The following is a 56840-nucleotide window of genomic DNA, read 5'->3' on the forward strand; positions in this document are numbered from 1 at the left end:
CGATCAAGAGCGTCCGGGATTGCATCAAGATCGGTATCGCAGCAATTGATTTCCACCGCTTCATGATGCTTGCGGAAACGAACCAGAAAGTCCGTAAAGAACTCACGTGTTGCAGCGCCGAGGAACATGATCGACAGCGAGCTCTGGCTTTTGCCCAGAGCCTCCCGGATGACGTGAAACGTCGCTTCATACTGGACAACTATTTTTTCGGCTTCTTCGGCCAGCAGCTGTCCGGTCGGTGTCAACTCAACCTGATGAGTGTTCCGATTGAGAAGCTTGGCATCGAATTGTTCTTCCAGATATTTCAGGTGCCGACTGAGCACTGGCTGCGTCATGCCCAACTGTTCCGCCGCTCGACTGAAATTGAGCAGCTTGGACAAAACCAAATATTCCCGAAACAAGCGAATTTCCATGTAGCCTCCCAAACATTTCGCTGATTCATATTGGCCGATTTTGATGAGCTTGCAGAACCGCCCACGTCATCGATCTTGTCGTGTCGCCCGTTATGGCCCCGAAAAACCATCCTGAACGACTTGTGTTTCTTGTTGGTGGCCTCCCATTTCTTTCTTTTTATAATTGTCCACGCCACCGGGACAAAGTGTGTGCCCGGGATGAGCCTGCGACGAACCATTGGAAACAGAGAAGCGAAGAATTATAGCGAACCTACCCGTACTGTTTAGTGCAAGTCTTGCATGAGCGCAAACACTGTTGCGAACTTTCTCCCTAAAGGCAGTCGCCCTTCCAGCCCGGGCTGCCGAGAGAAGGCCCGACATGACTGTTGCCAAATGTTTCTTCAAACGGAAAAAGCGAAGTCTGCCATCGGGTGGAAAAGGCGAATTGATTATGACGAAAATGCATTACCCGATACGCGTGCAGGCCTCCGGAATGGCGAAAATTGCTAAAAAGCTCATGTTTTTAATGCTCAAAGGTTATGCGGGCAACAAATAATTCAAATACCAAAAAAGAATTACCACTATTGAATGAAGCAATTTATGCTCATTAACAACGGCACCTGTAGTTGGTGGTAAATCTTGAATTTGCCTCGGGATAGTAGACACCCAAGCCTGTGGAAATACAGATCGGGGCAATATTTAAGATCAGGAGGATCACAAAGCCAAAAGGCCAGATCTATAAATATAACGTGCGCTAGTGAATAGATTTCATTGTGCGCGAACGGTATTTCTATGCCTTTCTCCTTCCTTCGATTTGCCGCCTGAATTGCGCTGCTCCGGATCGGTCAATTGCTGCGTTCAGTTTTTGACGTGATCATTTCGATTTGCCTTTAACAACAACGAGCTAGTCAAATGAGCCTAGAAAATAAAACCATCATTTCAGCAGCACTGACCGGGGCTTTGACTCCGAAGAGCGCCAACGAGAACATTCCGCTTACGCCGGAAGAGATCGCCAGGGATGCATATGCTTGCTGGAAAGCTGGCGCTGCGGTCGTTCATCTTCACATGCGCGACGATGAAGGCATGGGAACGATGGATCCGGCCAAATTTGCCGAAACCATCAAGCTGATCCGCGCCTATGACGACTGCGATGTGATCATCAACTGCACCACCTCGGGCGATCATCGTGCGACGGACGCCCAGCGGATGGAGCATATCAAGACGCTCAAGGACATCGAAATCGGTTCCTATGATGCCGGTTCCTTCAACTGGATGCCGGGTGGTGTTTTCATGAACTCTCCCAAGTTTCTTGGCGAGCTTGGCGAAGCGATGATCGAGAGCAACGTCAAGCCGGAAGTTGAAATTTTCGATACCGGCATGTTGGGTGTTGCCGACTATTTCGTCAAAGAAGGCAAACTGAAAACCCCGACCCATTTCCAGATCTGTCTCGGTGTTGTCGGCGCCATGCCTGCTACCGTTGACAGCCTGATGTATCTGCACTCCAAATTGCCAAAAGACTGCACCTGGTCAGCCTTCGGCATCGGCCGTGGTCACCTTCCAATCCTGTTTGCGACACTTGCTCTTGGTGGTCATGTCCGTGTCGGCCTTGAAGACAACATCTATTTCTCCAAAGGCGTCAAGGCAACCAACACACAGCTGGTGACCCGCGCTGCCGACGCGATCAGAGTGTTCGGCAATGAACCGGCTACGTCCGCTGAAGCCCGCGAAATCTCTGAAGCTTCCTCCGCTCTCAAAGGTGTGTGGGTGGCCATGTCCATCCATTGCTTCCCCCCTCTCAGGATGACATGGCCGCAGGGGGACCTTGAAGACCAGCAATCTGGAGAAAGAAAATGAAAGAAGCCGTCATTGTATCGGCAGTTCGGACACCGGTCGGTCGCTGTCGCGGCAAACTGGCCTCTGTTCCGGCGCACATCCTGGGCGCGGCTGCCGTGAAAGAAGCCGTAAAACGGTCCGGCATCGATCCTGCCCTTGTCGAAGATTGCATCTTCGGCAACTTGATGAACAACGAGATCCTCAATATGGGCCGCATGGTCGCTCTGGAAGCGGACCTGCCGATTTCCGTGCCCGGCATCACGCTTGATCGCCAATGTGCCGCTTCGCTGAATGCGCTTGCTTATGGTGCCATGCAGATCATGGCTGGCTTTGCTGATGTGATCGTCGCGGGTGGTGTCGAGAGCGACAGCCGCCGCACCTACACCATGCAGAAGCTGGAACAGCCATATTCGGTTGCCCCTCCGGTCATTGATGCACGCTGGACGGCCCCGGATCGTGTGGGCAACGTGCCAATGGGCATCACGGCGGAAAATATCGCCAAACGTTATGAATTCACCCGTACCGAACTCGACGAATTTGCCGTTCGCAGTCATCAGCTGGCCGCAGCTGCGGTGGACGCGGGGCGGTTTGATGAACAGATTGTTCCGATCCCGGTTCCGCAGCGCAAGGCTGATCCGATCATCGTTGACAAAGACGAATGCGTTCGCGCCGACAGCAATCTCGAAACCCTTGGCAAGCTGCGTCCGGCCTTCATCAAGGACGGCATGGTGACCGCAGGCAACTCCTCGCCGATGAGTGATGGTGCTGGTGCCATGGTGATCATGGAGCGTTCCATGGCCGAAGCGCAGGGTCTGGAAATTCTCGGTGTCTTCCGTGGCTACGCGGCAACCGGTGTGGATCCCAACTATATGGGTCTTGGCCCGATCGCGGCGACAGAAAAGCTGATGAAGCAGACGGGTCTCAAGGTCGAAGACATCGATCTGTGGGAACTGAACGAAGCTTTCGCGGCGCAGTCTCTGGCCTGCATCAAGGAAATCGGCATGCCGCTGGACCGCGTCAATCCGAATGGTGGAGCTTTGGCACTTGGCCATCCTCTGGCCGGTACCGGTGCGATCCTCACAGCCAAAACCGTGCATGAAATGAAACGCAATCCGGCCATCAACAATGCAGTGATTTCTTTCTGCGTTGGCGGTGGACAGGGCGTTTCCGTGCTTTTGACGAGGGATTAATCAATGCTTGGGAAATTCACAAGTCGCAATGACATCATCCCCCTGTTCAAGGATGGCATGACCATCATGAATGGCGGATTTGCAAACAAGGGGATGCCCGAACGGATCATCGATCTGGTGCTTGAAAGCGGCGCCCGCCATCTGAAACTGATCTCCAACGATACCGGTGACCCGAACGAAACGGTGGGCCGTCTCGTTCATGAGGGCCGCATCGACAAGGTGATCTGCTCCCATATCGGGATGAATGCCGAAACCGTCGCGCTTTATGGCGAAGGCAAGATCGAAATCGAGTTCTGCCCGCAAGGGTCGCTGATGGAACGCATTCGCGCCGGTGGCTCGGGTCTTGGCGGCGTGCTGACCAAAACCGGCCTTGGCACCATGATGCAGGAAGGCAAGCAGATCATCGAGGTTGATGGCGAGAACTATGTGCTGGAAACGGCGCTGCGCGCTGACATTTCCATGGTGCGTTGCCGTATGGCCGATCCGCTTGGCAACCTTGCCTATCGCGGCACCTCGCGCAACACCAACGCGCTGGTCGCCATGGCTGGCGACATCACCATCGTCGATGCGGATCTGCTGGTTGAAATGGATGAAATCGGTCTCGATCACATCCATACGCCGGGCGTGTTCATCGACAAGGTTCTGGCTGACTAAGAGGAGAGCGAAATGGATATCCGTAACAGAATCGCAAAACGCGTTGCCGCTTTCTTCCAGCCCGGCGACGTCGTCAATCTGGGTATCGGCATGCCGAGCCTTTGCCCCAACTATTCCGACCCGACCGTCCTGTTCCACACGGAAAATGGTCTGATCGGCACCGGCCCAACGGCAACCGGGCTGCATTCCATGACCAACTTCACCAATGCCAGCGGACAGGCCATCACCCCGCTGCCCGGTGCGGTTTCCTTCGACAGCGCGACATCCTTCGCGATCGTCCGCTCCGGACGTCTGGCAGCAACCGTGCTTGGTGCGTTGCAGGTGGCGGAGAATGGCGACCTCGCAAACTGGGCCCGCCCCGGTTACATGGTCGGCATGGGCGGTGCCATGGATCTGGTGTGCGGTGTGCGCAAGGTCATCATCGCGATGGAATTATGCACCAAGAAGGGCGACCCGAAAATCCTCAAGGAATGCTCTTTCCCACTGACCGGCAAGGGGGTGGTTGATCACATCGTGACCGAACAGTGCGTCATCGACGTGACCCCTGACGGTCTGGTTCTGACCGACATCATCGAAGGTGTCACGCCAGAAGACATCGCAAGCAAAATCGAGCCTGACCTGAAAGTCTCCGACAATCTGAAGATCATGGAAAGTTAAGCAAGGCCGTTTTCCTACAAGAAAAGCTCGGTGACGCATCAAGTCACCGGGCCCATTTTGACGCCCCTATCAAATCTAAAGTGGCCTCAAACCAAAAACCAAAAGAAAGCCATCCGGACCGTCAAGGTCTGCCCCGAAAATGGGGCCCCGGTTGGACAAAACAAGGATAGGCGGCGAGGATTTGATACGCCTGAACCTCGTGAAGCCACAACTCGTCAAAGGGCGTTAAATGGGAGACCTGGTTAATGACTGAGGAATCTGGCGTTCCATTATGGCTAGTCCAGTCTTTCCAACGGGGCTCCAGGAGGAAAGTTTATCATGACTGAAATTGTTGAAACCAGTGATGCCTTCAGTAAGGATACGTCGAGCAACTTCGGCAAACTTGGATGGGCAATCATTGTCACCCAGGCCGCACTATACTGGATTGGAGCTGGTATTTGCGCTCACGGCCTCAATCTTGTTCTGCCAACACTGGTAGACACATACAGCCTTGACAACTCTCAGCTTCTGCTTTGGGCCACCCCCGCTTCATGGGCGGGTATAGCGGCAGGTTTTCTTTGCGCGAAAATGGTACAAAAGTTCGGACCGAAAACGACAATCCTTACATGCTTGCTGGCCGCTGCAATATTTTGGGGATGCCTGGGCATGGCCTCGTCCATAACGTTGTTCGTCATCCTGTTTGCCGGCGTGTCCTTCTTTGGCACAGGCTTTGCCTATATCGGAGGCTCTGCTCTTGTCGCAAACTGGTTTCCGCGCAAGAAGGATCTTGCTTTGGGCTGGACATCATTTGGCCAAACACTTTCGTCAGCCTTTTTCGTTCCCCTTTTGGCCCTTTCCATTGCAATTCTTGGAGTCAAATTGGGTTTCCTTGTGATATCGGCTCTCATGCTAATCATGTTTTTGGTCGTCGCTTCTCTGCTGGCCGACAAGCCGGAACAGTTGGGTTGTTTCCCCGATAACAATCCAAACTGGAAAGACAGCTTTGGAGCCGAAGACGACCCCGATATGCAAGTTCAGAAATTGACCGTCGGTCGGCTACTGAAAATGAAGGACGTGTGGCTGATGGGTCTTGGCTCAGGATGTGTCTACATGGTTCTCGTCGGTGTGACGAGCCAATTGGTGCCTCGTCTGATGTCGTTGGGCTATGACAAGAACACATCCATTCTTTATATGAGCATTGCCGCACTCATCGGAACACTTGGAGCCTACCCCTGGGGCTGGCTGGGCCAGAAGATTTCAACTCGTTTGGCGATCATGGTATATATGGTATGGTGGTTTGTAGCGATCATGATAAACATTTTGGCTCACGGCAATGTTTATCTACTTTGGGTCTCGTTGGTCATGGTTGGCCTCAGCCTTGGGGGAGCCACCAATCTGACGACGTCCATCGTTGCTTCGAAATTTCCACGCGGACAATTTGCTCCGGCTTTCGGTATCATTCACCCCATTCAATCCTTAGTTCGCTGCTGCTGTTTTGTGGTGTTGGCATTCGGAATTGAACACCTGGGAGGCTTTGATGGTGCATACGGACTTTTAATGGGAATTTGCATAGTGACCATCCTCATGTATTGGGAGACGAACACCGATCCGATACAAAGCTGAAAGCCAACATGACCGGCAAACAGTAACCCCAGAGGGAAAATTTGCTGTGCAAGTAGCAAACCTCCTCTAGAAGACTTCGCAAAAACCAGATCTCAGCAATGCGGACCTTTCAGACATAACCTGCAAAGCACAGCACTGACCCCTTGTTTGGCTCAATAGCTGTAACGCCGGAATAAAGGTCTGTCACTTGTGGCGCAGGCATTCGACCGTCAAGTGGGCTCAAGCCCGTGTAGAGGTCGAATGCCAACATGGGCGAGTTTTATGGTTTCATCTGGCCCTTCAGACCTTGCTTTGATCAATATGGAAACACTTACCATTCATCTCGAGAATGTTGTTGGGATGAATTTATTGAGCATGCTGCGCCAATATGCGTCTCAATCCCACGATTGCTGTACCGATGATATCCGGACTATCACCAATTGCCCTCCGAATCCCGACGTATCAATGACATACCTGAAGACAAGGAACGCGAACAAATATTCTCGGAAATCAGGCAACTAATCGATAAGGTAGTGATATTTCCGAAAGGGGAAAGAGAGCCGGTAGAAATTGAAGTTCACGGACTCTGGCGGCACTTCTTGGAAACTCTACCCCGCATTCAAAAGAATGTAGGGGAAATTGGTTGCGGGGGCAGGATTTGAACCTGCGACCTTCAGGTTATGAGCCTGACGAGCTACCGGGCTGCTCCACCCCGCGCCAATAAACAGGGCCAACACGGCCCGCGCAATGACATACATGGTCCCAAACAAGGAACATTTCAAGGATAAAGAATGCTTGAAATTGGTTGCGGGGGTAGGATTTGAACCTACGACCTTCAGGTTATGAGCCTGACGAGCTACCGGGCTGCTCCACCCCGCGTCATTGAAGTGTCATCTTTATAGAGGCCTTGCCGATTTTTTAAACCCCCAAATAGGGTTTTCCCCTCCTTTCGGGAAAAATCCGCTTCGAAGAACTTGCATGGCTTTAAAAAAGAGAAGAGAATCTGCGCCTTGCCTAAATTATGAAAAGACAATACGGGTCAATGGCTATCCTTTCTCCCGCATCAGCCGCGCCTTATCACGCTGCCAATCGCGTTTCTTGGCGTCCTGACGCTTATCATAATTCTTCTTGCCGCGCGCTATGGCAATCGCCAGTTTGGCGCGTCCCTTGTCGTTAAAATAAAGCTTCAGCGGAACGATGGTCATGCCATCGCGATGCACGCCTTGACTTAATTTGGCAATCTCACGCTTATGCAACAGCAATTTGCGCGGACGGCGTGGTTCATGGTTGAACCGGTTGCCCTGATCATATTCTGGGATATGCGAATTGATGAGGATGATTTCGCCACCCTCATCGGACGCATAAGATTCAGCGATATTGGCCTTGCCCACGCGCAAAGACTTGACCTCGGTACCGGTCAGTTGCAAACCGGCCTCGATGACTTCACCAATCTCGTAATCATGCCGCGCTTTCCGATTCTCCGCGACAACACGGTTGTTCGGATCGCTTTTCTTTTTACTCTGTGCCATAGCAACACAGATAAGCGCTTTAGATCAGCCCTGCAAGCGTCATCGCGGACTCTATTTCAGCTTTTACAGTGTCCTTCGCGGCAACAAGCGGCAAACGGATCTCATTCTTGATCTTGCCTAGCAATGACAGGGCATATTTCGCACCAGCCGGGCTTGGTTGCAGGAACATGGCACGATGCAATGGTGAAAGCAGATCATGCAGCTCCAGGGCCTTGTCCCACGCACCATTGGTACAGGCAGTTTGAAACTGGCTGCATAGATTTGGCGCGACATTGGCCGTCACCGAAATGCATCCATGTCCACCCTGTGCGTTAAAGCCAAGGGCTGTGCCATCTTCGCCAGAAAGCTGGATGAAGTCCTTGCCGCAAGCAAGCCGCTGCTGAGTAACGCGTGAAAGATCTGCCGTTGCATCTTTCACCCCGACGATATTGGGACAATCCTCAAACAGCCGTGCCATGGTGTCCACACTCATGTCGATCACCGAGCGGGGCGGAATATTGTAAATGACCACCGGAATCGAAATCGCTTCGGCGACTGCCCTGAAATGGGCATAAAGACCATCCTGACAAGGCTTGTTGTAATAAGGGGTAACAACCAGCACACCATCGGCCCCTGCCCCTTGCGCGAACTGCGCCAGATCGATGGCTTCCAGCGTCGAGTTGGACCCCGCCCCAGCCAGAACGGGAACGCGCTTGTCAGCGACCTTTACACATGTCTCCACAACCTTCTTGTGTTCGTCATGGCTCAGGGTTGGAGATTCTCCTGTGGTCCCCACAGGAACAAGCACATTGGTACCTTCCTGGATTTGCCAGTCTACAAAAGACTCAAAGGCCTTGTAATCCACACCACCCTCGTTGAAAGGCGTAATAAGAGCCGTGCAAGATCCTTTGAACATGTCCGCGTTTCCTCATTTTATTCCAGCTTAAATGCTTGGCATTTTGTCAGATTTAATATTTTTACCGTCACATTGCCGAATTAACGTCAATTACCAGCAAAATGACGGATATTTTCTGCTATAACATCACGTTTCATACGCAATTGCAACATAGGATGCCCACTCGTCCCCATAACCGGCTTTCTTGGTCGGGATTTATGGCCCCAAAGCCCCTTGTCAGCATAACGATGACGCTCAGCATGAATCTCTAAGCAATTTGTTCACCATAATTTTGCAAGAATGATGTCTTCTTGATAGGAAAATTCACGCGTCCCAAACTTTTGGTCACTATGTTTAAACCCATTGATGTCATCCCCACCTGCGGCCTCCTGCTCTTGATGCAGCTTGGTTCAGCATCGGCACAAACACTGCCAGATCAGGTCCCGACACCAAAGCCCCGTCCCGCCGTATCTCAACCCGTTCCTGCGCCTGTCAGTCTGACACCGCCGCCAGCCTCGGCAGGCAGCCTCTCTGTTCCGGAGCAGCCTTCCCCTGCGGCGGAAGATGAAATAAGCCTCTCTCTGCCTCAAACGCTTTCGACCTTGCCAAGGGTGAGGCAGCAATCCGTTTCGGGAACGGCAGCAGCACCCGCACAATCGGCAAGCCCTGCGGCGCCTGCTTCGCAAGTTGTCAGGGCCGAACAACCTCAGACAGTTACACTGCCTTCGGTCAAGAAAGGCAGCAGCTCGGTTGACGCCATCAAGGGAACCCTGAAACAGGCTCTTGACGCACTGGACAAAAACAAGCCCGCGACAGCTCTGGCCATTCACAAGGGCATGCGTTCCTCTCTCGACCGGACACTTCTGAGCTACATCCTGATCATCGGCGGCTATCACGATCTTCCAGCAAGCGAGATCAAGGCCTTTTATGACCATCAACAGCAGTGGCCGAGCCGCAGTCTGATCGCAAGACGCATCGAGGAAGCGGTGGTACGAGAAACCGCTTCAGGACGGGAAATGGTCAATGCCTTCGGGAACATAACCCCAGAGTCCACAACTGCCGCAATTGAACTTGCTATCTCCCATATGAAGATTGGCAACAAGAAAATGGCCGCAAAGCTCATCAGCCCGATCTGGCAGTCCAATGCGCTTTCGAGTGAGCTGGAAACGCGAATTCTGGCCAATCTTGGCCCCGTGCTGACCAACCAGGATCATTTCAACAGGGCCAGCTATCTGCTTTACAGGGACAGAGCGACGGGAGCTGCGCGTCTGAAGCGGTATCTTTCGTCGGGGCAAAACAAAGTGGTGGAGGCGCGTACAGCTGTTATCCGGCGCACAAAGGATGCCAGCGCAAAACTCAAGGCCGTTCCCTCATCTCTCCAGAAAGACCCCGGATATATCTATTCCTATATTCAATATTTGCGCCGCGTGGGCAAGGAAACCCAGGCCGCAGATATGCTGCTCAGAGCACCGCTTGATGAGGATCACCTCATCAACCGAGATGCATGGTGGGATGAAAGACGTCTTCTGGCACGCATGATGCTGAATAATGGCGATGCGCGCAGAGCCTACAAAATCGCCGCCCGCCATTCGGCCAAACCGGGAAAAGACTTTTCAGAAGCCGAATTCCACGCAGGTTTCTTTGCCTTGCGTTTTCTCAACGATCACAAGACCGCGGCGATCCATTTTGAACGAAGCTGGAAAAACGCCACCCGCGACAGAGACAAGTCAAGAGGGCTTTACTGGCAAGGGCGGGCGTGGGAAGCCGCTGGAGACCGCTCGGTCGCCCTCAAATTCTACAAGGCTGGAGGAAACCCGACCAACTATTACGGCCAGCTGGCGCTGGAGGAAACCGGAGTGACCCACCTCAATCTGCGCACGCCAAGACCTGCAACCAGCGAAGAACAAACCCGCTTCAACAGTCGATCTCTGGTCAAAGCCATCAAACGACTGAAAGCGGTCGGTCATGAGGATCGCGCAGGATCGATCTTCCGTCATCTGGCGCGCATACTGGACAATCCATCCGAGATCGCCCTTGCCCACAAGTTGGCTCAAAGCTACGGGCTGCATCAAAACGCGACCCAGATTGGCATAATCGCGCTTGATCGCAACATGCCCGTCGACAAGCTTGCCTTTCCGCTGCATGCTTTGCCGAGTGGCGTCAAGACAAACGGAGTTGATATCGCACTTGTTTACGCCCTGACCAAACAGGAAAGTGTTTTCAACATCAGCGCCAGAAGCCACGCCGGTGCGCGCGGTCTGATGCAGATGTTGCCTGCCACCGCGAAAACAACCGCAAGAAAGCTTGGTGTCAAATATTCGACATCGAAACTGACGAGTGATGCCAGATATGCCGTTCTGCTCGGAAGCGCCTTTCTGAAGGAGAATCTGGAGAAATTCGGCGGCTCCTACATCCTGACATTTGCCGCCTACAACGCAGGCCCCGGACGCCCGCCACAGTGGATCGAGCGCTTCGGAGACCCCAGAACCCGGCAGGTCAGCGCCATTGATTGGGTCGAGCGTATTCCCTTCTCCGAAACTCGGGACTATGTGATGAAACTGATCGAGAATCTTCAGGTCTATGAGGCTCGCATTCACAATGAAACCCTCGACATCAGCAAGGACTTGAAACGCGGTCAACCATGATCACAACCGATATGGACTGAATGGCAACAGACCAGAAGAGCAATCATTTGGAATAGCGAGATCAGTTGGTCTACAATCAACCTTGAGTGGGTGAAACAATCACCCACCGGCCCATTGCCCACTATTTGGGGAATTTTTCATGCAAACGTCTGTCAAACGATTCGAAATAACCACAACTGATGGCATAGTCCTGCGCGGTGAAGCCTTCGGTGACAGAGTGGCAAAGGGAACACCGGTTATCTGTTTGCCGGGCCTTACAAGAACAAGCAGAGACTTTTATGCCCTTGCTGAACGGCTGGCCTTTGATGAAACCAATCCCAGATTCGTTATCGTTTTGAATTCGCGAGGCCGTGGCCCTTCCGATTTCGACAAGAATCCGGAGAACTACAACATCTTCACCGAAGCCGATGACGTACTGCAAGTATTGACGGCGGCGGGGCTTCCCAAGGCGATTTTCGTTGGCACGTCCAGAGGCGGTCTGCTGGCCATAGCCGCTGGCATCATGCGTCCTGGGATCATTGCCGGCGTCGTTCTCAATGACATCGGGGCAGTCATCGACACCATGGGCATCGCCCGCATCAAGACGTATCTGACAAAAACAAAACCCGTCATAACCTGGGAAGATGCGATCAATTTCGTCAAGATTGCCAATTCCGGTCATTTCTCCAATCTGTCCAAGGAAGACTGGGAACTGCTCACTCACATGACCTTCAAGGACGAAGACGGCTATCCCAAAGCAGACTTTGACATTCATATCGTCAAGTCCACAGAAGATCTCGATCTCAGCCAGATTCCGACAGATATCTGGCCGCAATTCCTGACGCTCTCCCACTGCCCTGTGCTGGTCATACGCGGCGAGAATTCCGATATTCTGCCTCAAGCCGCAGCAGAGGAAATGACCAGACGACACCCTGACTGCCAACTCTATGTTGCCAAGAATCAGGGACATGCCCCCCTTTTCATCTTTGATGAAATCTGCGATCAGGTCGTCAACTTCTCAGCAGAGGTTGACCAGAAACAGGCCCAGAAACAGCCTCGGACAACGCCCGAATGGCTAGCCGAAGACGAGATTGTCTATATCGAACCGGAGCAGGCCAAAACAGAGACTGCTGAAGGCCTCGAAGAAAAGAACCTGACACCGATTTGACAAGACAAATCGCAATGAAAAGTGATTTGCCCGATCAAATTGATTATGAGGATTGAATTCCTGAAAATTTGACACTAATATGACGACCGTCCCGGGGTGCCTTGTAAAGGCTGAGATGCAACTGAAGCGAACCCGTAGAACCTGATCCGGATCACACCGGCGTAGGAAGCGACGAAGCTTCGCACCCAGCAAGCCTTCTTCCCCCTTCTACCCCAAATCCGGTCAATAGCTTATGCGCAAACATCAAGCGATCCGTCGCTATTTGCTTGCGCGCCCATAAATACCAAATCGCTACAGTCCCTTATTTCGGGAACTGGCGAGCTCACAATGGAGCAATAACAATGAAGGCTTTGACCCTTTCTCTTCTGGCAACCTCATTGACCCTGAGCACCACCCTTGCAACCCTGTCAGGTGCTGTGGCAGAGGAAAAGCCGACGCTTACGGTCTACACCTACGACTCCTTCAACTCCGAATGGGGTCCCGGCCCGGCAATCAAAAGCGGATTTGAGAAAAACTGCGGCTGCACCCTCGAATTTGTAGCACCGGGCGACGCCACCGAAACCTTCAACCGGTTGCGCCTTGAAGGCAAGAATTCCAAGGCAGACATTCTGGTCGGCCTTGATTCAAATCTCGTTGCCGATGCAGACAAAAGCGGCCTCTTTACGGAAGCGGACATCAACACCGATGGCCTCGAGTTGCCAATTGATTGGCCGAGCAAGACCTATGTGCCCTTCGACTGGGGCTATTTCGCCTTTGTTTATGACAGCGACAAGCTCAAGAATGTTCCGCAGAGCTTTGATGAGCTGATCAACGCGCCAGACGATCTTAAAATCCTCATTCAGGACCCCCGTTCATCAACTCCTGGCCTTGGGCTGCTGCTCTGGATCAAGAATGTCTATGGGGATCAGGCAGAAGAAATCTGGAAAAAACTACAGCCGCGCATCGTGACAGTCACCAAAGGCTGGTCGGAAGCCTATGGCATGTTCCTCGAAGGTCAGGCAGACATGGTCCTGAGTTACACCACGTCCCCCGCCTATCATATCGCGGCTGAGAACAAGACCAATTACAAAGCAGCCGCCTTTGCCGAAGGCCACTATATGCAGCTGGAAATGGCTGCAATCACCAAAGCCAGCAAGCATAGGGAACTGGCGAATCAGTTCATGGCCTACCTGATTGGGCCAGAAGCACAAAAGGTCATTCCAACCACCAACTGGATGTATCCCGTTGCGCTTCCCGAAGCAGACTGGCCAGCTTCCTTTGCCGATCTCGTCAAACCGGCAAAAGCAAGGCTTTTTGATTCCGAAAAAGTCCCCGACCTGCGCAAGGAAGCACTGAACGAGTGGCTCGAAGCCCTCAGCAAATAGCAACCGAGCCAAACAGAAGGCAAAGAAGGCTGGATAAGAGACGTGACAGACAAAGCATCAAGAAATGCATTTGCCTTTGGCATTCCCGCAACCATTGCCTTCATCATCCCTCTCGGGCTGGTTGTGGTCAGCCTTTGGGCTCTCTGGTCGGTCACCACCAATGATCTGGCAACGGAACAAGCCGGTGGCCGCCCCCTTCTGTCACATCTGATTGATGACATCTACCTGCGCCGGGCACTGACCTTCACCCTGACGCAGGCCACATTGTCCGCCATTCTGTCAACGCTTCTGGCCATTCCGCTGGCCAGAGCACTTGCCACCCGCAGCTTTCCGGGGCGTTCGGCGATCCTCTCCTTTTTCGGTGCGCCCTTCATCCTGCCCGTGATTGTCGCCATACTGGGTCTCTTGTCCATCTGGGGCAACAAAGGCCCCGTGCAAGCGATAATGTCAGCCTTTGGCTTCGAAAACTTCTCGATCTATGGTCTCTGGGGCATCCTCATCGCGCATGTCTTCTTCAATCTGCCACTGGCAACGCGCATTTTGCTGCAAGGATGGCTCGCCCTACCCGCTGAGCAATGGCGTCTTGCATCACAATTGGGAATGAATAGCGCAAGCATCGCACGCTATATCGAATGGCCCATGCTCAAGGAACGCCTGCCGGGCATTCTGGCACTCGTGTTCCTGCTCTGCACGACCAGTTTCACGGTTATTCTCGCCCTGGGTGGCGGCCCCAGGGCAACAACAATCGAGCTGGCCATCTATCAGGCCATCCGGTTTGATTTCGACATGGAACGCGCAGCCCTGCTCGCCTTCCTTCAAATCATTCTCTGTGCGGGCCTTGCGCTCGTCTCCCGCGTCGCCAGTACGGACTTTGATACCGGCCAGAGCCTTGGCGGAGCCGTTCTGAGAACAGACAGAAACGGACGGCTCGCACAGTGGAGCGACGGGGCAATCATCATGGTTGCAGTTGCGTTTCTGGGCATGCCTCTTCTCTCCGCCTTCATTCGGGGGATTTGGGGACTGGGCCTGCATGGCATCGACTGGGGCCAGATCCTGCCGGCAGCTCTTCGGTCCACAGGCGTTTCCCTTGCCTCCTGCCTCGTGATGCTTCTCATCAGCCTGCCGCTTGCCCAACTCTCCATTCACATCGAAGGCAAGGCGAGACGATTTGTCGAACTGCCCGGTTATGCCATCATGGTCGCTCCGCCGATTGCCCTCGGTGCCGGACTGTTCATCCTGCTCCATCAGCATGTGTCTGTTGATGATCTCGCCCTTCCCCTCACGGCACTGCTCAATGGGCTGCAAGCGGTCCCCTTTGCGCTTATCCTGCTGACCCCGGCCATGGCTCAGATCAAGCGCAACTACGGCATGCAATTAAGGCATTTGGGCATCAAACGCCGGGACGCAATCCGCATCATTCACTGGCCCTTGATGCGCAAACCGCTTGGCCTCAGCCTTGGCATCGCTGCGGCTCTCTCTATCGGCGATCTTGGCGTGATAGCCCTGTTCGGCTCCCCCTCTGCTCCAACATTACCTCTCTATCTTTATCAGCAATTGGGGGCCTATCGCATGGACCAGGCTTACGGCACAGGCGTGCTGCTAACGAGCATCGCGTTTGCTTTTTTCGTTCTCTTTGACAAAGGACTTGGTGGTCGTGATCAGACTTGAAAATCTCACCATCGCACTTGATAACTGGCATATGACAGTAAACCTCACGGTAGAAACCGGAGGCTTCTGTGCGCTCATTGGTCCATCAGGTGCAGGCAAAAGCACAATCCTCAACACCATCGCCGGTTTCGTTCCGCACGTCCCGGGCCAGCTCTTCATTCAGGAAATGGATATGGCAGGGCTTGAGCCTGCCGAACGTCCTGTTGCCATGCTCTTCCAGGACCATAATCTCTTTGCCCACCTGACAATCGAGCAAAATGTCGCCTTGGGTATCAACGCTTCTCTGAAGCTCGACATGGAAGAAAAGAAGAGGGTCAAGGACGCCTTGACAGAAGTCGGGCTTGAGGGCATGCAGGACCGCCTGCCCCGTGCCCTGTCCGGCGGACAGCGCCAGCGTGCGAGCCTTGCGCGAGCAATCCTTCGCAAGAAACCTGTGCTACTGCTTGATGAGCCTTTCGCTGCGCTCGGCCCGGCCTTGCGCAAGGACATGCTCAGACTGGTCAGCAATCTGGCAGCGAGAAACGATCAGACCGTCATAATGGTCACCCACCATCCCGAAGATGCCAAGCTGACTGCAAGCCAGACAGCCCTCGTCCATGAAGGCAGGATCGCGCAAACAGGCCCCACCAAAGACGTCTTCGCGCACCCCTCTGAAGAATTGATCGACTATCTGGGTTAATCCCATTCAAGCGCCCTGATGGTCAAGTCATCGAGAGCCTCAAAGCATTCGAGCACTGGCGGACCGGCATATTCGACCTTCGGCCTTGGACCACCATGGGAAGAGCGAAATTGCGGTGACCGCGTCCAGGCGATGAAGGCATCCTTGTCCCGCCACATCGCATGGGACGCGAACAGCGTGAAACCGTCCTTTTCCTCCCCCTTCAGAAGGTCGAACCGCAAGAAACCTTCTGTTTCCAGCAACTTGCTTTCCCGATTGCGCCAGATTTCCTCAAATGCGGCTTCATCACCCACCTTCACGCGGAAACGATTCATTGCCAGATACATGTCTGCCTCCTTGTCAAAACCCCGTAAAGAGAGACCTTAAGTGCCGAGCACGACCGCCTCAAGTTAAAGACATGTCATCTTTGATCTTTGCAACCGAAACAAAAAAGCCCGCCACACGACTGTGACAGGCTTCAGATTTTTCTCAACGGCAAGACCAATCAGGCAGATGCCTTGTGTCGGCTCACACGGGCACGAATGCTTTCAATGCTTGTCTTGGGCGTCGCAGCAAGCAGCGTCTTGGTATAATCGTGCTGCGGATCATTGAAGATCTGATCGCGATCCCCGTGCTCGACAATCTCCCCGAAATACATGACCATGACCCGATCAGCAAGATATTTGACCACACTGAGGTCATGGGAAATGAACAGATAGGAAAGATTGAACTCGTCCTGCAAGTCTTTGAGCAAATTCAGAATTTGCGCCTGAATGGACAGGTCAAGCGCAGAGACCGGCTCATCCAGAACCAGAATTCTCGGGTTCAGCATCAAGGCACGACCAATTGCGATGCGCTGCCGCTGCCCCCCGGAGAACATGTGTGGATAGCGACCGAAATGCTCAGGCAGCAATCCCACCTTTTTCAGCATGTCCATCGCCTTTTTCCGCCGCTCTTCGGCAGGCATTTCGGGGAAATTGATCTTCAGTGGTTCCTCAAGCACAGCCCCAACCTTCTGGCGCGGGTTGAGTGAGCCATAGGGATTCTGAAACACGATCTGAATCCTGCTTCGCATTTCCCTGGAGATCTTGTTCTTGGCGATATTGATCGGCTTGTCCCGAATGATAAGCTCACCCGAGGTCTGCGCGTCAATGAGGGTCAGAATGCGAGCAAGTGTCGACTTGCCACAGCCAGATTCCCCGACAAGCGCCAGGGTTTCACCGCGATAGAGATCGAAATCGATTCCCTTGATAGCATGAACGGTTTCACTTTTGCCGAACAGACCACCGCTGGAGACATAATCCCTCGTGATGCCGCGCACACTGAGAATTTTATCCTTTTTATCGCTCATAGCGCCACCCCGCCTTCTTTGCTGTAAGCCTGTGCAAAGTCACCGACCGTAGGCAGACGATCCCCTTCAGCTCGTTCCGGCAGTGCCGAGAGAAGAGCCTTGGTATAGGGATGTTTTGGAGATTCAAACAGCTCAAGCACACCGGCTTCTTCCATTTGCTCCCCGTTATACTGCACCACCACGCGATCTGCCGTCTCGGCGACGACCCCCATGTCATGGGTAATCATGATCAAGCCCATCTCGCTTTTCGACTGGATATTGATCAGCAAATCCAGAATCTGTTTCTGGATGGTGACATCAAGCGCTGTTGTAGGCTCATCCGCAATCAGCAGCTTTGGCTGACAGGCAATAGCCATGGCGATCATCACGCGCTGACACTGCCCACCGGACATTTGATGAGGGAAGCTCGAAAGGCGTTTTTCAGGTTGAGGGATCCCAACCGCCTTTAGCAGCTCGATGGTGCGATTGCGCACATCCTTGCCCTGAAGACCAAGATGCGTTTTGAGCACTTCACCAATCTGGAAGCCGACCGTGAAACATGGATTGAGACTTGCAATCGGCTCCTGAAAGATCATCGAAATGTCTTTGCCGATAACATTGCGCCGCTCTTTGGAGCTGAGATTCTGAAGATCCCGTCCATCAAACGTCATAAGATCGGCCTTGACGGTCGCCGTATCAGGCAGAAGCCCCATGGTGGCAAGCATTGCCACCGACTTGCCAGATCCGGACTCGCCAACAATCGCCAGCACTTCACCCTTTTCAACCGTATAGTCTACGCCCTTGAGCGCTCTGAATGGACCGGTCGCGGTATCAAACTCGACGGTCAGGTTTCTGATTTCCAACAAACTCATGATGAAATCTCCCTAAGACCGTTTGAGTTTCGGATCAAGCGCATCGCGAAGACCGTCACCGATCAGATTGATGGCAAGAACCGTGATGAGGATGGAGACGCCGGGGAAGGTCACAACCCACCAGGCACGCAAGATGAATTCACGCGCTTCAGCCAGCATCGTGCCCCATTCCGGGGTTGGCGGTTGCGCCCCCATGCCCAGGAAGCCAAGCGCGGCTGCATCCAAAATCGCATTGGAGAAAGACAATGTCGCCTGCACGATAAGCGGAGCGGTACAGTTGGGCAGAATGGTCAGGAACATCAAGCGCAAAGGACCAGCGCCGGCAACACGCGCCGCAACAACATATTCGCGCTCCCGCTCGGCCATGACCGCCGCACGCGTCAACCGAACGAAATGGGGTTGTAGCACGATGGCAATCGAAATCATGGCATTGATCAGTCCCGGTCCGAGCAAGGCCACGAGAACCAGGGCCAGCAGCAGCGACGGAAACGCAAGAATGACATCCATGATACGCATGATCACGGTATCGATCTTGCCGCCATAATACCCGGCAATGACACCAAGAATAATGCCACCGGTAAGGGCAATCACCACAACGATGACACCAACAAACAGAGACAGTCGGGAGCCCATGATCAGACGCGAAAGAATATCACGCCCGACGGCATCGGTGCCGAGCAGATAGTCTACATGTCCACCCTCCATCCAGGACGGCGGCAGCAAAAAGACATCGCGATACTGCATGTTGGGATCATGCGGGGTCAGATAGGGCGCAAAAACAGCAACCAGAACCAAGGCAAGAAAGACAAACAGTCCAATCACGGCACCACGGTTGACGCTGAAATAGAACCAGAACTCTTTGAGCACGGCGCGTGTGGATTGGCGGGAGACAGTTTCAATTGTATCAGTCATTATTTTTCTCCCTCTCAATTATGCCGGATACGCGGGTTGATGAGACCGTAAAGCAGATCGACCACCAGATTGACAGTCATCACGAGCATGGCAATCATCAAAAGGCCACCTTGCACGACCTGATAGTCGCGACGAGAAATACTGTCGACCATCCACTTGCCAATCCCGGGCCAGGAGAAAATCGTCTCGGTCAGAATGGCACCTGCCATCAAGACGCCAACCTGCAACCCGATGGTGGTAACCACCGGAATGAGAGCGTTTCGAAGGGCGTGCAAACCAATGATCCTGAGCTTGGTCAGGCCTTTCGCCTTGGCAGTCCGAACATAATCCTCGCCCAGAACCTCAAGCATGGCTGATCGGGTCTGGCGTGCAATCACCGCCATCGGAATGGTGGCAAGCACGCAAGAGGGCAGAATAAGATGGGAAACCGTTGACGCAAACGCTCCGCTCTGGTCAGACAGAAGCGAGTCGATCAACATGAAACCGGTCACCGGGTCGAAAAAATACATCACGGAAATGCGCCCGGACACCGGGGTCCATTGCAACCATCCTGAAAAAACGATGATAGCAAGCAGAGCCCACCAGAAAATCGGCATTGAATATCCAACCAGCGCACCGGTCATGACAGTGTGGTCAAACATCGAGCCGCGTTTGACCGCAGCAATGACGCCCGCCGGAATACCAATGAAGACAGCGATGATGATCGCTACAAAGGAGAGCTCCAGGGTAGCGGGAAACAAGGTAAAAAACTCGTCCCAGACAGGCCGACGCGTCACCATTGACATGCCGAAATCGCCCTGAAACAACCCGACCACATAGTCCAGATATTGCATGATGACAGGTTTGTCGAACCCGAAGGAATGTTGCAATTCAGCATAGCGCTCAGCAGAAATACCGCGTTCACCAGCCAGCAACAGGATGGGGTCACCCGGCAGTAGCCGGATGAAAAAGAACGCAACGAGCGTTACGCCTATAAAGGTCGGGATCAACATCCCGATCCGGCGTAGAATAAAACCAAACATAGATACAGCCAGTCCGGTAAGAGCAAGAGTAAAAGACTCTTGGCTATAAGTTTAAGCAGCCTGCTTGCCGATTTTTGTTCTGATCGACACCCGACATAACCGGGTTTCATTGATTGGGCGGCAAGGGTTTCGGTTTCTTCTAGCGGATACGAGCAACAATTTCCACTATTCAGACACAAAAAGGGTGGAGACAGAAAAATCCGTCTCCACCTTTCACAAGATTATTTATCGATATCAACACCGTAGAAGACGTGTCCACCGAATGGGTCGATCTTGTAGCCTTTTACTTTGGTGCTGATTGGCATGAAGACCACTGAGTGAGCAATGGTTGCCCATGGAGCTTCACGTTTGAAGACAACCTGAGCTTCTTCATAAAGTTTGGTGCGTTCAGCCATGTCTGTGGTCTGTTTTGCTTTGACCAGCAGATCGTTGAACTCGGTGTTGCACCATTTTGCACGGTTGGCACCAGATTCAACAGCATCGCAACCAAGCAGAACATACATGAAGTTGTCCGGGTCACCATTGTCACCGGTCCAGCCCAGAAGCACGGCGTCATGTTCACCAGCAGAAGAGCGTTTCAGATATTCGCCCCACTCGTAGGAAACAATCTCTGCATCCACACCGATAGCTTTCCAGTCAGCCTGAATAAGCTCGGCCATACGGCGAGCATTCGGGTTGTATGGACGCTGTACAGGCATCGCCCAGATATTGGTTTTCATGCCGGAAACGCCAGCTTCTGCAAGAAGCTTTTTCGCAGCTTCCGGATCATATGGATCATCGACAACTTTGTCGTTGTAAGACCACATGGTTGGCGGAATCGGGTTTTTAGCAGCTTTACCGGCGCCCTGGAAAACAGCGTCGAGAATAGCCTGTTTGTTGATGGCCATGTTCAGAGCTTTACGAACGCGGACATCTTTGAATTTGTCTTTCTGGTTGTTGTAAGCCAGATAGCCAACGTTCAGGCCTTCCTGTTCCATCAGGTTGATATTCGGATCAGCCTTCATGGCTTCAATATCAGCCGGATTCGGATAAGGCATGACGTCGCATTCGCCAGCTTTCATTTTCTGGTAGCGAACGGATGCATCAGGCGTGATCGCAAAGACCAGATCGTCAATCGCAGCTTTGCCACCCCAATAATCAGGGAAGGCTTTGTAACGGATGATCGCGTCTTTCTGATAGGCAACCAGCTGGAATGGACCAGTCCCAACCGGATTCTGGTCGAACATTTCCAGATTGCCGGTTTTTTCGACCTGATCAGCATATTCTTTTGAATGGATGGAAGCAAAATCCATGGCCATGTTGGCGATGAAAGGTGCTTCAACCTGATTCAGAACGAATTTGACGGTGAGATCGTCCACTTTGACGATTTCCTTGACAAGGCTGTCCATGGACATGCCACCGAAATACTCGTAAGTACCGCCGGAAACCTTGTTGTAAGGATGGTTGGGATCTTTCTGACGCATGAACGAGAAAATCACGTCATCAGCATTGAAATTGCGAGTTGGGGTAAAGTCTTTGGTGGTATGAAATTTCACACCATCACGCAGATGGAACGTATATTCCAGACCATCTTCGGAAACATCCCAGCTTTCAGCAAGACCAGGGATAACATTGGTAGCACCGCGTTCGAACTCGACAAGTTTGTTGAAAACTGCGCGAGATGACGCATCAAAAGTAGTACCCGCAGTATAGAGAGCTGGGGTAAAGCCTTCAGGGCTACCCTCGGAGCAATATACCAGTGTTTTTGCCTGCACGGGTGCAGACAAAACGATGGCCAATGCGGTAGCGGCCAAAGCTTTGGAAAGCAGCTTCATTGTTTGAATCCCTCTGTGAACATTATCAGTCAATCATGCGTGCAAGATGGTGTGTCAGGAATATTGACCTAATCAGTTAGTGTTCCAAGTCTTATAATGCAGACTTGTCACACCCCCCCAAGTACCATCTGCAAACAGCACGGCAAAAGTCGAATACAAAGTGATGAGAATTGCAATCTCTTATTATATTTTATGCACTCTATTTGGAACAAAATGTTCAAATTGACTTCAAAAACAGAAAAAAATTCGCCTATTTTGAGCTCTGCACGAAACTGCAAGGTCAGTCCACAACCGAACCATAGATATTTTTAACAATAAGTTCGCGTACTATTCTTGTTTCAATCTGTTTCTTTCAGCTTGGCAAGCAAAGCCTGGGTGAGGATCAGGAGCCGAGGGCACCTTATATCTCCCGACTTGTGCCAACCCGCGAGTATATCAAGCGAAACCTCGACGACCTCAATGTCTTCGTCTTCATCCTGATGCCGCCCGGCAAGATCCTGAGAACCGGCTTTATAGCTGGCCAGAAACATATTGGCCTTCTCAACCATACGGGCAGGATTGATGAAGACCTGAGCCGCAAGCTGCAAATTCTCGATAACGACCCCCAGCTCCTCAGCCGCTTCCCGGCGGCAGGCCTCTTCGACTGACAAATCCGAAGCCTCGATCCCGCCAGCGCAGGCCTCAAGGATCATGTCCTGATCACGCCAGTAGACAGCCGGCCGCATCTGGCGAACAAGCAGCACCGTTTGTGCTTCGGCATCAAAGGGCAGGACAGCAATGGAATCCCGGTCGTTCCATACCGGTTCAGAGACAACATGCTCCCGGCCATCCTCATGCACAGTGCGAATGGTCAGATCTTCAATCGAGCCCTTATCGAGAGAACAAAGCGTTTTTTTTGAAAGCAATTCGTGAGTGGTCGTCATTTTTCCGCCAGACGTCAATTCGAAAGCACGCATTGGTCCTTGCTCGACAAAAACCAATTCTCGCAGACTGCACCTTTTTTCGGGGCTGGTATCATTTACAACCGATTGGCAATCGCGCCCATCCGTGTTACTCAACCAAAGCATAAGGCAATTGAGGATATTCTTAGCCTTATAGTCAACATACAAAAGCTCACAAATCAAATTGCATTTTCATTGCTCGATTTGAATAACACATACCGGACAATCCGCATGGCACGGCCTTTCGAAAAAATCGCCTTCATCTCCAGCGCGACGGAGGAGTCGGATTTGGCACGCCAGCGGCTCGAGAAACAATATGGCTCAATCCCTGCCGAACAGGCAGACGTGATTGTCGCGCTGGGCGGGGATGGTCTGATGCTTCAGACGTTGCATCGCTATATGAACAGTTCGATCCCCATCTATGGCATGAATTGCGGATCTATTGGTTTTCTGATGAATGAGTATTCCGAGGAGGGACTTTTATCCCGCCTGGACAAGGCCGAAATCTCAGAAATCCATCCATTGCACATGAGTGCACTGACCGCAGATGGCAAACTTCATGAAGCGCTCGCGATCAATGAGATCTCCGTTTTCAGGCAAAGCGCCCAGGCCGCCAAGCTGGAAATACAGATTGACGGCAAGATTCGCATGGATGAGCTGATTTGCGATGGTGCGATCGTGTCAACTCCTGTTGGCAGCACCGCTTATAATCTGTCTGCTCACGGACCGATTCTGCCTATCGATGCCCCTCTGCTCGCCCTCACACCAATAAGCCCCTTTCGCCCCCGCCATTGGCGCGGCGCCCTTTTGCCCAACACGGCAAGGGTCAAACTGGTCGTCCGGGAATCCAAAAAGCGCCCAATGAGCGCGGTTGCCGATCACAATGAGATCCGCTCCATCCTCGAAGTCGACATCACGGAAGCTCCGCAAAATTCCTGCAAGATCATGTTCGACCCAGAACATGGATGGACCGAACGCATCTTGACCGAGCAATTCCGCTACTAGAACAAACCGGCACGAGCGGTTCTACTTGCATAGAGCATCGGTTCAACGGTCACGAAGAAGGCGGTCCTCACGCCAATTCTATCTACAAAAGATCAAAAAAGAAGACGATAGCCCGAAATGCTTCCTTAACGGACTTCTGGTAACCTTTTTACCCGAATCCGCCGGTGGCAGCCAAGTCATGCCACGAAGAGATATCACACGAGACGTCTCGGGAAGAACGAAATGATCAATGTTGACCTCTCGCAACTGCGTTTTCTCATCGTGGAGGACAATACGCATATGAGACGCGTTATCCGGACCCTGATCAATGGTTTCGGCGCGCGAGAAGTGACTGAAGCAGAGGACGGGGCCGCAGGCCTTGAACTCTTTCAGACAACGTCACCGGACATTGTCATAACAGATTGGTATATGCCGATTTTCAGCGGCATCGAACTGACACGCATGATGCGCAGCCGCGAATCATCCAGCAATCCGACGGTCCCGATCATTATGCTCACCGGGCATTCGGAAAAAAGAAAGGTGATTGAGGCGCGAGACGCAGGCATAACGGAATTCCTTTGCAAACCAATCTCGGCAAAGGCCTTGTATGCGAGGGTCGCCAACTGCTTGATAAATCCGCGCAGTTTCGTCAGAGCCGGCGGTTTCTATGGACCGGACCGCAGGCGATTTTCGAATCCCCTTTACAAGGGTGCTGAGCGCCGCGCCGGTGCAATATCGGATGAGCAGAAATCCGACGAATTAAAAGAAGCAAGTTAATTTCAAGTTGTGATAAGATGGTATCGCCATCAGACAACTGGACAGACAAAGGACACGTTCAATGGCCGACTATGAGATCGTTAAGCCCAAAGTCGACTTGAGAAAGAAAATCAAGATCTTGCCGAACAGCAGTGGCATGGACCCCGTGGCCAAGGCCGAAGAGGCGATGGAAAGGCTGTCCATCAACTTTGGCAATTGGATGCGTGACGAAGTCGCCAAGCTGCAATATGCGTGGGACATGGTCGAAAAGAAAGACATGACCGAGGAAAGTCTGGACAAGCTGTTTCGCTCTGCTCACGACATCAAGGGTCAGGCTCACACCATGGGTTTCCCGCTGGCAGGCCATATTGCCGGTTCACTTTGCGAACTCATCGAGCGAATCCCGAACCGTGAAAATCTTCCCAAAGACCTTTTGTGCAAGCATGTGCAGGCAATCTCCGCAGTCGTGAAAGAAAATGCGAGAGAAGAAGACAATGTCATCGGCAAGGAACTCGTCGCTGAACTTGGCAATCTTTCAGAAGAGATCATCTCCAAGTTTGAGCCACAAGAGGACACAACCGAAAACACGGACAAGAAATAGGGCGCTCAAAGTCTGACGCCCCACTCAAAGGCCAGTGAAGCGACACAAAGAGTGAAGCGGCATAAAGAGTAAACCGGCCTCAAGAGAGCAAATTGGCGCCCCGCAAAATCCCCTGCACGGTAGAGAGCGAGTCAGCGCTCGCCCCTTGCAAAGCCATTTCTGGGCAAAAGGGGTTCAGGCTGCCGTTACCTGCTTAAGCATAGCGCTCATCTCGCGCGCTTCATCTCTGGCAATCTGGGTCGCAAACCGACGCAGCAACGCCAGCAGATCATCCATCTCATCTTCGGCAATTCCATTATAGTCACCAAGAATCTGGTCAACCATCAGCCGCGCAAAGCGCGAACGGGGCAAGGCCACCCCGTGATTGTCGGAAAGACGGTTATAGGCTTCGAGAGAAGACAGGATGGCAGGCGCAACACGCTCGGAAATGCCGGCCTTTTTGCACAACGCTGTCACAACACCTTCTGATGGGTCGGACACGCAGGCCCTTATCCGGGTTTCGCTCAAATTGGTAAGGCTGGTCATCGCCGCCACGAACAAGTCCACATTGCCCATGCACAAGCCGCGAACGAGAATATCTGCCGTCAATTGCCCCGACAACCGCAGATGCTCGACAAGCGCAATCATCTCATCGCCCTGATCGCAATCGAAGGCAAGATCTACCGTGGCCTTGTCACACGCATCCTTGAACAGCGAAGATCGGCGCTCTGAGCTGACAAAAGACTGCACAAGTTCAAGCTGCTGCAAGGCGGCTCCCAACTGCACGATCAGCATTTGCCGGATATCGATGGGAAGCCCCTCAACTGCCAACAAAGCGTTTCGAACCGAAGGAACAGCTCCAAAGCGCTCGGCAATTCGACGCAAACTGAATATGGCAATTTGTGCTCCGGGATTGTCGAGCATGACGCAACAGGCCTCACTCTCGGCGACTTCCGCCATGGCGGCACACAAGGCCGGACTGATCGAGGGCCTTGACGCAACGGCCATTTGAATAATCGTCCTGCGGTCAGCCACCATGTCCACCAGTTCGGAATCCAGAAGAACAGGTGAGGCTGCAACAACCGGTGCGGCAACATCGTCAATATCCTGTATGAGAGACAGAATGACCTGACGCGGTGCATAAGGCGAATTGGCAAGGGCATGGGCGAGCGCTTCGCGGACAATCGGTGCGGGATCATCGAGCAAAATCGTCAGCGCCGTTTCAGCTGCCTGCTTTTCATTCGGCTCGAGGGGGGAATAAAGATAGGCCCTGGCAAGAGCGCTGGTAGCCTCTGCTCGACGTGCAACTGGGGCGGTTTCAATCCAGGAGAGAAACTTCGCAACAATCATCCCGACAAATCCCCGGCTCAAAGAGCAACGACAGCGCAAAGACAGCAAGCCGCTCAAAGGCCAAAACGCAAACTAAACAACAGGGGAACGGTCCCCCAGACACTTGAGGGACATTCTGGACTACCAACCCTTAACGATCGGTTCACCATAATTCAAAAAGAGGGAGAGAGGCGATGTCAGCCTTTTTTGCTCGATGAAAACACATCTGCCTTCAGAAAAGCCGACAGATCCAAGGCCCCAAACCGCTTGGTGGCCTTGACCGCAGCCGTGACTTGTTCTCCGGTCAAATCAAGTGGGCTACTCGTGCTGCTGCTCGCCGAACCAGAATTCGCACCGCTGATGGTCTCTGGTTTGGCTTTTGGCAAGACGCCATTGAGTTCGTTGACATAGACCTCGGCCGTCACCGGTTTTCTACGCGGCAAGACAGACAGTGTGTTTTCAGAAGAAACAGCGCTTGTTTCACTGGCTTCGTAGGCGTCGCTGAAAATCCGGCTCCGGCTGCCTTCGGTCGCAACCTGCAAGGAAGTCTGCCCGTCATCTCCGGCGACAAGGCGAGAGACCCGATTGCCAACCGCAGTCGTATCAGTCGAGCTGTATGCAAGCCCGTATCGGCTTGGCAATGTTTGTTGCAGTGGCTCATTAAAGAACGCCTCAAGAGACTCCTTGCTTTCGCTTATAACGGAGGGTGCGTCACTCTGAGCGGAAGCCTCTGTCTGTGCTTGCTGGGTGACAGAATCAACCGAAGAGCTGTCCTGGGCCCGTGTGAGCTGGACAGACTTCATGGACTCTTTGGGACTGAACAGATTGCCAAGACCAAACACCTTGAACAGGGTCGTCTTCTCTTCCTTCGTTGTCGTGGAAGAAGAAGCGGTAGAAACAAGGTCGCTATAAACTTCGGCAACAGTCTTCGAATTGCCCTGCTTGTCATAGAAAATATTGCGGTTCGCCTGTGCCTGAGCAGGAAAGATCTCGGCTGCTTCCGTCTTGGGACTGTTCTCGGCAAGAGTAATCAGCTTGCTGCTTCCCTGCGCTCCGAGAAAATGAGCCGCATAAAGTTCCCCTTGCGACGGTGTGCGGTTGAGTTCTTCAGCCAGCTGTTCCTTGTTCCGCTGCGCATAGGCCCCAGCCATGACGGCGGACACCTTAGGATCGTTGCGCATATCCAGAATTTGCTCGCGGGCTTGCTGATCCTTCACATAATATTTGTCACCGACCTTGGTGATTTGCGAAGCCGCATTGCCATAGCCCAGTTCCGCCCCGGACTCCTTCATCGTTTCGAGCCAGGTTTGTTCGACAAACTGAAACAGACCCGTAGCCGAGGATGTGGAAGCCTTGGCTGAAGAGTTGAAATTGCTTTCTCTTTTGGCTGTGCTCAAAAGATATTCAAAATCCGTACCCGTCGTGCGGCTCGCTTCTTCAAAAGCGGCTTGAAATCGTTTGGGTAGATTAAGAGAAACAGCGTTGGCCAACTTCTTCTCCGGACGGTTGCGTCAGATCGCCCTTGCGGATCAAGCGAAATTGTTCGACAGAATCTGCAAATGAACCCATTTGCACGTGTTAACCATACTTTAACCGAATGGTTAACAAACTGTTAACGCCCCTTTGTTTCCGTTGGACATGATTGTAAACAGAAATGGACCCAAAGCCATATCGACCACAGCATACGAATTGGAAAATGCTCGCAATGCGCAGCTTGTTACAGGTCCCGCTCCTTGACGAAAATCGCATCGATGAGGCTCTGTCCTCAAAAGCCGATGCCATCTGTCTCGACTGGGCCAGTGTTGGCGAGCAACCTGACCAAAGCAAAGCGTTAGGGCTCGTCAAATATGCCCTGGCCAGACGGTCCGCGCAAGAGACGACAGCGCGCGTTTTCCTGCGCATCCATCCCATGCCGTCCCTGAAAGTGGATAGGGATCTTGATGCCCTTATCCCCTTTAGACCAGACGGTCTGTTCCTGCCAGAATGTGAGACAGAGCGTTCAATCAAAGCCCTCTCTGTTCGCCTTGAGGCGCAGGAAGCAATAGTCGGGCTTGCAAAGGCATCAATCAAGATCATCGCTTCGGTTGCTGACACGCCCGCATCGGTTTTTGGTTTGCAAGGATATGACGCGGAGAGCGACAGACTTGTCGCCATGACATGGAATGCCCAGAAGCTGGCGGACGATCTGAATCTGCGACAGTCTGAGACACACCGAAGCACCATGCTCTCTTCACCGATCCAATTGGCCAGATCCTTGTGTGTGTTGGCAGCAAGCTCTGCGGGCGTCCCTGCCCTGGACACCATCCTTGACAATCCTGCTGACGAGACAGGATTTGAGCGGGAAACAAGCACAGCATTGCGTGATGGCTTCAGTGGCAAAATGGCGACCCATCCAAAACAGGTACCGATAATCAACAAAATATTTGCCGATCGCCACAACGGGCAAAAATCGGAATTTTGAACACCATATCAATAGCCTGACAAGAAATCCGGAATCACCCCGTCAAGCACTTGAATCAATGCGCAAAGATGTCGGGAACGACCTCGAACTTGAATCAAATCATGAGCATGCATTGAATCTGGTTTTGAGCACGCCGCACCATCCCCTTGGTTTCTCATCCAAATTGCAAGAAAGCAAACCAAAGCCTCTGGCACCCTTCCCGTTCAACACCCCTTCGTCAGAGTTTTAGGTACACTGACAGGCAAAATTGGCTGAACTTTGGATCTGGCGTCCACAAAATGATCATGGTTTTTCGATTTGCTATGCCACATGCAAATGCTACACAGAACCTAAGACATCAATGAGTCTCGACCTGACAGCCCAAAGATCAGCGAAATGTGAAGGACAAAACAGTGTTACTCAAGGCCCTTTTTGCTCGCTCATGCAAACCGCTTGCTACCATTCTCTGTTCCATGGGGCTGATGATATCACTCCTCTTGATGCCACTCGCCGCACAAGCTCAGACGAGCCAGAAACCACTGAACCTTGGTGATGTCCTGAAGAAGGAGACCAAAAAGGCCGCTCCGCCACCGGTCTACCTGAAATTGCCAGAGACCATTCCCGTTCCCGCCAGCAATCCTCTGAAAGGAAAGCCGGAAGAGCAAGGGAACGTGAACGCCACTCCGGCCCTGCCGGGCCAAATAACGGCAAACGCTCCAGCAGCACAACGAAACACGCCACCACCACCTCCCGGAGCAGACCAGCCGCTGCCAGGCACAACCGCCGCGCCAGACGGACAGCCACCGCTCCTCCCTCAAGCACCCGCCCAGGCAGCCGAGCCCAAAGCACCCGCAGAGCCAGAAATCAAGCCCGGCGGAATTGCAAAACTGTATCTGATGGCCCTGTTGGACGAACAGGGACAAGAGCTGAGGCGCGGCGTCAACTGGCGTATTTTCAGCGACAAGAAAGATGAGAATGGCAATTTGCAATTGCTCAACAATCTTGACGGTGGCTCGTTCGAGGTGAAACTCGAACCTGGCAGTTATATCGTCTATGTCGGCTATGGCTTTGCCAATCTCACCAAAAGAGTCATCCTGCCCAAAGCGGGAAATTACAAGGAAGACTTCGTCCTCAATGCTGGTGCCTTGCGCCTCAATGCCGTAGCAAGCGGCGACGTGAAGCTCGATGAAAAGATCCTGAGATTTTCTGTATACACAAGCGACGAGGCCGATGAAGGTGCGCACACGCTTCTGGTCAAGAATGTCAAGCCCAACCATGTCGTCAAGCTGACCGAGGGCACCTACCACATCATATCCAGCTATGGCACAGCCAATGCGACGGTAAGGGGCGACGTTGAAGTCAAGGCAGGCAAATTGATCAACGTCACCATGATACACAGCGCAGCAAAAACCACCCTCCGATTGGTTTCGGAACCCGGCGGCGAAGCGCTTGCCAACACGATATGGACAGTCTTCACTCCCGGCGGTGACGTGGTCAAGCGCGCGATTGGCGCCTTCCCGACACTTGCTCTTGCAGCGGGCAACTACACAGCGATCGCCAAACAGGGCAACGAGGTCTATAACAGGGACTTCACGGTAACCTCTGGGGTCAATCGCGAAATCGAAGTGATCGCCACCGCCACCCAATAAACCGGACAAGTCCCACGATCACGACGAAGGGCATTAAATCGGTGCTCGCAGTCTGAGCATATTACCTCGTCGCCAAGCAGACCTATAAGGGCAAGGCAATCCTTGGGCGGCACGATCCTTGCGCGGCACGATGCACCCCGACCTTTTCCAGACCTTGAAGAATCCAAGCCATCAAAAAGCTTGAATCACTTTGTCAACGAACGAACCACGCCAAGAATCAAACTCTCAACAAAACGCAGCAACCCATTGAATAAAATAAAAAATTTAAAACACTTAAAGCATCTGAATTTCTTGAATCAAAATCTCAAAGACCTGAATCAATCTCTCAAGCCCCGATAGACATGCCAGGTCAGGCCCATAAAAAAGCGGCACTCGAAAACGAGCGCCGCCCTTAAAAAGATTCCATAAAATCGAAAATCGATCACTCCGCAGCAGCGGCCCGATCAGCCTCGCGCTCACGACGAATGTCTGGAGCGATTGCCTCATCGACCAGTGAAGCGATTGCCTCATCCAGCGACATGGACACCTGCTTGTTGGATCCGAGACGGCGAATGGATACGCCCTGTTCCTCGGCTTCCTTTTTGCCAACGACCAGCAAGGCAGGAACCTTGGCAAGCGAGTGTTCGCGAACCTTGTAGTTGATCTTCTCATTGCGAAGATCGGTCTCGACATTGAGACCCGCCTTGGTCAGTTTGGCCGCAACGGATTTGGCATACTCATCGGCTTCGGAGGTAATGGTCGCAACGACCACCTGTAAAGGAGCAATCCAGAGCGGGAAATGACCGGCATAATGCTCGATCAAAATACCGCAGAACCGTTCCAGAGACCCGAACAGGGCTCGGTGGATCATGACCGGATTGACCTTGTTGCCTTCGGTATCGATATAGAAAGCACCAAGACGCCCAGGCAGGTTAAGGTCGACCTGAACCGTGCCACATTGCCAATCGCGACCAATCGCATCACGCAGCACATATTCAAGTTTGGGTCCGTAGAATGCACCCTCGCCCGGATTGAAACTATAGTCCTGACCGGCTGCCTCAATCGCGGTTTTGAGCGCGGCTTCTGCGGCGTCCCAGACTTCGTCAGTACCCACGCGTTTTTCCGGACGATCAGAGAATTTCACCCGAATGTCGGTAAAGCCGAAATCATGATAGATGGACATCACCTGCTCATGCAGATCAACGCAGACCTGAGTGATCTGATCCTCAGCACAAAAAGCATGGGCATCATCCTGCGTGAAATGGCGAACACGCATCATGCCATGCAGAGCCCCGGAAGGTTCGTAGCGATGCACCTTGCCAAACTCGGCAAGCTTGAGAGGAAGGTCGCGATAAGACTTGAGACCATTCTTGAAAATCTGCACATGGCCGGGACAGTTCATCGGCTTGCAACAGAAGACACGCTCGTCCGGGGTCTGCGTGGTGTACATGTTTTCACCAAACTTTTCCCAGTGACCGGACAATTCCCAAAGAGACTTGTCCATGATGTCCGGACTGTTGACTTCCTTGTAGCCCCAGCTTTTCTGGCGACGGCGCATATAATTGATCAGTGACTGGAACAGCGTCCAGCCCTTTTCATGCCAGAAAATGGATCCCGGCGCTTCTTCCTGGAAATGGAACAGATCCATTTCGCGACCCAATTTGCGGTGGTCGCGCTTCTCTGCTTCTTCCAGACGGGTGAGATGGGCCTTGAGGTCTTTCTCTGTTGTCCAGGCCGTACCGTAAATACGGCTCAACATCGCATTGTTTGAATCACCACGCCAATAGGCACCGGCCACTTTCATCAATTTGAAGGCTGTCCCGATGTGCCCGGTTGACGTCATATGCGGACCACGACACAGATCAAGCCAATCTCCCTGACGGTAGATTTTCAAATCTTCACCTTCAGGAATCGCATCAACAAGCTCTACCTTGTAATGCTCGCCACGGTCAGAGAAGTATTTTTTGGCGACGTCCCGGCTCCAGACCTCTTTGGTGAAAGGCGCGTTGCGGGCGATGATCTCAGCCATCTTTTTCTCGATGGCCTCCAGATCTTCCAGTGTAAACGGCTCTTCACGTGCGAAATCATAATAGAATCCGTCATCGATAACCGGCCCGATGGTGACCTGGGTGCCAGGGAACAATTCCTGCACGGCCTCAGCCAGCACATGAGCACAATCATGCCGGATCAATTCAAGCGCCGCATCATCACTCCGGGTGACAATTTCAATTGCGGCATCTGCGGTAATGGGATCGGCCAGATCCGAAAGCGTGCCATCAAGTTTCATGGCGACGGCTTTTTTAGCCAGAGATTTGGAAATGCCCGCAGCAATATCAACGCCGGTCGTGCCAGCTTCAAATTCACGTACGGAACCATCGGGGAAAGTAAGATTGACCATAAGAGTCTCCTGCTCAACTCCTGCCAACAACGCAGGTAAGCTTAAGGGTGCGACACCCTTGAGTTCGTCATAAATGCTATTTGTCAGACGGCCCTGAATGCGGGAAGACAAGCTTATTGTCGGGGACCCAACCTGGTCTCCGGATCAATATGGTCACCTCCCCACAGGCCGTATTTCCACGGTTTATACCATCGCGCGTCCCGAGGCAACTGCCCGGGCACCGGATCAAAGCCGCTATGCCCATATGGATGGCAACGCATAATACGCGCCAGACCCATCCATCCTCCAGGCCAGAAGCCGTATCGACGAATGGCGTCCTCGGTGTAGCGCGAACAGGTCGGTTGATAACGACAGGATTGCCCAAGGAAGGGCGAGAGAAAAATCTGGTAGAGTTTGATAAGGCCAATGGCGAGATATTTCATGACCCGCTCTCGATTTTGTCGATTGCCTCAACAACGGCGTCGAATACAAGCAAGGTGGAGGCATGCCGCGCAGGATAGTCCCGAACCGGCTCGAGATATTTCAGATCGTCCCATTTCCCTGTTGGAGGGGCACCATTCTGTTCCAGCATTGCCCGCATTTGCTCGCGCAAGCTTCGCAATTCGGCAGCATCGGCCCCGATAATATGGCGGGCCACAACAGACGCAGCCGCCTGCCCCAAGGCACAGGCATTGATTCCCTGTCCGAATTCACTGACCTTGCCATCCTCCATCACCAGATCCACCTCGATTGTCGAGCCGCACAGTTTGCTATGCGCTTTCGATGACGCTTGCGGGGAAACCAGACGTTCCAGATGCGGAATATTTCCAGCGAATTCCAGAATTTTCTTATTATAGATGTCGTCCAGCATGAAGTCTCTCTCATTTCCCTTGAGTAGGATCCGATTCAGGTAATCCGGTTCTCGTAATTTTCCCTATAACGCCTATATGGGAAAAAGGACATGGAATTGCGAAGCTTCTGGCAGGAAATCTCTTCAAAAAGGTTATAATGTTACATTATTCAGGCTTGTTTGATTTCCCTGCTGACAAACCACGAAAAAAATGCATGATGTCGCCACCGGGCGAACCGGTTGGTGCAACGCTATTCAGGCAAGCAGGATGAACGCGTCTTTCTTGACCATGACAGTCGGCACCGACCATGCCAATAGCGAACACGGTAAAGAAGGGCAGGAAAACGCCTTGAAACGCGAAGATTTAAAAAATACCGCGCAAGCCGAGCGTCTTGATGAGGACTGGCCACTTGTAGAACGTCCAAGCCGCCAAGAGGCGGAAGAAGCGGTCCGCACGCTGATCCGCTGGATTGGGGACGATCCCGCACGCGAGGGCCTGCTTGATACGCCAAAACGCGTCGTAAAAGCCTATGAAGATCTGTATCGGGGTTACACGGAAGATCCTGTCGAACCCCTCTCCCGCACCTTTGAAGAAGTCAACGGCTATGCAGACATGGTGCTGCTGAGAGACATCGAGTTTTTTTCGGCCTGCGAGCATCACATGGTGCCCATTATCGGCAAGGCCCATATTGCCTATTATCCGGCCAATGGCGTTGTCGGGCTGTCCAAGCTCGCTCGGGTAATTGACGCCTATGCCCGCCGTCTGCAAACGCAGGAAAGCCTGACAGCACAGATCATCGACACCATCGAAGACACCCTGAAACCTCGGGGCATTGCGCTGCTCATCGAAGCGGAACATATGTGCATGACCATGCGCGGGGTCCGCAAACGTGGCGCGTCGACAGTCACAATGCGCTTCACCGGCATTTTCGAGAAGGATCTCGAAAAGCAGCATCGATTCATGAATATGATCGGCGAAAGAGACTAGCCCCTTCAAACACGTTTTCTTTCGCGCATCAGACGAACCGGATGGAAGGGGCCGCAAGGCCCCTTTTCTTTTGCCTCAATGAAGGCTATGCCCATATCACTTCTTTCAACCAACGGGATTTCCCATGAGCTTTCCTTTTTCCACGCGAGACGGACTGAGCAAAGACGAGATCGAACTCGGCATCAACTTCTGTCCAAAGTTTGACAAAGACGGACTGATTGCCTGCATCGTAACCGACGCAGACAGCGGCGATGTCGTCATGTTTGCTTATATGAATGCGGAGAGTCTGAGTCTGACACTGAAAACCAGCGAAGCGCATTACTGGAGTCGCTCAAGACAGGAACTCTGGCACAAGGGAGCAACCAGCGGCAATGTTCAGGATGTGATCGAAATGAGGATCGATTGCGATCAGGACGCGATCTGGATCAAGGTCCGGACAAGAGGGGCAACGGCCAATTGCCATCAGGGTTACAAGTCCTGCTTCTACCGCGCCACCAATTGCACGAATGGCAAGACCAAATTGGAATTCAGGGAAGAAGCCCCGCTCTTTGACCCCGATGACGTATACAAAAAATAGAAAAATGGCGTGCGACCGCCACCATATGCGCCGCACGGCCAGTTTTCAAAAAGGCCGATTGAACATAGAGACTAACCAGCCGCGATATAGGCCCGCATGTCTTCTGCTTCGCGCTCGGACTCGGCTATGCGTTGTTTCACGACATCGCCAATGGATACCAGCCCGACAATCTTGCCCTCTTCCAGAACCGGCATATGACGAAAGCGTCCAGTCGTCATTTTCGACATGATTGCAACAATCGTATCCGCTTCACTGCAAGTGATGACATCGCGCGTCATGAATTCGCTGACAGGCATCATCAGCGCCGCTCCACCTTTCGAGCTTAGCGCACGGACAATATCGCGTTCAGAAATGATGCCGCAAAGTTTCTCTTGCTGGGCGATCAGAACAGCACCGATCTGTTTTTCCCGAAGCACCTTTACGACGTCGGACATCAAAGCGTCAGGGGCCATGCTGAATATGTCCCGCCCCTTGCGATCGAGAATTGTAGCAATCGTCATAGTCTTGATCTTCCTTTCCGATCATTCTGCGGGAGAATGCGAGCAACAAGCCCGAAACAGCCTCCTCAATCCATTGGCCAAACAGGGAGGAATAGTCTGCGACAATTTGAAGCACAACACAAGAGCCGCGGCCCGAAACTTAAGAATGAGAAAACGCGACATTGCTACCCGGACGTAGCCGCGAAAAAGGCAGGAATTGAGAATCCCTGCCTTGATGTCTTTGCCTGACCAACCTGATGACCAGCTATTTGATGACCTTGAGATGATCCGGTCTCTTTTTCGGAGGATCATTTTTGGGCGGCTTGGGCTTGCGTGGTCGACGTGAATAGGGATCGAGATACGGAAAAACCAGAAGACCGGCAACGAACCCGCCCAAATGCGCTTCCCATGCAATCGATGCTCCGCCACCCACGGCGGAAAACAGCCCAAACACCAGATTGAGCACAAGCCAGATTCCCAAAAAGGCCATGGCCTGCCGATTGTTTCGCAGCTGTTGCAAACTGTCACATGGATACCTGTTCATGCCTTGCAAGCCTGAAAAGCCCCCCATACCACCCGAGAAGGCAAAGCGGGCAGTCGCCGCCATGGCGCCGGACAACACAGCCGACACACCAACCAAGGGTGAGGCGCTGCCAAAATGAATGATCAGATGGACCAGAGCGCCCGCAACAGCGGTAACGACGAAGAACAGGGCAAAATTCAATGGTCCGATACGGCGCACGATTACCGTTGCGAAAATCAGCATCCAGACCAGATTGAGGATCAGGTGCATCCAGCTTCCGTGAAGGAATGCATAGGTCACAAACGTCCAGACATCTGCGAAGACCCCACCGGGCAAAGCAAAGGTCTGCGAAACATAGCGCAAGGGAAGAAAGGAAAAACTGAGCAGGAATTCCTGTCTCTGAGACGCAGAAAGAACAAAGTCTTGCAGTGCCTGCACCACAATCATGATGCCAGCGATCACCAGAATCGGTGTCGGCAGATTAAACATCGGTTCTCTTGGCGGCTTTCTGCCAGGCGGCATTTGCCAGGAACCTCTTGGTTGCAGAGCCATCTACTGTCCTTCCAAAAAAATAAAGTCGGGTATTCCTCGCATGCGCTGATTAGCGCGTCATAAGCAACAAAATATATCCAACCTCTTTTACAAAGTCTTTCCAGATATTTAGGAGCCAGAGAGCAGCAATCAAGCTGTTGTCCGTCTCTCACACATGATAGTGTCCGGCAAAAACCTTTCTACCGACTAAATCTTTTCACAAACAACAAGGCAAAAAAAAGCCATCCCCGATCAAACATGATCACCTGGATGGCTGTGGCGCCCTGAACAGGGTTCAGAGCAGTTTTCAAAGAGCCTTGACACCGGAATAAAGGAGTCCGATCCGGTATCGCTGGTTCCGTTAAGACATCTTTTACACTTTTTTCCGCCCCACCACAACAAAAACACTCCGTTAACCTTAACGCCGATATCGATTGCTTCAAGCCAGTGAAGGGATTCTGGCACGTCCCCTGCTTCTCTCTATCCGAACAATGAAAAAACAAACAGAATCTGCCCCAGGATGACACAGTTCGGGTCAGAACTGCCCCAGATAGAGAAGTCACATGAAACACCAGGTAACGCGCGATCTATTCACCTATTGGGAAGGCCTCAGAGGAGGCAGAACGGCTCCGGAACGCAGTGACATCGACCCGGCCGAAATTCACCAGATCCTGGGTGACACCTTCATTCTGGAATATTTTTCCGAATCCGACCTCAAATTCCGATTGGCAGGAACGCGCCTTTGCGGATCATTTTGCAGAGAGCTCAAGGGTCGCAACTTCTATGACCTATGGCACAAGGATGATCTCGCCAGCCTGAAACTGTTGCTGACAGCGGTTGCCGAAGACGAAGCCGCAGCCGTGATCGGCTTCAAGGGCAAGACGGAACGCGATCAGGAACTCGACTTTGAAGCGATATTGTTGCCGTTGCGCCATTATGGTCAGCCAAAGAGCAGGATTCTGGGCGCAGCAAGCCCGGCTGACATGCCCTATTGGATCGGCATCTGGCCCGTGCGCGAACTGACAGTCAGCTCTATGCGCCTGATCTGGCCCGATGAACGCCCGGCCTTCCTGCGCAACCAGAAACTTGCACCCGGCCCGCAAAAGAAATTCAGTCTTGCCCCCACGACGGCTGTTGCATCGCGCGGCATCAACAACAGCGCCTTTTCAACAGAGCGCCGGATCGGACACCTGACCGTCATCGAAGGAGGACGTCAGGACTGAAACCGCCCTTCCCTTACAACCCTGCAACACACCACTTACAGAAAGTTGAGAGTGCATTGTAACATCGAGGCTTAGCAAAAGGCTTTGTTAACCATGGACGGCATAGGATGACATATCATTCGTCCATCCAGTCCGGTTATGACAGGAAAGCAGCGCTTCATGTCGGCAATAGCTAAAAAGACCGTTTTGCCTCGTCTTACCGAGCGCCGTCGTTTTCAGCGCGTGAAAGTCAATCTTCTTGGCCGCTTCATGCTCGAGAACAAGACGGAATATCCCTGTCAGGTGATCGACATGTCACCGGGTGGCATGGCCATGATCACCCCGATCCGTGGGGAAATTGGAGAACGGGTGATCGCCTACATCGACCATATTGGGCGCGTTGAAGGAAAAATCGTCAGGAAGATTGAAGGCGGCTTCGCCATCATCATCGATGCGACTCCACGCAAAAGAGACAAGCTCGCTTCACAACTGACCTGGCTTGCCAACAAGCATATCCTTGATCTACCCGAAGATCGTCGCCATGAGCGTCGCCAACCGAAGCAGCCGATCACCAAGCTGATCGCCTCTGATGGATCAGAACATATCTGTCGTGTCCTTGACCTTTCCTTGTCCGGGGCCGCAATCAAGACCAGCGTTCGTCCACCTCTTGGCAAGGAAGTCAGAATTGGCAAGATCCGCGCCCGCGTCGTGCGTCATCTCGAAGATGGCCTTGCAGTGGAATTTGCAGCCGTTCAGGACAGTTCCGAGATCGACAAGAACCTTCGCTGAAACAAGTCATGCTGATCGAGCGGTCATTGCTCGATCAGGTAAACTTTGTCGGCCCTGAAGCTTTCTAATACCTTCAGAATACGCCCGAGCTTCCTCTTTAGCAGGGGCACTTGTTTGAGTTACAAACAAGGCCGAGTTGATTTCTTTTCATTTTTTTGAATTTTTTTGGCGCATGCATTTGCCCCTTTTTTGCGCGATGCGGATCATGACCGCACCGAATAGTTTGCTCCCCCAAGCCGTCGAAAATCTCTTGAACGCCCCACTCCAGACCGCAAGCTCAAGCAATCCGGTTGCCCGAAGCGATCAAGCCGAGGCAAAATTCTCGTACAACCATCTGATTTAATACAGCTTTTCAGATATGAACAATTTTAGGAGATATTGACTCAGATTTCCGTCAAAATAAGCTCCAATTAAAATTTAAATATAGTCAAATGTAATTACAAATATATTCAAAACAAAATACAATACAAAATAAAATATAGGCAAATATAATTTAGTTTTTACTTAAATATCAGCCCAAATATTTGAAGTATTTCAAGGCGTTACTTCTAATAATCTTCCTACAACGACGGGAGATTATCATGAAGAAACGCATTTGGGGATTTGCTTTTCTCACCACAGCTTGCCTCGCATTGTCATTTGAGGCTTCAGCTGCCAGTTATTCGCCATTCATGGAATTGAAAGGTGCAACCTCGGCCCCGATAGGCCATGTCAATTTTTGCCGGAAGAATCCGTCAGAATGCAATGTGTCCTATCGCATTGATCGCGCCGTGAAGCTGTCAAAGGAGAGTTGGGCACAGCTGATAGAGATCAATGGATATGTAAACCAGTCCATCCGACCGGTAACAGACAAGGAACTCTATCGCACTGAAGAATTATGGACCTATCCCAAGTCAGCTGGCGATTGTGAAGATTTCGCCCTACTCAAAAGACGCATGCTGATCAAGGCTGGATGGCCGGCAACCGCATTGTTGATCACAGTGGTCAAAGAACGCAATGGCAATGGTCACGCCGTCCTCACAGTGAGAACCGACCGCGGCGACCTGATTCTGGACAACCAGGACCCGCGCATTCTTCCCTGGGATAAAACGCCATATCACTTTGTTAAGCGCCAAGCCGCGCTTCAACCCGCTCAATGGACTGCAATCATTGACACTCGATGACAAAAGAGAGCCAACACAGCCCTTTTTTGGATTAAAAACTACACTTTGTTGACCTGATCGCGTCCCCACATCCCGTCCATTGCGATCAGGATGGGCCAGCCGTCCCCGCGGCTGGCCTTTTTTTTTACCCAATCGCGCATTCGCCGATCAGACCGGCTTCAACTCTTCGGAAAAGCGTTTCCAGTTGGCGACATAATGTGCTGCCGAACGGCTGAGCCCTCTGATCGCTTCTTCATCAAGCTGGCGGACAACCTTGCCCGGCATCCCCATGACAAGAGAATTGTCGGGGATGACCTTGCCCTCCGGTATCAACGCCTTGGCCCCGATCAGGCAATTTCGTCCTATCCTGGCTCCATTCAGAATCACGGCCCCCATTCCGATCAGAGAATTGTCCGCAATGGTGCAGCCATGCAGAATGACATTGTGACCGATCGTGCAGTCCTTCCCAATCGTCAAGGGATATCCCATGTCGGTATGAAGCGTACAGCTTTCCTGTATGTTGCTGCGGTCTCCGATTGTAATCGGTTCATTGTCCCCCCGCAAAACAGAGCCAAACCAGACGCTTGCCTCATGGCCAACAATCACCTTGCCAATGAGGCAGGCGGTGGGAGCAATCCAGTATTGACCGTCACTGGGCAGTTGCGGTTCCGACTGTCCCAACTGGTAGAGAGGCATTGCTTGTTCCTTTCATCAACCTTGCAAAAAGCGCAAAGAATTCAACAAAATGAATTGAAAACCAAATCCCGGCCAACCCTTGGTTAGCTCATCGCGGACGCGGCCACTGTGATTAGGTTGAGCAGCAGCACACCCGAACAGGCGCTCCAGACACTGGCAATTGCTGACGAGCCGAACAACCACCCAATCGGTCGATTCTCTATGCGACGCCCACGCACAGCATTGCGCATGATGATGAAGGGGCCTGCGAATGTGCACACAATCACCGAAATGAAAACCGTTGCCCAGTTATTCAGACTGACACGGAATCTCGCCGGCTGCCGCGCTACGAGTTGATAGAGATTGGCCAGAATTCCAGCACAGACAAAGCCGACGCCTGTGACATAAACAATAGCAAACAATTCTGGTCCCATAGCCATATTTCCCTGTTCTTGTGTCTCAAATCAGTTCACACGAACATCAAGCGGTCCGATGAAGCGCCAAACGACTGCAAACGGATGGAACGGCGCCATCAGCAATGACCGAAAAGAAAACGGCCATGTCCCAATTCGAGACAAATAGATTACTTCAGGGAAGGAATTTGCAAGGAGCGTGCCGATTCACTGTGCATCCCCCGATGGCAGAACAAATCGTCACACAACAGGAATGCGAATGAACCTGTGTGACTAGAGCAAAACGGCAATTGCAGCAAAACCGCTGATTGCCTAAAGTCCAGCCACACGAACAACAGGCTGCACCCGAGAATCAAGGACCAGACGAACAATGCACAGCCCCCCCAAAGAGCAAGGCTCCACTCAGAGATGGATATTCTTCATCCTGATTGGCGGACTGATTGCGATTGGGATTCTCTTTGTCTTGAGCAGATTTGTTGATTATTTCGGACCTCAACTGATCAAAAGCCCCTACAGCACCGAAACAACGGAAAGGGAAGTTGAAATTGCCGGAATCCAGTTCCTTGTGCCTGAAAACATGATTCGGTTTGAGGAACAGCGCAATCAGTATCAGCTCAAGCAACTCGACCTCGTAATGCTCTGGCCAGACTTCATAGGCTTCAACCGTGAGCAACAGATCGAATTCAGCGACACCTCGGACCAGTCCAATCTTGTTTTTGTATCGATCAGTCAACCGGCCGAAGTCATTTCAAGCTCGGATCGACTCTTCACAGTCTATAGCCAGTATTTCGACGGAAAACCGACCAAGGGCCCTGCAACGCTGATTGGTTTTTCCATGTCGAAAGACTCAGGTTTTGACGGAGAAACGATCTATTTCAAACCGGATTCGACTGAGCCTTTCGTTGCCCGGTGCATTGAAGAGAGAGACGGCAATCCTGCCATTTGCATGCGAGACATCGCATGGGGAGATGAAATCCAGGTGAGCTACAGATTCCGCCCTCACCTTCTCAAGAACTGGCAAAGGCTGGACCATACTCTCTTGCTGAAACTGTCAGAGCTGCTTGTAAAATAAAAAACTGCAAGCCCGGAAAGCTTGCAGTTTTTGTCGGGGCGCCTCAGCGCCCGTAGCCTGTCATCAGGAAGGCATCAGGCCTCTTCCAGATCGTAATCCAGAATTGCCATGGAGAAATTGTAAGACAAATCGCCGTCTTCCTCATCGCGAAACAAGACACCGACAAACTCGTCCCCGATATAAACTTCTGCGGAATCATTCTTGCGCGGTCGCAGACGAACCTCCAGATTTGGAGACTGCAAGGTCTTGCGCATGAAAGCTTGAAGTTTTGCCAGTTCGGTCTTATCCAAAGTTGCCTCCTCAGAGTTGCGCTGATCAAATTTGGCCTATCGGCGTGCCGGGTCGGCATCCTCATGAAAACAAACCCGAACATTCTGAATGGCTCAGTGACATAGCAGGTGACCAGAGTAAAGCCGCTTTCCACATGATTTCAAGCCTTTCGGCGAAAGAAACCGTTTCTCAGTGCGAATTGCGGCATTGGTCACTGAACCGAACGAAATCTAATCGGTATCCTTGAGCATCTGGTCCATGCTTATTGCCGGTTCTGCACAACCGGCCTGACCAACGACATGGGCAGGAACGCCGGCCACGGTTGTATTGGGCGGAACCTCCTTGAGTACCACCGAACCTGCGGCAATGCGGGAGCAATGCCCGATTTCGATATTTCCCAATACCTTAGCGCCAGCACCAATCAGAACTCCGTGGCGGATTTTCGGATGACGATCCCCTTCTTCCTTGCCGGTACCGCCGAGCGTAACGCCTTGCAAAATCGAAACATCATCTTCCAGAATAGCCGTCTCCCCGACCACGATTCCGGTTGCATGGTCAAAGAAAATTCCTTTGCCAAACGGAACTCTTGGATGAATATCCACCTGATAGACCTGCGAGCTGACGCTCTGTAGATAAGCGGCAAAGTCCTGACGACCATTCTGCCAAAGCCAATGAGCAAGCCGATGAGTCTGAATCGCATGGAAGCCCTTGAAATAAAGCAGAGGATCTATGAATCGGTCACAAGCCGGATCACGATCAACCACAGCTCGCATGTCTGCACGCAAAGCCTCGGAAATGGATGGATCCGCATCATAAGCCTCTCGATAGGCCTGCCTGATAACCTCTGAATCAAGCGCCGGATTGTGCAACCGGTCTGCCAACCGATGAATGACGGCATTCTCCATGCGCCTGTGGCTCAGAATTGTTGAATAGATGAAACTGCTCAACACCGGTTCTGCCTTCACCACCGCGTGCGCTTCCGTGCGCACGCACTCCCAAACAGGATCCGACGTTACGGGAAAGTCTTGAACATTACGACTAAGGCCAGTTTCTACCATTTTAAATCCGTTCTTCGTCTATCCCATGGGGAATGGGATGAATGAAACATCTGAAAAACCCGCTGGAATCGAACAGAACCTGTCGGCAAAGGATTCCGGAGCCAAAGCAGATAAGCAGATATACGCCAATGGCATGCCTTTTGTTCGGCATACAATACCGCTAGACATAAGCTGACGACTGCTCAGACACAAGGCGCAAACCTCGAAAAAGCTTTGGTGCAGCCATAAAATAGCAAACAACATGATAGCGAAATGGCCAATATATTGAAATCAGACAAAATCTGCCTTGAACAAATCGGACCGATCGGCCGCATCACCATCAACAATGAATCCAAACGCAATGCCATGTCGCTGGACATGTGGCAGGCAATCCCTGAAGCCATTGCCGAGCTGGACGCAGACAGCACGGTGCATCTCATAACCATAACGGGAGCGGGTGACAAAGCGTTTGTCTCCGGGGCTGACATCTCCGAATTTGATGAGGTGCGCAAAGATACCCCCTCGGCCTCGAGATATGATGACATAAACGCCGAATGCTATCGCGCAGTCCGCAAGGCTGGCAAACCAACCATGGCCTTGATCAAAGGCTTCTGCATGGGGGGTGGCTTCGGGCTTGCTGCGGCCTGCGACCTGCGTCTCTCCAACAGAAGCGGGAAATTCGGAATTCCGGCGGCAAAACTCGGCATTGGCTACCCGACCCGCGCCATCGCGGATATCGTCAATCTGGTCGGCCCTGCCAATGCCAAGGAAATCTATATCACCGCCCAAATCTATGACGCAGCATCAGTAAGGCAAATGGGTTTTCTCAATGCAATATTTGACGATGACACATTTGATCGGAAAGCTGACGCCTATTGTCAATCCATCGCCACCCTTGCCCCCTTGAGCCATCAATACCACAAGGCTGCGATCAACAACGCCTTCGGACAGCAGGACTGCCTCACCCTTGATCATCTCAAGACAATGGCAAGCGCATGCCTTGACAGTGAAGATTACATAGAGGGGCGCAGAGCGTTTACTGAGAAGCGCAAACCCGAATTTACCGGCCAATGACATCACTGGCCGGTATCCGTGTCCGAAGGTCGAGACAATCAGTCTTCGGCAAAGAAATCCAGAACAGCCCGCTTGAAGACCTTGTCGCCAACAGCAACCATATGATCCCGGTTGGGTATGTCACAAACACGCGCGTCTGGCAAAATATCGGCGAGCTCTTTGGCCGAGCCGGAAATCAGGTCCCGTGTTCCAACCGCGACAAGAGCCGGCACACTCAGTTTCGACAGCTCTTCAACCGAAAGCTTTTGCCGCGAAGACCCCATGCAAGCTGCCAGTGCCAAACGATCACTGCCTGTCTGGTCGGCAAATTGTCGGAACCCCTTGCCGACAACATGCTTGATCGAGGCAGCGTCATCGGCCTTCAGAGCATCAATAATCGGTTGCGGATCGCCAGTCCCGTGGATCATGCCACCGCCAAGACCACCAAAAACAACCTTTTTGACGCGCTCTGGATATTTCAGCGACAGAAAAGCGGAAATTCTCGCTCCCATCGAATACCCCATAACAAACGCTTCATCGATGTCCAGATGATCCAGCAACGCGCGGGCGTCTTCTGCCATCAAGGGCGAAGAATAGAGAGCGGAATCATACAGCTTCTCACTCTCCCCATGACCGCGATTGTCCAGCGCAATGACGCGATAGCCAGCTCCGGTCAGGGTCTGAACCCATCCGGGATTGACCCAGTTGACGGTCTTGTTGGAAGCGAAGCCATGAATGAGAAGCACCGGCAAACCGGCTCCCTCATCAAGATAGGAGATGGAAACGTGATCAGACTGAAAGACGGGCATATCGAAAACAATATCACTTCAATGGGTTACACTAGGGCAAAAGCAATTCCTGCGCCTGACCGAACAACAGCTCAAAGGCTGAAACGGATAGCGAAGATCACCGGGCCATGGATATATACGTAGACTTTTGAAACACAGCAAGCCCGAACGACATCAATGACTGGAAATCAGGCAGACATATCGCTATTGTTCTGCGTAGTTCAACATATATCGGACCGGACATTTCACGGCCCCAGGAAAGCAAAAACAATGGCTGACCCAAAACCGCTTCTATTCAAGAATGACGAAGGTGTTTCCGAAATCTCAATCGGCCAGCGCAGCTTCGAATGCATGGGCGCGACACCCCCTCAGGATCACCCACACATCTTTCTCAACATGGGCCAGAAGGATCAGATCCGCTGCCCCTATTGCTCAACGCTCTATAGGTTTGACCCTGAACTAAAAGACACTCAGACACGCCCTGCCCGCTGCTGCCATCAAGAATAGTTTCGTCTGCCGGAAAGCAAATGCGCAATACATTCGAACCTATTCCTGTCCAATGAACAAAACAATTGGGGAAGAAGGAATATGACATCTGTATGAAGGTGAAAGTTTGCTTTTAATCAATTTCACCACCATGTTGCCCGACTAGTGTGCCGGACATAGTCTTCTGAAATAGTATGAATTTTCGTGCCGCTTGTGATCCCTTGTCCGTTCGAACAGAAAAGCTCGACAGAAAAAGCAATCAGCAACCGGCAAGCAGAACCATCTGGCAAGCAGAGGGAGAGGGGCTGTCATGACTGAACAATTGCCCATTATCATTGCCGGTGCTGGCCCCGGCGGCCTGTCCGCTGCTTTGGCTTTGTCCCAAAAAGGCCTTCCGGTGCTTCTCCTTGAGCGGAATGTCATTCCCACCGAAGTTGGCGCAGGGATACAGATTTCTCCAAATGCGACCAGCAGCCTCAAGCAATGGGGCGTCTGGCCACATCTTGAAAAACTCGTGGTTTCGCCTGACAAAATCAAAATTCATTCCGGAATTACCGGCAGTTTGCTGACCGAATTGCCAACCCAGGATTACACGACACGATACGGCTCACCCTATATGGTGGTCCACCGTGCGGACCTTCAGCAGGCTCTCTATCATCGAGCCAGCCAGTCCGGCCTCATCGAGATGCTGGATGAACGTGAAGTCAGGGAGATAACCGAAAACGAAACCAGCATTGAAGTGCGTTGCAAGCTCGCCAATGGCGAAAACCGTTTTTACAGAGGCGCAGCCCTGATTGCTGCGGATGGTGTCTGGTCGCGTATTCGCACCGATTTTCTCAACAACAGTCCTGCCGCCTATAGCGGCAAAACAGCATGGCGCACGACCTTGCCCAAGCAAATGGTGCCCGCCTCGTTTGACAGCGAAAATGTCGGGCTCTGGCTCGCACCAAAAGCTCATCTGGTTCACTATCCCATCGTTGGCGGACAGATGATGAATATCGTCGCCATCGTCGACGAAGACTGGTCTGAAGAGGGATGGAACACCAAGGGCGATGCAGCCTGGATCAACGCCCGCTTTGCCCGTTGGCCAAGAGAAATCCGTGAACTCTTGTCCGAAAGGGACGACTGGCTCAAGTGGGCTCTGTGCGGACATGATCCATCCCAAAACTGGGTGAGAGGCCGGGTGGCTCTTCTGGGAGATGCTGCCCACGCCATGCTCCCCTTCATGGCACAAGGGGCGGTTATGTCCATCGAAGATGCCGCCATTCTTGCACGCGCCCTTACCGAAATTGACGCATCAATGGAAACCCGGCTTCTGGCTTATGAAAAAGCCAGAAAGAAAAGGGTGAGCCGGGTCGTGGCAAGAGCACGACAGAACGGACGCATCTACCATATGGATGGTCCCCTGGCGGCAGCGCGAAACCTGACCATGCGCCTGCTGCCTCAAGGGCAATTGGTTGGCCAGTTTGACTGGATCTATGGCTGGAAGCCCGAAGACGTGCATTTCTAGAGCATTGAAAGCCTGGTTTCAGTTTTCTGCAAACAACGCCTTATGCGCATCAAGGCGCCCAAATCCGAATTGTGGGTCCCGGCCCTTCACGCCAAGATCAAGAGCAGCTTCTGCAAGCCGTTTCTTGATATCTGCAACATCGAGATCCGGTTCCTTGTTCTTGAGCAAGGCTATCGCGCCCGATACATGGGCCGTCGCCATCGATGTGCCCGATTGCAGCGCAAAGCCCTCAAGCCCCGCGGCCACCAGAATATCAACTCCGGGCGCTGCGAGTTCTATGCCCTCACCCTGATTGGCAAAAAGATAAAGCGCATCATTCTCATCTGTCGCGGTGACTGCGATAACACTTTCATAGGCGGCGGGAAAAGCAACTGGAGAATCACCCCCTTCATTGCCCGCCGCAGCAACAGCAATCGTCCCCTTGTCGGCTGCCGCATCAAGAACGGCCTCCAGCATCTGATCACGGCTGCCTGCAAAACTGAGATTGAGGATAGTGGCCCCCTGCTCGACTGACCAGTCAATGCATCTGGCAAGATCAAAACTGTCTGCAACAACCTCGCCATCCTCATTGAGCCGAAAAGCCCGAGCAGACAGAAGAGACACCTTCTGAGCCACACCGCGCATGCCTGCTCTTGCGGCAATGATAGAGGCCACCGACGTTCCGTGATCCATGATCACCGTCTCCGAGAGCTCCGAGGGAAAGGCCGAGAATTTTTTGGTCACCACCCCGGACAAGGCCGGGTGCGTTTCGCGTATCCCGCTATCGATCACGGCAAGGCGCACCCCTTCGCCATTGATCCCTTCGTCGAGTTCACCAAGGCCCAACGTCTCGAGTGCATATTGAAGCTCCGAAAATGGCTCTTGCGCAACGCTTTGCGCCGAAGCCATTGGATAATAGAAATAATTCGGTTGCGCCCGGGCGACGCGCCGATCCGTCGTCATCTCAAGAATGTCCCGCCCCGCGATGCCTTCTGGATAGGCCAGCTTCAAAGTGACTTGATCAAGCAGCTTGATGTGAGACATCTCGATTAGATCGAGATGATAGTCTTTGGCAAAAGCATGGGCGACAGACAGGGAGAGACCAGGCTTGAGGACCACGACAAAGCTTGTCTCACTCGCAAAGGGCTTGTCTCCAATCGCATAGATCCGCGGTTTTGCCCGTGCTGTTCGCAAGGTCTCGGGAAGTGATACATACGGATTGGGCCTCTGAGCAGGCCTCCTGACTTGCCTGACCGGCCTTTTCCCTTTGCTCGGCGCAGGCTGCGCCGGTCGATAGGCTGGCCTCTGATACCTCGGATTGGGTTGCTGATACCTTGGGTCGGGTTGCTGATATCGCGGCTGACGGCTCATTTGTTGAATGACAGTGATCCCCAGACCAATTGCGGGCCCGAGCATGTTGCCACTTGGTCTGTTTTCCCTGTAGGTCGGGCGGTCCGACGCAGGCACCTTGGGATATTGCGGAACAACTATGCGCTGGTTACCATATGTATCCCCGGCCTTTGCCGGAAGAGTGGTGACACTGCTCACAGTCGCCACCAGCAAGGAAAGAGCAATTGCAACCTTGCGTGAGAATGCTCGTTTCATCTTCAGTCCCCCCGAAACCACTCAACCCTATTGACTTAAGGATACAAACCGAACCAACTCTTTATTTGCCTTCAAGTCTGCCAGAACCGACTTGGCTCCCCCCTCCGGCAAATTGGCCTCGGCGATGGCAATTTCAAAAAAGCCCCCCGCCTTGGGTCCGGAAATCAGTCTTGCGGATTTGGACTCCAGCAGTGCAACGATCGCGTCCATCCTCGCGGTCTTGGAGAAGGCTATCAAGAAGACATTCTCATTTTGAGATGCATTTGCCTTCGGCCCCGATGCTGTAACAAAACGCGCGCCCGTTCCCGAAGGATCGGGATCAGATGTTAAAAGGCCACCGATAACAATCGCCTGCACGACAATTATCAGCGCGGCGGCAACACCAGCCAATCGAAGCGAAGGCGTTGAGATACTGGAGAAAAAGCGCCGCATTCCGGAAAGCAGACCGCTCGCACGCCCGCTGATGGGTGCCTTTCGGGCTTCAATCACATCAATATCAGCAAGAAGCCGGTCGAGACCGCCCGCTTGAGGTGCCCCCAGAGCCGCATGCTGCCGTTCAACAGCTTCGGCTTCTTCTGCAATGAGCACAAGCTGAGAGCGCATGTCAGGGTGCGCATCCAGATATGCGGAAACCCTGTCTCGCTCATCTGGATCAAGCAGGCCCTTTTCATACCAGGGCAGCAGCTTTTCGATTTCAGGATCATATGTCATTGTCTTATCCTCGACACTGATATTCAATGGTCTTCAGGGCCATCCCCGGTCAATACCGGATTTCATCAGAAGGTCTGACAGCTTCTTTCGAGCATGAAATACCCGCGTCTTGACCGTATTTTCCGGAACGGACAGGATAACGGCGATCTCTTTGATTGCCTTTTCCTGATAGTAAACCAAATCAATCACTTCCCTGTGTTCATCGCTGAGCCGATCAATGCATAGCCGCATGGCCAATGCCTTGTCCTGCTTCAGGGCTGAAACCTCTGGCGTATCACGATCATCCTGCAAACCCGAAGCGTAATCCTCGTCAAGTTCCGCATCGGATCGCTTGCGCAAAAGCGATATCGCCTTGTTTCGGCCTATGGACAAGATCCAGGACGAGACTTGAGATCGTCCCTCGAATGTGCCCGCAGACCGCCAAACGTCAATGAAGGTCTCATTTACAAGTTCCTCCGCCACCGCTTCATTCTTTGTAAAGCGCAGCAGATAACGGTAAAGCCGAAGATGATGCCTCTGATACAGAAGCGCTATGGCTTTGCGATCATTGCGCGCGACCTGCTCCAAAAGCTCCAGATCGCGGGCATTTTCAGATCTCGACATGCAATCCTCAATCTCACTGTCATACCTGAGACGCGTTTAACGGCAGTCCGGTTCAAATAAAAAATCAAAAACGGCTTCAGACAACATTGGAAATATTTTCGCACAGCAATTGTAAAAAGCCAATGTCACTCAAAAAAGACATGCCTGCCACATTCCTGAACACCCGAAACGGATAACAGAAAGAGCGAAAAACAAGACAAAATGCGCCTACCAGATTGGTTCGATAGGATAGGATTTCGGCTTTTACAAGAGCCAGATTGATTACAAATTTTTTAAAAAAAACATACAGTTACAGCCATTGAAACTGAATTCTCCCCTCCCCAGATATGCCGTGTGAGAACGATAAGCCGAACAAAACGAACTCACATAACCCGCCCGTTTCCAAGCTTTGAGGCTCGGAACGGAAACAAACAATAAGAAGTACAAACCCTAAGGAATAAGATAATGAAAAACCTTTTTGCTAAATCTGCCATCTTCGCAATTGTTGCCACCAGTGTTACCGCCCTTGCCCCAATGGCCATGGCAGACCAGGGTCAGCTGACCGCTCAGAACCAGATGGTTCGTTTTGGTGATAACGACAGCCTTTTCGTTGTTGACGCTGTCCTACAGAACCAGGCTGCCGGCAAAACCGCTCTGCTCTCCACGCAGAAACCTGTTCTTCAGAAAAGCGAAAATGGCTCTCTGGACGAAGATGAAGGCCCACACATTGTTGAAGCAGTGATCCAGAACTTGGAACAAGGCAAATCCGCACCGGTTTCTACGGCCAAAGCAGCGTCTGTAAGCATTTATTCCGGTTCTTCCAACAACAGTGGCCAGAACGCACTTGACGCCATCTTTGCAACGGCAAAAAGCTCATAAGGTTCGCTTTGCCTGATCGCAGTTTGACTGCCGGACTAATTTCAAATCATCTGGCATGAAAACAAAAGCTGCAATCAACTCAAGCAACCTGCACTGAAAGTGACCTTAGTGAAAGAAACCGCCAAACGGCGGTTTCTTTCGCTTTTTTTATGGGCAAACACGAATTTGATTTTTTTTGAACCCATTTTCTCGTCATCGCGACAGATAGGTATAGGCGGCGAGGAACCGCCATAGTCTTCAAACCAACACACACTGATCCTCGCAGAGGACAGCTTAATCAGACAAAGATGGAGAGAGACCATGTTCAAGAAATCAATCGCAGCCTTCGCCATGATCGCAACCCTTGCAACCACAGCCACCATTGCATTGCCGACCGATGAGGCACAAGCAGGCTCAGGCGGAGCCTTCGTGGCCGGAGCCATAACAGGCATAGCAGCCGGTGCCATCGCATCCCATGCCCACGCCCGCAACTATGGCTATGGTTATGCTCCTCGCTACCGTTATCCGCGCCCGGGAGTGTACCATTATGGACGCCCCGCACCATGGTCTCCAGCTTGGTACAGCTATTGCTCTTCGCGCTACAGATCCTTCAACCCGCGCACGGGATATTACATGAGCTATTCAGGCAGCTATCGTTTTTGCCGCTAAAACCCAGCCAATCCGCATGATTTCAAAAAAAGGTCGCTCTTGCGGCCTTTTTTTCTCCTTCACCCAGTGAGAGAGCAGCCTTTAAGAGCGTCACGGCTTTGTGAACAAAGATTGTTTTCTGTTTCGACATATTTCCGCCAATATGGCATGGCTTTTATCATCCCTATTGCGACTGTAGACAGACCCTTGATGAAACTCTGGGAGCAGACAATGAATTTTAGACGAACAAGCATTAATCTGCTAATCGCCGCAATTCTTCCCGCGATGGCAATTTCCTTGCCCACCATGCAAGCTCAGGCGAAAGACGGTCGCAATGCAGCCTTTGCTGTTGGCCTTATTGCTGGTGCCGTTGGTGGTGCAGCAATCGTGAATGCCAACTCTGGATATCGAACGGCTCCGCCACGCCGCTATTATCGGCCACCGGTGCATGACTATTATCGTCCTCCAGAGCGCAGATATTATCGGCCAGCACCTCCACCGCCACCGCGTTACTACCGTGCTGCGCCTCCACCACCGCGTTATTACCGCCCGGCGCCATGGACCCGCGAATGGTATTCCTATTGTCATTCCAAATATCGGTCCTTCAATCCGCGCACTGGATATTTCACGACCTATAGCGGCTATCAGAAATTCTGTCGCTAACACCTGATCAGGGTGCAACGCCTGTACCAGGCCTCGGAAACAAGGCGGGCGTTGCTCCACGAATCTCTGCTACGTGCAGTTGATTTTCTTGCATTCAAATTGCGTGACTGTCGGTCTTGCCGCGCCTCCGCATGTGCCCCCACACAAGTAAAACGCCCAGAATTCCGTAAAAACATCCACGTAACATATTGATTTATATAAACAATATACAGACCTATCCTTTAGTATTGCATTTTTCGCATATCGGATATTTCGGCGATTGCATCGAAGATTCTTTTCGCTCACCTGTGTTAAGGTCCTCCCCAACTTCATAGTCAAGGTCACTCTGACGACCTGATTTTATTGCTGGCGATTGGACCTGACATGTCTTGGGAAATGATTTTCACATTTTTCGTTCTCGGCGCTGCCGTTGTTCTGTTTGTAACCGATAAACTGCGGCTGGACCTTGTGGCAATCGGCGTCATGTTGGCTCTGGGGCTTTCAGGCATCCTGACCGCCAAAGAGATGGTGGCAGGATTTGGAGCGACAGTTGTCATCTTGATTGCCGGACTGTTTGTCGTTGGGGAAGCCCTTGCCCAAACCGGCATTTCCTATGCGGTTGGTGACAAAATCGTACAAGTCGCGGGCAAAGAGGAATGGAAACTGATCATCCTGCTCATGCTCGCCGTTGCCAGTCTTGCATCTGTCATGAGTGTTACCGGATCCGGTGCGATTTTTATTCCCGTCGCCATCCGCCTCGCAAACCGTGCAGGCATTTCCCCTTCAAGGTTGCTCATGCCCCTCGCCTATGGCGCCCTGATCGGCGGCATGCTCACCTTGATCGGGACACCACCCAACCTTGTCGCCAACGCCGAGCTTGAAAAGGCAGGAATGGAGCCGTTCAATTTCTTCGTCTTCACTCCTATCGGTCTCATCATCCTGGCCATCGCCATTGTCTGGATGATCGTCTATGGCCGCCACATGCTGCGTAAGGATCGCGCCGGGCAGAGTTCGACAAGTCAGGGGCGCCGTTCTCTGAGCGAAATGATCAAGGCCTATGACATCGAAAACAATATCGTCCGGCTACAGGTGGGAGAAGGCTCTCAACTCATCGGGGAAACAGTCGTTACCGCAAGGTTGCGCAGAAAAATAGGCCTCACTCTTTTCGGCATCGAGCGCAACACCGGCAGCCGAAGAAAATCATCCGTGATCTCAGCGAAAACCGAAATTCCGTTCGTTGAGGGAGATATCCTGTTTGGCGTGATGGACGAGCCCATTTCCGAGGACAGTTTCAGAGAAAACGGACTCGACATTCTGCCCATGGACGAGGCTGGACATCACATCTCCGCAAGGGAACTGGGCATGGCAGACCTGATGATCACCCCTGAATCCAACCTGCTTGGCAAGGGGATCAGCGGCGCAGGCTTCCGCACCCGGCATGATCTCAGCGTTGTTGGCCTGATGCGCAAGGGTGAACCGGTGCGTGGCAATTTTGGCCATACCAAGCTTGAGCTTGGCGATCAGTTGCTCGTTGTTGGTGAATGGGAAAATATCAGAAAGCTCCGGTCAAACCGCGAGAATTTCCTGCTTCTGTCATTCCCCGAAGAAATAAACAGCTATCTGCCGCGGCGCAATCTCGCCCCTGTGGCGCTCGGAATTCTTGCAATCATGCTTGCTTTGATCGTATTCCGGATCGTCCCCAGCGTCACAGCCGTGATGCTGGCCGCAACTGCGATGGTCTGCACGAACTGCGTGTCGCCAAGACGCGCCTATGAGTCGATCAACTGGTACAGCCTGATCCTCATTGCCGGGATGATACCCATGGCAACAGCCCTTGAAAAAACCGGAGGGCTCGCCTTGATCGTCAACCAGCTCATTGCCTGGATCGGCACGGAATCTCCTTCCATGATGCTGATTGCCTTCTTCGTGCTAACGTCTGTTTTCAGCCAGTTCACATCGAATACAGCGACAGCCGTACTGATTGCACCAGTTGCCTTCGAGGTCGCAAATATCATGGGAATCCACCCTGAACCTTTGCTCATGAGCGTGGCCATCGCGGCGTCTACAGCCTTTTCAACGCCAGTTGCTTCCCCGATCAATACCCTTGTCATGGGGCCAGGGAACTACCGTTTCCGCGACTATGTCGTGATCGGCGTTCCCTTGCAGGTCATCGCTCTCATCGTATCTGTAATCACGATCCCGTGGTTCCTGCCTTACTGAAGCAAATGAACCAGTTTTTAAAAGCGGGCTGATGACGATACCGACCTTCAGCCCACCTTTTCATTGTTGCGTGTCTTGGTGACACATCTCGCAAGAAATGAGCAGCAAGCCGAAATGCGCACTTTCCTTCTGCCCTCGTTCAGGCCATGATTGCGCATCCACATGTCAACCAACAGCAAGGCAGGAAATCGGGACACAAATGGACGTCGATACACTCATCAAGATCTTTGTTACAGCCATGTTCAGCCCGCCGGGCATCGCCAATTTCGTCATCTCGACCTTGCTCAAGAAACGGATTCATGCAACAGCGGCGGCCTTTGTTGCTGCGGCTGCAATGATTTTCATGAATAACAAGGTCCTGTCCCAGATCGGCCTCGGCCAATATGCGGTTATCGTGATCCTGACCGTTATCGCCATGATGATTGCCGCCCATCTCGGCTTCACGATCGGGACAAAAGTGATCCGCGCCAAAAAATAGATACAGCGTCAGGCATCGGAAACGTAAGGCCCGATCAAACCAAAACCAAGCAGCAACCAAAAGAAAAAGGCCCCAAACAAGGGGCCTTCGTCATTTAAAAGCAAACACTTGATCTTTGTGCGCTTTGTCCTCGCCTCTATTTGAAAAGATTGGGCAAGGTTGTTGAAATGGCTGGCACCATTGTGATCACCAGCAAGGCACAGATCAGTGAAAGCAAATAGGGCATTGTCGATCGCATCACCTTTTCCAGCGGCACTTTGGTGATCGCGCTGGCGACAAACAGATCGAGCCCGACCGGCGGCGTGATGCAGCCGATTGCAAGGTTGACAACCATGATCACGCCAAAATGGATCGGATCAATCCCCATTGACGTTGCAACAGGCAGGAAAATCGGCGTCAAAATGACAACAGCCGCAGAAGCATTGACCAATGTCCCAAGCACTAGCAGCAACACGTTCATGATCAACAGGAAAACAATCCCCGAACTCGTCACATGGGTTACAGCCTCACCGATCATGTGAGGGATTTGCAGATTGGTCATCAGCCAGCCGAACACCTTCGCTGCCCCGACAAGGAACATGATCAATGTCGTCCCGATCACGGCCTTAAAGACGATTTCGGGAAAATCCTTGATCTTGAGTTCGCGATAGATGAAAAGCCCGACAACGATGCCATAGACGGCCGCGACCGCAGCAGCTTCCGTTGGCGTGAACATCCCGCTATAGATGCCACCGATAATGATGACCGGTGTCAAGAGCGCCCAGAAAGCATCCTTGATGGTGATGGCAAGACGTTTGCAGGAAAAGGAACCATCAGGAGGAATCTGACCTTTCTTGGCCAGATACCAGCCCATGCCGCACATCACACCCCCCATGAGGAGCCCCGGAAGCACACCGGCCATGAACAGATCACCGATGGACACATTGGCAATCACGCCATAGACGACAAAGGTGATGGATGGCGGGATAACAATTCCGACCGTACCGGCTGCTGCCACGATGCCCGTGGCCATTTCACGTTTATATCCCTTCTGCTCCATCTCGTTGACCATGGTCGAGCCAATGGCTGCTGTGGTTGCTGCCGAAGAGCCGGAAATGGCGGCAAAGAACATCCCTGCCACGGCAACAGCCTGGGCAAGCCCACCGGTAAAGGAGCCGACCATCGCCTGTGCCACATTGACCAGACGCGATGTCACGCCTCCGGCCGACATGAAGGCACCTGCGAGCATGAAGAAAGGCACGGCCATGAAGGAAAAGGAGTCGATGCCCGAGAACAGATTGTTGACGATAAGAACCTGAGGCAGGTCCATGAATTCAAACAGGACGAAGGACACGGACAGAGCAAGAGCATAAGCGACCGGCACACCGATCAATGCCATCGCAACGAACGATAGAATGAGAATGGTTTCCATGATGAAGCTCCCTGTTAGTCCGTGGATCCCATTGGCTGATGATCGCCAACTTTGGGGTCAGTGCGTCCTTGAACGAACAGACGGAAAATATTGATCGTATCCTTGATGTGATACATCAGCATGAGAAGGCCCGAGAGCGGCATG

At 52.3% G+C, this 56840-nt stretch carries 57 protein-coding genes, 2 tRNA genes, 1 pseudogene and 1 riboswitch (1 of these 61 running past the window's edge); of the genes and pseudogenes, 31 read left to right on the forward strand and 29 right to left on the reverse strand.

All coding sequences use genetic code 11. The annotated features are described in order from the left end of the window. Positions 1 to 413, reverse strand: a 413-nt coding sequence (locus ACHZB8_RS08645) for a LysR family transcriptional regulator (protein WP_316859863.1), incomplete at its 3' end; no start/stop codon positions are given. Between the two features lie 358 nt (positions 414 to 771). Here ACHZB8_RS08645 and ACHZB8_RS08650 point away from each other — a divergent pair. From ACHZB8_RS08650 to ACHZB8_RS08675, 6 genes are all read left to right on the forward strand, one after another. Further along, complete coding sequence (locus ACHZB8_RS08650) at positions 772 to 948, forward strand: hypothetical protein (RefSeq protein ID WP_316859288.1); 177 nt, start codon at positions 772 to 774, stop codon at positions 946 to 948. Positions 949 to 1304: 356 nt separating this feature from the next. Continuing rightward, positions 1305 to 2246: a 3-keto-5-aminohexanoate cleavage protein gene (locus tag ACHZB8_RS08655; protein WP_316859864.1), complete on the forward strand. Its 942-nt coding sequence runs from the start codon at positions 1305 to 1307 to the stop codon at positions 2244 to 2246. Beyond that, positions 2243 to 3415, forward strand: coding sequence for a thiolase family protein (locus tag ACHZB8_RS08660; RefSeq protein WP_316859286.1), 1173 nt, complete (start codon positions 2243 to 2245; stop codon positions 3413 to 3415). Before ACHZB8_RS08655 ends, ACHZB8_RS08660 begins: the two co-directional genes overlap by 4 nt. 3 nt (positions 3416 to 3418) lie before the next feature. Beyond that, positions 3419 to 4069, forward strand: coding sequence for a CoA transferase subunit A (locus ACHZB8_RS08665; protein ID WP_316859865.1), 651 nt, complete (start codon positions 3419 to 3421; stop codon positions 4067 to 4069). 12 nt (positions 4070 to 4081) lie between these two features. Then, positions 4082 to 4726, forward strand: coding sequence for a 3-oxoacid CoA-transferase subunit B (locus ACHZB8_RS08670; protein WP_316859284.1), 645 nt, complete (start codon positions 4082 to 4084; stop codon positions 4724 to 4726). Between the two features lie 318 nt (positions 4727 to 5044). Beyond that, positions 5045 to 6328, forward strand: coding sequence for an MFS transporter (locus ACHZB8_RS08675; protein WP_316859866.1), 1284 nt, complete (start codon positions 5045 to 5047; stop codon positions 6326 to 6328). A 619-nt stretch (positions 6329 to 6947) separates the two neighbouring features. Here ACHZB8_RS08675 and ACHZB8_RS08680 read toward each other — a convergent pair. From ACHZB8_RS08680 to dapA, 4 genes are all read right to left on the reverse strand, one after another. Beyond that, positions 6948 to 7024 (reverse strand) — tRNA-Met (locus tag ACHZB8_RS08680). An 85-nt stretch (positions 7025 to 7109) separates the two neighbouring features. Continuing rightward, positions 7110 to 7186 (reverse strand) — tRNA-Met (locus ACHZB8_RS08685). A gap of 167 nt (positions 7187 to 7353) precedes the next feature. Next, positions 7354 to 7836: an SsrA-binding protein SmpB gene (smpB, locus tag ACHZB8_RS08690; RefSeq protein WP_316859867.1), complete on the reverse strand. Its 483-nt coding sequence runs from the start codon at positions 7834 to 7836 to the stop codon at positions 7354 to 7356. Between the two features lie 19 nt (positions 7837 to 7855). After that, positions 7856 to 8731 (reverse strand): 4-hydroxy-tetrahydrodipicolinate synthase, encoded by an 876-nt coding sequence (dapA, locus tag ACHZB8_RS08695; RefSeq protein ID WP_316859868.1) that lies wholly within the window; start codon positions 8729 to 8731, stop codon positions 7856 to 7858. A gap of 377 nt (positions 8732 to 9108) precedes the next feature. On the opposite strand from dapA, the gene ACHZB8_RS08700 reads away from it, so the two are divergent. From ACHZB8_RS08700 to thiQ, 5 genes are all read left to right on the forward strand, one after another. Next, complete coding sequence (locus ACHZB8_RS08700) at positions 9109 to 11355, forward strand: transglycosylase SLT domain-containing protein (protein ID WP_316859869.1); 2247 nt, start codon at positions 9109 to 9111, stop codon at positions 11353 to 11355. A gap of 139 nt (positions 11356 to 11494) precedes the next feature. After that, entirely contained in the window at positions 11495 to 12502 is a 1008-nt protein-coding gene (locus tag ACHZB8_RS08705) for an alpha/beta hydrolase (protein ID WP_316859870.1), read from the forward strand. An 82-nt stretch (positions 12503 to 12584) separates the two neighbouring features. Next, positions 12585 to 12688: riboswitch (TPP riboswitch) on the forward strand. Between the two features lie 155 nt (positions 12689 to 12843). Next, on the forward strand, positions 12844 to 13866 hold the full coding sequence (gene thiB, locus ACHZB8_RS08710; protein WP_316859871.1) for a thiamine ABC transporter substrate binding subunit: 1023 nt from the start codon (positions 12844 to 12846) through the stop codon (positions 13864 to 13866). A 42-nt stretch (positions 13867 to 13908) separates the two neighbouring features. Continuing rightward, positions 13909 to 15534 carry a thiamine/thiamine pyrophosphate ABC transporter permease ThiP gene (locus ACHZB8_RS08715; protein ID WP_316859872.1) on the forward strand — a complete coding sequence of 542 codons (1626 nt, stop codon included), beginning with the start codon at positions 13909 to 13911 and terminating at the stop codon, positions 15532 to 15534. Further along, the gene (gene thiQ, locus ACHZB8_RS08720) at positions 15521 to 16213 is read left to right on the forward strand and encodes a thiamine ABC transporter ATP-binding protein (protein ID WP_316859873.1); all 693 of its coding nucleotides are present in this window, start codon (positions 15521 to 15523) and stop codon (positions 16211 to 16213) included. Before ACHZB8_RS08715 ends, thiQ begins: the two co-directional genes overlap by 14 nt. Here the strand turns inward: thiQ and ACHZB8_RS08725 are convergent. The 7 genes from ACHZB8_RS08725 to ACHZB8_RS08755 form a co-directional block, all read right to left on the reverse strand. Further along, positions 16210 to 16539, reverse strand: coding sequence for an antibiotic biosynthesis monooxygenase (locus tag ACHZB8_RS08725; RefSeq protein ID WP_316859874.1), 330 nt, complete (start codon positions 16537 to 16539; stop codon positions 16210 to 16212). The genes thiQ and ACHZB8_RS08725 overlap by 4 nt on opposite strands. Before the next feature lie 158 nt (positions 16540 to 16697). Continuing rightward, positions 16698 to 17543, reverse strand: a complete 846-nt coding sequence (locus ACHZB8_RS08730; protein WP_316859875.1) for an ATP-binding cassette domain-containing protein — start codon at positions 17541 to 17543, stop codon at positions 16698 to 16700. Then, a complete protein-coding gene (locus ACHZB8_RS08735) occupies positions 17540 to 18394 on the reverse strand; it encodes an ABC transporter ATP-binding protein (RefSeq protein ID WP_316859876.1) in 855 nt (284 codons plus the stop codon). The genes ACHZB8_RS08730 and ACHZB8_RS08735 overlap by 4 nt, the downstream gene beginning before the upstream one ends. 12 nt (positions 18395 to 18406) lie before the next feature. Further along, positions 18407 to 19306, reverse strand: a complete 900-nt coding sequence (locus ACHZB8_RS08740; protein ID WP_316859877.1) for an ABC transporter permease subunit — start codon at positions 19304 to 19306, stop codon at positions 18407 to 18409. Between the two features lie 14 nt (positions 19307 to 19320). Then, positions 19321 to 20328 (reverse strand): ABC transporter permease subunit, encoded by a 1008-nt coding sequence (locus ACHZB8_RS08745; protein WP_316859878.1) that lies wholly within the window; start codon positions 20326 to 20328, stop codon positions 19321 to 19323. 221 nt (positions 20329 to 20549) lie between these two features. Beyond that, entirely contained in the window at positions 20550 to 22142 is a 1593-nt protein-coding gene (locus ACHZB8_RS08750; protein WP_316859879.1) for an ABC transporter substrate-binding protein, read from the reverse strand. Positions 22143 to 22480: 338 nt separating this feature from the next. Beyond that, positions 22481 to 23098: an NUDIX hydrolase gene (locus tag ACHZB8_RS08755; RefSeq protein WP_316859880.1), complete on the reverse strand. Its 618-nt coding sequence runs from the start codon at positions 23096 to 23098 to the stop codon at positions 22481 to 22483. A gap of 216 nt (positions 23099 to 23314) precedes the next feature. Between ACHZB8_RS08755 and ACHZB8_RS08760 the strand changes: the two genes are divergently transcribed. From ACHZB8_RS08760 to ACHZB8_RS08770, 3 genes are all read left to right on the forward strand, one after another. Further along, a complete protein-coding gene (locus tag ACHZB8_RS08760) occupies positions 23315 to 24088 on the forward strand; it encodes an NAD kinase (protein WP_316859881.1) in 774 nt (257 codons plus the stop codon). Positions 24089 to 24310: 222 nt separating this feature from the next. Continuing rightward, positions 24311 to 24844, forward strand: coding sequence for a response regulator (locus ACHZB8_RS08765; protein WP_316859882.1), 534 nt, complete (start codon positions 24311 to 24313; stop codon positions 24842 to 24844). Between the two features lie 61 nt (positions 24845 to 24905). Next, positions 24906 to 25424 carry an Hpt domain-containing protein gene (locus ACHZB8_RS08770; RefSeq protein WP_316859883.1) on the forward strand — a complete coding sequence of 173 codons (519 nt, stop codon included), beginning with the start codon at positions 24906 to 24908 and terminating at the stop codon, positions 25422 to 25424. 174 nt (positions 25425 to 25598) lie between these two features. Here the strand turns inward: ACHZB8_RS08770 and ACHZB8_RS08775 are convergent, their stop codons facing one another. After that, positions 25599 to 26753 carry a DUF2336 domain-containing protein gene (locus ACHZB8_RS08775; protein WP_316859884.1) on the reverse strand — a complete coding sequence of 385 codons (1155 nt, stop codon included), beginning with the start codon at positions 26751 to 26753 and terminating at the stop codon, positions 25599 to 25601. 176 nt (positions 26754 to 26929) lie between these two features. Next, positions 26930 to 28222, reverse strand: a complete 1293-nt coding sequence (locus tag ACHZB8_RS08780) for a transglycosylase SLT domain-containing protein (protein WP_316859885.1) — start codon at positions 28220 to 28222, stop codon at positions 26930 to 26932. A gap of 215 nt (positions 28223 to 28437) precedes the next feature. On the opposite strand from ACHZB8_RS08780, the gene ACHZB8_RS08785 reads away from it, so the two are divergent. Together ACHZB8_RS08785 and ACHZB8_RS08790 are read left to right on the forward strand one after the other, a co-directional pair. Beyond that, the gene (locus tag ACHZB8_RS08785; RefSeq protein ID WP_316859886.1) at positions 28438 to 29193 is read left to right on the forward strand and encodes an aldolase/citrate lyase family protein; all 756 of its coding nucleotides are present in this window, start codon (positions 28438 to 28440) and stop codon (positions 29191 to 29193) included. A 392-nt stretch (positions 29194 to 29585) separates the two neighbouring features. Beyond that, complete coding sequence (locus ACHZB8_RS08790; RefSeq protein ID WP_316859887.1) at positions 29586 to 30821, forward strand: hypothetical protein; 1236 nt, start codon at positions 29586 to 29588, stop codon at positions 30819 to 30821. A 421-nt stretch (positions 30822 to 31242) separates the two neighbouring features. Here ACHZB8_RS08790 and thrS read toward each other — a convergent pair whose 3' ends face one another. Next, positions 31243 to 33198 (reverse strand): threonine--tRNA ligase, encoded by a 1956-nt coding sequence (thrS, locus tag ACHZB8_RS08795; RefSeq protein WP_316859888.1) that lies wholly within the window; start codon positions 33196 to 33198, stop codon positions 31243 to 31245. Between the two features lie 97 nt (positions 33199 to 33295). Between thrS and ACHZB8_RS08800 the strand changes: the two genes are divergently transcribed. After that, the gene (locus ACHZB8_RS08800) at positions 33296 to 33460 is read left to right on the forward strand and encodes a hypothetical protein (RefSeq protein ID WP_316860781.1); all 165 of its coding nucleotides are present in this window, start codon (positions 33296 to 33298) and stop codon (positions 33458 to 33460) included. Between the two features lie 16 nt (positions 33461 to 33476). On the opposite strand, the pseudogene yidD reads toward ACHZB8_RS08800, so the two are convergent. After that, positions 33477 to 33620 (reverse strand): annotated as a pseudogene (yidD, locus tag ACHZB8_RS08805) (membrane protein insertion efficiency factor YidD); the annotation flags it as partial. Beyond that, the gene (locus tag ACHZB8_RS08810) at positions 33617 to 34048 is read right to left on the reverse strand and encodes an iron-sulfur cluster assembly scaffold protein (protein WP_316859889.1); all 432 of its coding nucleotides are present in this window, start codon (positions 34046 to 34048) and stop codon (positions 33617 to 33619) included. The pseudogene yidD and the gene ACHZB8_RS08810, both read right to left, overlap by 4 nt. 247 nt (positions 34049 to 34295) lie before the next feature. Here ACHZB8_RS08810 and folE point away from each other — a divergent pair, with 247 nt between their 5' ends. Together folE and hisI are read left to right on the forward strand one after the other, a co-directional pair. Next, positions 34296 to 35015, forward strand: coding sequence for a GTP cyclohydrolase I FolE (gene folE / locus ACHZB8_RS08815; protein WP_316859890.1), 720 nt, complete (start codon positions 34296 to 34298; stop codon positions 35013 to 35015). 124 nt (positions 35016 to 35139) lie between these two features. Next, the gene (gene hisI, locus ACHZB8_RS08820; RefSeq protein ID WP_316859891.1) at positions 35140 to 35592 is read left to right on the forward strand and encodes a phosphoribosyl-AMP cyclohydrolase; all 453 of its coding nucleotides are present in this window, start codon (positions 35140 to 35142) and stop codon (positions 35590 to 35592) included. Between the two features lie 71 nt (positions 35593 to 35663). Here the strand turns inward: hisI and ACHZB8_RS08825 are convergent, their stop codons facing one another. Both ACHZB8_RS08825 and ACHZB8_RS08830 read right to left on the reverse strand, forming a co-directional pair. Further along, on the reverse strand, positions 35664 to 36092 hold the full coding sequence (locus ACHZB8_RS08825) for a CBS domain-containing protein (protein ID WP_316859892.1): 429 nt from the start codon (positions 36090 to 36092) through the stop codon (positions 35664 to 35666). 244 nt (positions 36093 to 36336) lie between these two features. Further along, positions 36337 to 37083 carry a rhomboid family intramembrane serine protease gene (locus tag ACHZB8_RS08830; RefSeq protein ID WP_316859893.1) on the reverse strand — a complete coding sequence of 249 codons (747 nt, stop codon included), beginning with the start codon at positions 37081 to 37083 and terminating at the stop codon, positions 36337 to 36339. Positions 37084 to 37688: 605 nt separating this feature from the next. Here ACHZB8_RS08830 and ACHZB8_RS08835 point away from each other — a divergent pair. From ACHZB8_RS08835 to ACHZB8_RS08845, 3 genes are all read left to right on the forward strand, one after another. Continuing rightward, positions 37689 to 38348, forward strand: a complete 660-nt coding sequence (locus ACHZB8_RS08835; RefSeq protein WP_316859894.1) for a PAS domain-containing protein — start codon at positions 37689 to 37691, stop codon at positions 38346 to 38348. A gap of 159 nt (positions 38349 to 38507) precedes the next feature. Next, complete coding sequence (locus tag ACHZB8_RS08840) at positions 38508 to 39116, forward strand: PilZ domain-containing protein (protein ID WP_316859895.1); 609 nt, start codon at positions 38508 to 38510, stop codon at positions 39114 to 39116. 581 nt (positions 39117 to 39697) lie between these two features. After that, positions 39698 to 40279, forward strand: a complete 582-nt coding sequence (locus ACHZB8_RS08845) for a transglutaminase-like cysteine peptidase (protein WP_316859896.1) — start codon at positions 39698 to 39700, stop codon at positions 40277 to 40279. 147 nt (positions 40280 to 40426) lie between these two features. Here the strand turns inward: ACHZB8_RS08845 and ACHZB8_RS08850 are convergent, their stop codons facing one another. Both ACHZB8_RS08850 and ACHZB8_RS08855 read right to left on the reverse strand, forming a co-directional pair. Beyond that, the gene (locus ACHZB8_RS08850) at positions 40427 to 40954 is read right to left on the reverse strand and encodes a gamma carbonic anhydrase family protein (RefSeq protein WP_316859897.1); all 528 of its coding nucleotides are present in this window, start codon (positions 40952 to 40954) and stop codon (positions 40427 to 40429) included. Between the two features lie 83 nt (positions 40955 to 41037). Then, positions 41038 to 41367, reverse strand: coding sequence for a DUF6949 family protein (locus ACHZB8_RS08855; RefSeq protein WP_316859898.1), 330 nt, complete (start codon positions 41365 to 41367; stop codon positions 41038 to 41040). A gap of 349 nt (positions 41368 to 41716) precedes the next feature. Here ACHZB8_RS08855 and ACHZB8_RS08860 point away from each other — a divergent pair, with 349 nt between their 5' ends. Beyond that, a complete protein-coding gene (locus ACHZB8_RS08860) occupies positions 41717 to 42418 on the forward strand; it encodes a hypothetical protein (protein ID WP_316859899.1) in 702 nt (233 codons plus the stop codon). 74 nt (positions 42419 to 42492) lie between these two features. On the opposite strand, the gene ACHZB8_RS08865 is transcribed toward ACHZB8_RS08860, so the two are convergent. Together ACHZB8_RS08865 and cysE are read right to left on the reverse strand one after the other, a co-directional pair. Next, positions 42493 to 42708 carry a DUF3126 family protein gene (locus tag ACHZB8_RS08865; protein WP_316859900.1) on the reverse strand — a complete coding sequence of 72 codons (216 nt, stop codon included), beginning with the start codon at positions 42706 to 42708 and terminating at the stop codon, positions 42493 to 42495. Positions 42709 to 42918: 210 nt separating this feature from the next. Beyond that, positions 42919 to 43746: a serine O-acetyltransferase gene (gene cysE, locus ACHZB8_RS08870; protein WP_316859901.1), complete on the reverse strand. Its 828-nt coding sequence runs from the start codon at positions 43744 to 43746 to the stop codon at positions 42919 to 42921. A 252-nt stretch (positions 43747 to 43998) separates the two neighbouring features. Between cysE and ACHZB8_RS08875 the strand changes: the two genes are divergently transcribed. Next, positions 43999 to 44799, forward strand: coding sequence for an enoyl-CoA hydratase (locus ACHZB8_RS08875; RefSeq protein ID WP_316859902.1), 801 nt, complete (start codon positions 43999 to 44001; stop codon positions 44797 to 44799). A gap of 38 nt (positions 44800 to 44837) precedes the next feature. Here the strand turns inward: ACHZB8_RS08875 and ACHZB8_RS08880 are convergent, their stop codons facing one another. Further along, complete coding sequence (locus ACHZB8_RS08880; protein ID WP_316859903.1) at positions 44838 to 45587, reverse strand: alpha/beta hydrolase; 750 nt, start codon at positions 45585 to 45587, stop codon at positions 44838 to 44840. Between the two features lie 249 nt (positions 45588 to 45836). Here ACHZB8_RS08880 and ACHZB8_RS08885 point away from each other — a divergent pair, with 249 nt between their 5' ends. Continuing rightward, positions 45837 to 46073 (forward strand): zinc-finger domain-containing protein, encoded by a 237-nt coding sequence (locus ACHZB8_RS08885; protein ID WP_316859904.1) that lies wholly within the window; start codon positions 45837 to 45839, stop codon positions 46071 to 46073. 289 nt (positions 46074 to 46362) lie between these two features. Continuing rightward, positions 46363 to 47562, forward strand: a complete 1200-nt coding sequence (locus ACHZB8_RS08890) for an FAD-dependent monooxygenase (RefSeq protein ID WP_316859905.1) — start codon at positions 46363 to 46365, stop codon at positions 47560 to 47562. A gap of 18 nt (positions 47563 to 47580) precedes the next feature. Here the strand turns inward: ACHZB8_RS08890 and ACHZB8_RS08895 are convergent, their stop codons facing one another. The 3 genes from ACHZB8_RS08895 to ACHZB8_RS08905 are packed head-to-tail and all read right to left on the reverse strand — an operon-like array spanning position 47581 to position 50460. Next, positions 47581 to 49146, reverse strand: coding sequence for a S8 family serine peptidase (locus ACHZB8_RS08895; protein ID WP_316859906.1), 1566 nt, complete (start codon positions 49144 to 49146; stop codon positions 47581 to 47583). Positions 49147 to 49173: 27 nt separating this feature from the next. Then, complete coding sequence (locus ACHZB8_RS08900) at positions 49174 to 49857, reverse strand: hypothetical protein (protein WP_316859907.1); 684 nt, start codon at positions 49855 to 49857, stop codon at positions 49174 to 49176. Positions 49858 to 49890: 33 nt separating this feature from the next. After that, positions 49891 to 50460: a sigma-70 family RNA polymerase sigma factor gene (locus tag ACHZB8_RS08905; protein WP_316859908.1), complete on the reverse strand. Its 570-nt coding sequence runs from the start codon at positions 50458 to 50460 to the stop codon at positions 49891 to 49893. A 444-nt stretch (positions 50461 to 50904) separates the two neighbouring features. Between ACHZB8_RS08905 and ACHZB8_RS08910 the strand changes: the two genes are divergently transcribed. From ACHZB8_RS08910 to ACHZB8_RS08930, 5 genes are all read left to right on the forward strand, one after another. Continuing rightward, entirely contained in the window at positions 50905 to 51318 is a 414-nt protein-coding gene (locus ACHZB8_RS08910) for a hypothetical protein (RefSeq protein ID WP_316859909.1), read from the forward strand. 300 nt (positions 51319 to 51618) lie between these two features. Then, entirely contained in the window at positions 51619 to 51966 is a 348-nt protein-coding gene (locus ACHZB8_RS08915) for a BA14K family protein (RefSeq protein ID WP_316859910.1), read from the forward strand. A gap of 210 nt (positions 51967 to 52176) precedes the next feature. Further along, complete coding sequence (locus ACHZB8_RS08920) at positions 52177 to 52608, forward strand: BA14K family protein (protein WP_316859911.1); 432 nt, start codon at positions 52177 to 52179, stop codon at positions 52606 to 52608. Positions 52609 to 52971: 363 nt separating this feature from the next. Then, positions 52972 to 54807: an SLC13 family permease gene (locus ACHZB8_RS08925; protein WP_316859912.1), complete on the forward strand. Its 1836-nt coding sequence runs from the start codon at positions 52972 to 52974 to the stop codon at positions 54805 to 54807. A 199-nt stretch (positions 54808 to 55006) separates the two neighbouring features. Continuing rightward, positions 55007 to 55285 carry a hypothetical protein gene (locus ACHZB8_RS08930; protein ID WP_316859913.1) on the forward strand — a complete coding sequence of 93 codons (279 nt, stop codon included), beginning with the start codon at positions 55007 to 55009 and terminating at the stop codon, positions 55283 to 55285. Between the two features lie 136 nt (positions 55286 to 55421). Here the strand turns inward: ACHZB8_RS08930 and ACHZB8_RS08935 are convergent, their stop codons facing one another. Both ACHZB8_RS08935 and ACHZB8_RS08940 read right to left on the reverse strand, forming a co-directional pair. Beyond that, a complete protein-coding gene (locus tag ACHZB8_RS08935; protein WP_316859914.1) occupies positions 55422 to 56696 on the reverse strand; it encodes a TRAP transporter large permease in 1275 nt (424 codons plus the stop codon). Between the two features lie 14 nt (positions 56697 to 56710). Then, a protein-coding gene (locus ACHZB8_RS08940; protein ID WP_316859915.1) for a TRAP transporter small permease crosses the window boundary here: on the reverse strand, positions 56711 to 56840 show its end. Its footprint extends 395 nt past the window's final position; 130 of the gene's 525 nt are visible here — the last part of the coding sequence; the start codon falls outside the window, past its right edge; the stop codon is at positions 56711 to 56713.

It is taken from the genome of uncultured Cohaesibacter sp. (assembly GCF_963556055.3).
Lineage (GTDB): Bacteria > Pseudomonadota > Alphaproteobacteria > Rhizobiales > Cohaesibacteraceae > Cohaesibacter.

Bases quoted from the DNA above. Each gene is read 5' to 3' on its own strand.
- ACHZB8_RS08650 (WP_316859288.1), top strand. From the start codon at position 772: ATGACTGTTGCCAAATGTTTCTTCAAACGGAAAAAGCGAAGTCTGCCA.
- ACHZB8_RS08655 (WP_316859864.1), top strand. From the start codon at position 1,305: ATGAGCCTAGAAAATAAAACCATCATTTCAGCAGCACTGACCGGGGCT.
- ACHZB8_RS08660 (WP_316859286.1), top strand. From the start codon at position 2,243: ATGAAAGAAGCCGTCATTGTATCGGCAGTTCGGACACCGGTCGGTCGC.
- ACHZB8_RS08665 (WP_316859865.1), top strand. From the start codon at position 3,419: ATGCTTGGGAAATTCACAAGTCGCAATGACATCATCCCCCTGTTCAAG.
- ACHZB8_RS08670 (WP_316859284.1), top strand. From the start codon at position 4,082: ATGGATATCCGTAACAGAATCGCAAAACGCGTTGCCGCTTTCTTCCAG.
- ACHZB8_RS08675 (WP_316859866.1), top strand. From the start codon at position 5,045: ATGACTGAAATTGTTGAAACCAGTGATGCCTTCAGTAAGGATACGTCG.
- smpB (WP_316859867.1), bottom strand. From the start codon at position 7,836: ATGGCACAGAGTAAAAAGAAAAGCGATCCGAACAACCGTGTTGTCGCG.
- dapA (WP_316859868.1), bottom strand. From the start codon at position 8,731: ATGTTCAAAGGATCTTGCACGGCTCTTATTACGCCTTTCAACGAGGGT.
- ACHZB8_RS08700 (WP_316859869.1), top strand. From the start codon at position 9,109: ATGCAGCTTGGTTCAGCATCGGCACAAACACTGCCAGATCAGGTCCCG.
- ACHZB8_RS08705 (WP_316859870.1), top strand. From the start codon at position 11,495: ATGCAAACGTCTGTCAAACGATTCGAAATAACCACAACTGATGGCATA.
- thiB (WP_316859871.1), top strand. From the start codon at position 12,844: ATGAAGGCTTTGACCCTTTCTCTTCTGGCAACCTCATTGACCCTGAGC.
- ACHZB8_RS08725 (WP_316859874.1), bottom strand. From the start codon at position 16,539: ATGTATCTGGCAATGAATCGTTTCCGCGTGAAGGTGGGTGATGAAGCC.
- ACHZB8_RS08730 (WP_316859875.1), bottom strand. From the start codon at position 17,543: ATGAGCGATAAAAAGGATAAAATTCTCAGTGTGCGCGGCATCACGAGG.
- ACHZB8_RS08735 (WP_316859876.1), bottom strand. From the start codon at position 18,394: ATGAGTTTGTTGGAAATCAGAAACCTGACCGTCGAGTTTGATACCGCG.
- ACHZB8_RS08740 (WP_316859877.1), bottom strand. From the start codon at position 19,306: ATGACTGATACAATTGAAACTGTCTCCCGCCAATCCACACGCGCCGTG.
- ACHZB8_RS08745 (WP_316859878.1), bottom strand. From the start codon at position 20,328: ATGTTTGGTTTTATTCTACGCCGGATCGGGATGTTGATCCCGACCTTT.
- ACHZB8_RS08750 (WP_316859879.1), bottom strand. From the start codon at position 22,142: ATGAAGCTGCTTTCCAAAGCTTTGGCCGCTACCGCATTGGCCATCGTT.
- ACHZB8_RS08755 (WP_316859880.1), bottom strand. From the start codon at position 23,098: ATGCGTGCTTTCGAATTGACGTCTGGCGGAAAAATGACGACCACTCAC.
- ACHZB8_RS08760 (WP_316859881.1), top strand. From the start codon at position 23,315: ATGGCACGGCCTTTCGAAAAAATCGCCTTCATCTCCAGCGCGACGGAG.
- ACHZB8_RS08765 (WP_316859882.1), top strand. From the start codon at position 24,311: ATGATCAATGTTGACCTCTCGCAACTGCGTTTTCTCATCGTGGAGGAC.
- ACHZB8_RS08770 (WP_316859883.1), top strand. From the start codon at position 24,906: ATGGCCGACTATGAGATCGTTAAGCCCAAAGTCGACTTGAGAAAGAAA.
- ACHZB8_RS08775 (WP_316859884.1), bottom strand. From the start codon at position 26,753: ATGATTGTTGCGAAGTTTCTCTCCTGGATTGAAACCGCCCCAGTTGCA.
- ACHZB8_RS08785 (WP_316859886.1), top strand. From the start codon at position 28,438: ATGCGCAGCTTGTTACAGGTCCCGCTCCTTGACGAAAATCGCATCGAT.
- thrS (WP_316859888.1), bottom strand. From the start codon at position 33,198: ATGGTCAATCTTACTTTCCCCGATGGTTCCGTACGTGAATTTGAAGCT.
- ACHZB8_RS08800 (WP_316860781.1), top strand. From the start codon at position 33,296: ATGCGGGAAGACAAGCTTATTGTCGGGGACCCAACCTGGTCTCCGGAT.
- ACHZB8_RS08810 (WP_316859889.1), bottom strand. From the start codon at position 34,048: ATGCTGGACGACATCTATAATAAGAAAATTCTGGAATTCGCTGGAAAT.
- folE (WP_316859890.1), top strand. From the start codon at position 34,296: ATGAACGCGTCTTTCTTGACCATGACAGTCGGCACCGACCATGCCAAT.
- hisI (WP_316859891.1), top strand. From the start codon at position 35,140: ATGAGCTTTCCTTTTTCCACGCGAGACGGACTGAGCAAAGACGAGATC.
- ACHZB8_RS08825 (WP_316859892.1), bottom strand. From the start codon at position 36,092: ATGACGATTGCTACAATTCTCGATCGCAAGGGGCGGGACATATTCAGC.
- ACHZB8_RS08830 (WP_316859893.1), bottom strand. From the start codon at position 37,083: ATGTTTAATCTGCCGACACCGATTCTGGTGATCGCTGGCATCATGATT.
- ACHZB8_RS08835 (WP_316859894.1), top strand. From the start codon at position 37,689: ATGAAACACCAGGTAACGCGCGATCTATTCACCTATTGGGAAGGCCTC.
- ACHZB8_RS08840 (WP_316859895.1), top strand. From the start codon at position 38,508: ATGTCGGCAATAGCTAAAAAGACCGTTTTGCCTCGTCTTACCGAGCGC.
- ACHZB8_RS08845 (WP_316859896.1), top strand. From the start codon at position 39,698: ATGAAGAAACGCATTTGGGGATTTGCTTTTCTCACCACAGCTTGCCTC.
- ACHZB8_RS08850 (WP_316859897.1), bottom strand. From the start codon at position 40,954: ATGCCTCTCTACCAGTTGGGACAGTCGGAACCGCAACTGCCCAGTGAC.
- ACHZB8_RS08855 (WP_316859898.1), bottom strand. From the start codon at position 41,367: ATGGGACCAGAATTGTTTGCTATTGTTTATGTCACAGGCGTCGGCTTT.
- ACHZB8_RS08860 (WP_316859899.1), top strand. From the start codon at position 41,717: ATGCACAGCCCCCCCAAAGAGCAAGGCTCCACTCAGAGATGGATATTC.
- cysE (WP_316859901.1), bottom strand. From the start codon at position 43,746: ATGGTAGAAACTGGCCTTAGTCGTAATGTTCAAGACTTTCCCGTAACG.
- ACHZB8_RS08875 (WP_316859902.1), top strand. From the start codon at position 43,999: ATGGCCAATATATTGAAATCAGACAAAATCTGCCTTGAACAAATCGGA.
- ACHZB8_RS08880 (WP_316859903.1), bottom strand. From the start codon at position 45,587: ATGCCCGTCTTTCAGTCTGATCACGTTTCCATCTCCTATCTTGATGAG.
- ACHZB8_RS08885 (WP_316859904.1), top strand. From the start codon at position 45,837: ATGGCTGACCCAAAACCGCTTCTATTCAAGAATGACGAAGGTGTTTCC.
- ACHZB8_RS08890 (WP_316859905.1), top strand. From the start codon at position 46,363: ATGACTGAACAATTGCCCATTATCATTGCCGGTGCTGGCCCCGGCGGC.
- ACHZB8_RS08895 (WP_316859906.1), bottom strand. From the start codon at position 49,146: ATGAAACGAGCATTCTCACGCAAGGTTGCAATTGCTCTTTCCTTGCTG.
- ACHZB8_RS08900 (WP_316859907.1), bottom strand. From the start codon at position 49,857: ATGACATATGATCCTGAAATCGAAAAGCTGCTGCCCTGGTATGAAAAG.
- ACHZB8_RS08905 (WP_316859908.1), bottom strand. From the start codon at position 50,460: ATGTCGAGATCTGAAAATGCCCGCGATCTGGAGCTTTTGGAGCAGGTC.
- ACHZB8_RS08910 (WP_316859909.1), top strand. From the start codon at position 50,905: ATGAAAAACCTTTTTGCTAAATCTGCCATCTTCGCAATTGTTGCCACC.
- ACHZB8_RS08915 (WP_316859910.1), top strand. From the start codon at position 51,619: ATGTTCAAGAAATCAATCGCAGCCTTCGCCATGATCGCAACCCTTGCA.
- ACHZB8_RS08920 (WP_316859911.1), top strand. From the start codon at position 52,177: ATGAATTTTAGACGAACAAGCATTAATCTGCTAATCGCCGCAATTCTT.
- ACHZB8_RS08925 (WP_316859912.1), top strand. From the start codon at position 52,972: ATGTCTTGGGAAATGATTTTCACATTTTTCGTTCTCGGCGCTGCCGTT.
- ACHZB8_RS08930 (WP_316859913.1), top strand. From the start codon at position 55,007: ATGGACGTCGATACACTCATCAAGATCTTTGTTACAGCCATGTTCAGC.
- ACHZB8_RS08935 (WP_316859914.1), bottom strand. From the start codon at position 56,696: ATGGAAACCATTCTCATTCTATCGTTCGTTGCGATGGCATTGATCGGT.